The organism is Tenacibaculum tangerinum (assembly GCF_029853675.1).
Classification (GTDB): Bacteria; Bacteroidota; Bacteroidia; order Flavobacteriales; family Flavobacteriaceae; genus Polaribacter; species Polaribacter tangerinum_A.
Genome location: NZ_CP122539.1, coordinates 3,254,457 through 3,312,127, shown reverse-complemented (window position 1 = coordinate 3,312,127; position 57,671 = coordinate 3,254,457). Strand labels below are relative to the sequence as shown.

The following is a 57,671-nucleotide window of genomic DNA, read 5'->3' as shown; positions in this document are numbered from 1 at the left end:
CTTTTGGTGCTCGTATATTGGCTGACAAAAACTATCAATACAACGTATTGGTAAACTGGCTAGGACAAGATACAAACTCCGTTTTCTCAGCATTGCAAGGGTTAAAAAAATCACAAGCGAAAAAACAAGTCAGTTTAAAATCACCTTTTCAAGATATTCCACGTCGTTTGTGGGAACGATTGGTGGCTGCTTCTGAAATTAAAAACAATCAAAATTGGGCAGATGTTAGTAACAAGCAACTTCAAAACTTAGCCGACCAATTAACCCAAGGGTTGTTCAATGCTAATGGACGTACGACGTTTAAAGAGGAGTTTGTTACCGCTGGTGGGGTAGCTTTAAACGAAATCAATTTTAAACACTTTGAAAGTAAAAAACACTCCAATTTATTTTTTGTGGGTGAAGTATTAAATATTGATGCCGTTACGGGTGGCTTCAACTTTCAAAATGCTTGGACAGGTGGTTATATTTGTGCTACGACCATCGCAGAACGGTAATTAACGTAAGTAAATTTCTCCATTGGCATCTGCATAAATCCATTTTCCACCATATTTCACTAAGGCTATATCATTTTTATTAATATGCTTGATATCTTCATATTTAAAAGGAATGATGATTTTTCCAGTGATGTCTATCACCCCATACTTCCCATTCTTTTTTGCAGCAATGTAGTCGCCACCTCCCCAAAGTTTACTAAAATAATCATACACTTCAGGAATTATCTTTTTCCCTTGAGCATTCATTAAACCATACTTGGGTTTCTTCCCTTTTACTCCAGTAGTTGAAAACTGAATCAATCCATACAATCTATTATAGTTGGTAAGGTGGTAGGTTGATTGTACAGGATACGTCACCTTCCCTTTACTATCGATAATTCCATATTTTTTAGGAGTCTTAAAGTTACCATCGTTTAGTTCAAAAACTCCATTTCCATTATAAAAATCGGGCATGGTAATTTTATGGTTTGTATTCGCAAACTTCTTTACTATTTTTCCTGTTTTATCAATCATTTGGTACGAACCATTTTCTTTTACAAAAGCAAGACCGTCGACAAAATTTTTAACATACTCATATTTAAAAGGAATGACTGTTTTTCCCCAAACATCTATGTACCCATATTTTCCATTACTTTTTACCGCTGCTAATCCTTCAGAAAAATAATTGCAATAATCATACTGAACAGGTATTGCCTCTTTTCCTCGTTGATCTATAAAGCCGCATTTATTTTTGATTTTACCCTTCTTTTTAACTACTGCTCTATCACCTGAAAAATTGTATACTAAATAGTATGGACCTTTTATAAAACTCGGATTATTTTTAGAAACAATATAGTCTCCTTCGTTCTTGGTGTTTATTTTAGCAAAACCTCCTCCGATACTCATTGCCCAATAATAATTTTTGGGAGATTTCATTTTTCTTCCCAATTTATCGATGAGGTATGCCTTATCTTTCACTTCTTTTACTTGTGAAGTTCCGTCTGAAAAAATAGTAGCCGACATATACTTTGGTTCAATCACAAAGTTTCCTTCTAAATCTACAAACCCTGCTTTACCGTTAACGTATACCAAGCCTAAGCCTTCATTAAATCTTGCTACTTTTAAAGCCTTGTTTCTTAGCTTTGCATTTTTAATTGCTTCTTCTTCCTTCTTTTTTTCTTTATTTTCAAAATAGCGTTCTAACTTTATAAAGTAGCTTTCGGTATCTGCTTTTAACTCTGCTGTTACTGAAGAAGCATACACATTCATAAACAACTCTAGTGCTTCGCTTGCAGCTTCAAATTTTCCTAAATTGTATAGGTTTTTTACTTTTAAATTGAGTATTCTTCCATTGGTATCTCCTAATGCTGCTTCTGTTTTTTCGATGTATTTAGACGCTTCTTTAAAATTATTTTGATTAAAGTTTCGTTCGGCTTCAATAAAATATAACTTCGCTTTACTGTTACTATCTATATTAATTTGTGTAAAAACATTTGTTGTTATCAATAAAAAGATAATAAATACACTATTTTTCATTTGTAAGTTTTAATAAGTTACTATGAGAAGGGTTGCTAAATATCCTTTTTTAATATTCCATTCTTTATTTGAAATTGTTTTTCCTTTATCGTCTACAATATAAAACTTGGCAGTGTTGGCTCCTACAGAACCTTCATTCAAGGCTTTAAAATCAATTCGGTTCTGACCACTTTTTAAGTTAATAGTAAAGGTGGTATAGTACCCTTTAAGTGTGATGGTTCGAATTACTTTTCCGTTTAAACTAACACTCACTCTATCGCCATCTACCTTACCATGATCTAAACATTTTACCGTCAGTCTTTTGGTATCGTAACTTTCTATATCGCCAATAAATTGATTTCTTTCGGGTGGTTTTGTTTGACTTTCGAAAATAGCTTCTTCCTTTTGGCTTCCTTTTCCTTTCCAGAAATCGTCTTTAATTTTTTCTTTTTTGGTGTTTTTACCAGACCAAAAATCATCTTTGGTAGTTTTATTTTTCTTAGTAGATTTTCCTGACCAGAAATCATCTTTATCTTTTTTTGCGTTTTTTCCTTTCTTGTTGGTTTTCTTTTGCTTTTCTTTCTTCTCCTCTTTTTCTTCTTTTTCTTCCTGTAACGTTTTTTCTATATCGTTAAAAATTGAATTGATAGCGTTTCCTGAAAGAGAAAGAATTGTTGCTCTGTTTATAAAAGGAGTTTCCAACCACGAAAGTTTTGCCTTTTTGCGTTCAGTTATAGAATATGCATTCCAAACCCTTTGGTTTAGTGAGAAGAAAAAGTTTTGAGTTGTAGTACCGTGCATATTTTTTACTACATTTTCAAAACCACTATACGTAGGAGGTACTGCTGTTAGCTCTACCTGAGTTATAAAATTACTGGTTAACGAATACGGGAACTTGATAAATTTTCTGTTGTTTAAATAGCTATATCGAACTCCTTTGTAGTTTACATAGTTTACTTTAAACCACTTCCAAGAAGCTTGAACTTCTGGTTCTCCTGCTCTAAAAACGAATCTGTAGTTCATTTCTGCCGTAACATTTACATAATTTCCATTAACATAACCCGAAAAGGAAACCATGGTGGTTTTGGTTTGACCACATACGGTATTAAAACATAAAAAAAATAGTACACTGATTAAGACTCTACCCCCCATCTTAAAAAAATATTTTCGATAAAAATAGTAAAATTATGCACATTCAAAATAGTACAACAAAAAAGCCACTAGAATGTAGTGGCTCTCGTTTTTTGCTTTTTGGTTATTTAATCTTCTTCTTCGTAGCAATTAAATAACATTGAGTAACCGTACTCTACGGCTTCTTCATACAGTTCTTTTTGCTCATCATCTTCTACATCATCAACAGCGTCTAAGGTATAGTATTCATCTTCTATCTCAACCACTTTCCAGTGCTCTTGTTTAATATAAAATTTAGCTAACTTCATAGCTCCTTCTATATCTTTGTAATCGATATATAAGCTTACATAAGCTCCTAAAAATTCGTCGTAATGTTCTGAAGATTTTTTTGGTTTTGCTAAGGCATTGATTAAAAACATAGTTCTATTTTTTTGTGTTATGTTACGCTACTTCTCCTCTATGAGGTTTTAATGCATCTCTAACTACTTTCATATACGCTTCATTAACCGTAATATATGCTATCGTATGCATTTCGTTTAAAGATACAAAATTTACTTCATGATACGGTAAATTATCTATTTGAGCAAATTCTTTTAAATGGATACAGTGGTGCTTTGCAGTTTCCAACGCATCTGGACCTTTAAAATCCCAAATTAGTTTAATTTTTCTCATACTACAAAAATACCCATTTCTATCATAGAAATGGGTATTTAGTCTTTAATTAGTTGTACTTCTAAATTAATTTTCTCTTTTCAATAATAAAATAATATCAAATAATCTTCCTAGTAAAAAAATAATCAACCCAAAAGTTGGTGCTAACAAACCTACTTTAAGACCTCCTGCTAAAACTTGAGGAGCTATATCATTAACAATCGCTATGGCTCCTAATGCTTGACTTAACCCAAGAACGAACCCTAAGACTCCAAAAAAAAGTGCAAACAAACTAATACTTTTAAGCAACGCTGCATTTTTCTCTGTGTTATTTTTTAACCCTTTGATAAAAAGTACGATAACCAATAGTAATAGGGCTAATAGTGGCACCATAAACATCCAACCTCCTTCAATAATAAATCTCATAAAAATTAGTTTTTAAATTATACTCGGTAAAAGTAGGTTTGAATTTGATTCAAAAAATTCAATAACGACCAACGACCAACTTTATCCTGATTTTAGCATATTTTAATCTTTTAAATAAAAATTGGTCAAATATCCCTGTAAAACTTTATTTCGTCTATTTTTATCCTACAGAAAAAAAAAACACTTTTTTGCAATATGCGAAAAATAATCATTTCATCTTTATACAAAACACCACTTCATATATTGTATTGGGGACTGGTTTGGCTTTTTTTCTATCTCTTCTTTAGTGTAGGAAGTAGTAATGCCCAGTTTTTATTTTGGTTTACCAGTATTTTATCAATTATTACCATTATAGGTTCTTACGTTTTTACATACAATCTGATTCCTAATTATTTACTTACCAAAAAGTATTGGTCTTTTTTACTCTATACCACGTATGCTATTGTTTTTATCTTATTCGGAGTTTTGGTTACTGTTGTTTTTGGTTTTGTTTTCTTTTTTAATTTAGAATTTCAAAATATGCCCGCTTTAACAAAAAGTTCTTCCGTTATTTTAGTGTGCGTATTTTTAATTATTGCCTTGGCTAGTGGATTCAAAATATTAAGCTCCAATTATAAGTCTATTGAAGAAAAAAGAGCCTTAGAAAATAAGTTTTTACAAACACAGCTGCAATTAAAAGAACAGGAGTTGAAGTTTTTAAAAATGCAAATCCACCCACATTTTTTATTCAATACCTTAAATACGTTGTATGGATTTGCCTTAAAAAAATCAGATCAAGCCCCTGATATGATTTTAAAACTTTCTAATTTATTAGATTACATTTTATATCAGGTAGACAAACCTTTGGTGTTGTTAAAAAGTGAAATTGAACATATAGATGATTATATTTCCTTAGAAAAAATGCGTTTTCAAAAAAATCTAAACGTGCGTTTTCAAAAAGATTTGTATAACGAAACTGTTCAGATTCCTCCTATGCTTTTACTTCCTTTTGTTGAAAATGCGTTTAAACATGGAACTCCAATTAATGGCGTAATGAATATTAGCATTCACCTCAAAACAACCAGCAAGGAATTGCATTTTTATATAGAAAACAACTCCAATAAAACCACCACTAAAAGAAAAGGTATTGGTCTTGAAAACATTCAAAAACGATTAGAAATGCTATACAACAAAAAGTCGAATCTTATCGTAACATCAAAAGAAAATTTATTTATGGTTGATTTAAAAATTCCTTTAAAAAATGACTAAAAAAATTAATTGTGTAATTGTTGATGATGAGCCAGTAGCAAGAGAAATTATTGAGTCATTTATAGCCAAAACTCCTAATTTAACCTTGGTCGCTAGTTGCGAGAACGCTGTGGAAGCTTTGCAGATTTTACAAACGCAAACGATCGATTTGTTTTTTCTCGACATAAACATGCCCGAGATTACTGGGCTGAGTTTGGCTAAAATTATTCATAAAAAGTCGCAAATCATTTTCACTACTGCTTATCGCGATTATGCAGTTGACGGTTTTAACTTACATGTAATAGACTATCTTTTAAAACCTATCGCTTTTGAAAGATTTTTACAAGCTATTCAAAAAGTTACTGAAACGAAGCCTTCTTTTGAAATTTCTTCAAAAAATGAAGTTCCCAAAGATTTTATGTTTGTAAGAGCAGATAGAAAAATGGTTAAAATTAACTTCGAAGATATTTTATATATCGAAAGTTTGGGTGATTATGTTCGGGTATTTACCAGCAATGACACTATTACAACCAGAGAAACGATACGTAATTTTGAAACAACATTACCCAGTAATGATTTTATTAGAGTACATCGTTCGTATATTGTTTCAATTCCTAAAATAACTTCATACACGAACGAGTATGTCGAAATTAACAGAAAAGCTATTTCTATAAGCAGAAGTTATAAAGAAGACGTTTTACAAAAATTAGCACAAGTGTAAGTGAAATTCTATCTTTACACAAAATTTTTACACGTTGAATACATCAGATTTCATATTTCAATCTCAAGAGAAAAAAGTAGCTAACTTAACCGTTACTTGGCAAACACCTAGTAATATTGCTTTGGTAAAATATTGGGGAAAAAGTGAACCGCAAATCCCGAAAAATGCTTCTATAAGTTTTACATTAAACAACTGCCATACCACAACAAAAATCGAGTTTACAAAGGCATTGCCTAAAGATGAAGCTGCATTTGAATTATTTTTCGAAGGAAAAAAGAAAGATGATTTTAAACCTAAAATTGCGAAGTTTTTTAAACGAATTGAAGAATACTGTCCGTATATTTTAGAATACGACATGGTAATTTCTTCTGAAAACTCGTTTCCTCACAGCAGCGGAATTGCCTCTTCTGCAAGTGGAATGAGTGCCATAGCGATGTGTCTCATGAGTTTAGAAAAAGAGTTGAACCCTAGCCTAACGAATGAATACATTAACAAAAAGGCGTCATTTTTAGCCCGCTTAGGTTCGGGAAGCGCTAGTAGAAGTATTGAAGGACCTTTGGTTGTTTGGGGAAGCCACCCTAAAATTGAAGGAAGTTCCGATTTGTTTGGTATACAATTTCCTTATAAAGTCCATCCTGTTTTTGAAAATTATCAAGACACTATTTTACTCGTTGATAAGGGTGAAAAACAAGTTTCGAGTACAGTGGGGCATAATTTAATGCACAACCATCCGTATGCAGAAAATCGTTTTGCTCAGGCTAATGACAACCTGGAAAAACTTTCAAAAATTCTTCAAAACGGAGATATGGAAGCCTTCATTAGTTTGGTTGAAAGTGAAGCTTTAACACTACATGCAATGATGCTAACCAGCAATCCGTATTTTATTTTAATGAAACCCAATACCCTTGAAATTATTAACAAAATATGGGAGTACAGACAAGAAAATAACAGCAATATTTGCTTTACACTCGATGCTGGCGCAAACGTGCATGTTTTGTACCCAAAATCAGAAATCACTGAAATTGAAGCCTTTATAAAAAAAGATTTGGCTGCATACTGCCAAAAAAATCAGTATATTTGTGATAGTGTGGGTTTTGGCGCACAACCTTTATAACCTAAAAACTCCCTATTATTATGAAAACTTCAACATTAATAATTACTTTTTTTATTGGTTTTATAACCAGTTCAATTACTGCACAAGACACTGTTTGGTTTGATAAAAACTGGCAAGAAACCACCAAAGAAAAACACGAATTTTACAGACCTGCCCCTAAAAAAATGAGCAATGGTTTTTGGATTGTAGACTACTACAAAAATGGCCAGATTCAGATGGAAGGCTTTAGCACAGTTAAAAAAGCTAACGAAGAAATATTTGATGGCTTAGTGATGTATTACCATGAAAATGGTAAACCCTTTCACAGAGCCAATTACAAAAACGGCAAGCTTCACGGCATAAAAAAGGTATACTATGAATCTGGCGAGTTAAAAGAAGAAGGAAGGTATGAGGAAGGCAAAAGAGAAGGTGTATGGAAAACCTTTTATAAAAATGGCAAAATAGAAACCAGAGGAAAGTATCGTAATGACGAGAAAGTGGGGGTTTGGAAAACTTTTTACAAAAATGTATACTAGTTTGTAAACTAGCACTTTTACTTGTATCTTTGCTCAATTAATGAAACACCTATGAAAGGACCTTTATTTTACGCAAAAATATTACTCTTTGGTGAGTATGGAATTATAAAAGACTCTAAAGGGCTTGCAATACCCTTTAGTTCATACAAAGGCGCGTTAAAATCTGCAAAAAACTTAACAGGAGAAGCTAAAAAATCAAATGAAAGTTTGGCTAAATTTTACACATATTTGGCGAACTTAAATTCTGAGTTAGTTTCTTTTGATTTAGACTCTTTAAAAAGTGATATTGACAACGGAATGTATTTTGACTCTTCGATACCTCAAGGTTACGGAGTAGGAAGTTCTGGTGCTTTAGTAGCTTCTATTTACGATAAGTACGCTAATGATAAAATTACCATTTTAGAAAACTTAACAAGAGACAAACTTTTAACTTTAAAGCAAGTTTTTGCCTTGATGGAATCATTCTTTCACGGAAAAAGTTCTGGTTTAGATCCTTTAAACTCTTATTTAAGTTTACCTATCTTAATCAATTCAAAAGAACATATTGAACCAGCAGGAATCCCTTCTCAAAAAGAAGGAAAAGGAGCTGTTTTCTTATTAGATTCTGAACAAATTGGTGAAACAGAACCTATGGTAAACATTTTTATGAATAAGATGAAAAACGAAGGTTTTAGAAAAATGATTAGTGAAGAGTTCGCTACCTACACCGATGCTTGTATTGAAGATTTTTTACAAGGCAATGTGAAGTCGTTGTTTGGTAATGTAAAGAAACTATCTAAAGTAGTATTGGCTAATTTTAAACCCATGATTCCTACTGCTTTTCATAAAGTATGGGAAAAAGGTATACAAACGAACGATTACTATTTAAAGCTTTGTGGTTCTGGTGGTGGAGGATATATCTTAGGATTTACTGAAGATTATGAAAAAGCAAAAAACAGTTTAAAAGATTATAAGTTAGAATTGGTGTATCGCTTTTAAAATGCTACTATATGAGTACATTTAAAGCCAATACATTTTTCTTAAAAATAGTAAGTCTTTTATCAGTTATAAGAGGTTACAATATTTTACTATTAATAGCAGCTCAATATTTAGCTGCTATTTTTATTTTCTCCGATACAAAATCTGTAAAACCTGTTGTTTTCGACTGGCATCTATTGTATTTGGTCATTGCTACCGTATGTGTAGTTGCCTCTGGGTATATTATTAATAACTTTTACGATAAAAAAGCCGATATTATCAACAGACCTATAAAAACAGGACTTGATTCTTATGTAAAGCAAGAAACCAAACTAACCTTGTATTTTGTATTAAACTTTATTGGTTTCTTTTTTGGGTGGTTGGTATCATGGCGTGCAGCCTTATTTTTTTCAGTATATATCTTTGGCATTTGGTTCTACTCACACAAACTAAAAAAACATCCGTTTATAGGGTTAATTACCGCAACAACACTAACCATACTTCCGTTTTTTGTAATATTTGTACACTATAAAAACTTTTCAAAAGTAATTTTTATCCATGCGTTCTTTCTTTTTTTGGTAATTATGATTCGTGAGCTCATTAAAGATTTAGAAAATATAAAAGGAACTATTGCCAATAATTACACTACATTTCTCGTAAAATACGGAGAGCAAAAAACCAAAAAACTAATCATTTTGTTAATGGTGCTCACCTTAATTCCTATTGGAATACTATTCAACTACCCTGCTATTGAATACATGAAATACTACTTTTATTTAGCTGCAGTTACCTTAGTTTTTGTGGGGTTTTACACTTGGAAATCGACAAAAAACAATCAATACCGACTCGCTCACAATATTTTAAAAGCACTTTTACTAATAGGTGTTTTTAGCTTATTATTTATTGATAAATCTTTAATTGTAGATAAAGTAGTAGAGGTTTTAGATTAAAAACCAAATAATTACCGTAAATTTGCACACTTTTTAAAATATAAGTATGAATTCAAAAAACTCGTCGAGAGGACGACAAGCTGGACGCAACAGCAATCCTCAAGGAAAAAATCAATTCAAAAAAGATTTCAGAAAACCTAAAAGCAATAAACCTGCTCAACAAAAAACGGAGAATACGGGAGTTCGTTTAAACAAATTTATTTCTAACTCAGGAATTTGCTCTCGTAGAGAAGCAGATACTTATATTGAACACGGAAGTGTTTCAGTTAATGGAAAATTAGTTACAGAAATGGGTTACAAAGTACAACCTACCGATGAGGTTCGCTTTGACGGCACCCTAATTTCTATGGAGCAAAAAAGATACGTTTTGCTAAATAAACCTAAAAACTACATCACTACCATGGAAGATGACCGTGGCCGAAAAACGGTGATGGAATTGATAGGAAATGCTACTAGAGAACGCATTTATCCAGTTGGAAGACTAGATAGAAACACTACCGGACTATTGTTATTTACCAACGACGGTGAATTAGCCAAAAAACTAACACACCCTAAACACAACGTTCGTAAATTATACCATGCTTCCTTAGATAAAAAACTAACCATTGCCGATTTAGAAAAATTACGTGGTGATGTGGTTATAGAAGGTAAAAAAGTATTTATTGATGCTGTTTCTTATGTAGAAGGTGAAAGAAAAACTGAGGTAGGCATCGAAATTCACTCAGGTAGAAACCGTATTGTTCGTAAAATATTTGAACATTTCGGATACCATGTCGTAAAGCTTGATAGAGTTGTTTTCGCAGGTCTAACTAAAAAGAACTTACCTCGTGGAAGGTGGCGAGAGTTAACACAGCAAGAAATTAACACTTTACAAATGCTCTAAATAATAATATAGTCGTACAAAAAAACACTTCATGAATTTACAAGAACTAAAAACAACTATAAATACCATTGTTGATGCTGCTGCTTCAAAAGAAGAAAAATTACAACAAATTTGCGATTATTTAGCTTCGGAAGTCTCTTATTATGATTGGGTAGGATTCTACTTTAAGAATGGAGATAAAAAAGAACTAAAATTAGCCCAGTTTAATGGAGAACCAACAGAACATACCATTATTCCTTTTGGGAAAGGGATTTGTGGTCAGGTGGCCGTTAGCAATGAAAATTTTGTAGTGCAAGACGTAAGCGAACAAGACAATTATATTTCTTGTGGCTGGAAGGTGAAATCTGAAATTGTTATCCCTATTTTTGTAAATGGTGAAAATGTCGGTCAAATAGACATTGACTCTCATTCAGTTAGCCCTTTTTCTCAAGAAGATGAGCATTTATTAGAGCATGTATGCAAAAAAGTAGCTACTTTTCTCTAATTTTTTACTTAATTATTATTTTTTTTACTTAATTATTTGATTATTAGCTTTTTTTTAGTTAATTTGAGGAGTTTAATAACTCTTTTTAATTCCCCTTAATTATGAGCACTAGAAAATTTCCTTCTTATGCAGCATTAGGTAGTGCTAATGCTCAATCAAAAGAACAACAAACTTTATTAGAAAAATTTACTGCTTGGTTTCGAAACTTTTTAGAAACTGCAGAATAGTATTTTATTATTTCATATTTTGTTGTAAAAAAACACCACCAAAACTAATAGAATCTTGGTGGTGTTTTTAGTACTAAAAACTTAAAATTTTATTGCGTAACGACTACTGTTTTACTAGCTTTGCAAGCTTAACAACACAACGATAATGAGCCATACAAAAACTATCAAATCAGCATTAATTTCCGTTTTTCATAAAGATGGATTAGAGCCTATTGTAAAAAAGTTAGACGAACTAGGTGTTACCATATACTCAACAGGAGGTACCGAAAAATTTATTACAGATTTAGGTATCGATGTAGTACCAGTAGAAGACATCACTTCTTACCCTTCTATTTTAGGTGGAAGAGTAAAAACATTACATCCAAAGGTTTTTGGAGGTATTTTAAACAGGCAAGACCATGAAGGAGATATTACTGAAATGAAAGAGTACAGTATTCCGCAGTTAGATTTAGTTATTGTAGACTTATATCCTTTTGAAAAAACAGTTGCTTCTGGTGCTTCAGAACAAGATATTATAGAAAAAATTGATATTGGTGGTATTTCGTTGATTCGTGCAGCTGCAAAAAACTTTAAAGACACTATAATTGTTTCTTCAATGGAACAATACGAAGAGTTCTTACATATTATTTCAGAAGGCAAAGGAAATACTACTTTAAACCATAGAAAAAAGTTTGCTACAAAAGCTTTCAATATCTCGTCACACTACGATACCGCTATCTTCAATTATTTTAATTCTGATGATGATGAAACTGTATTAAAAATTAGCGAAACGAACGGAAAAGTATTACGTTACGGAGAAAATCCACACCAAAAAGGATTTTTCTTTGGTGACATAGAAGCTATGTTTGATAAATTACACGGAAAAGAACTAAGCTACAACAACTTATTAGATATTGATGCCGCTGTAAATTTAATAGAAGAATTTAATGGTGAAGACCCTACATTTGCTATTTTAAAGCATAATAATGCCTGTGGTTTTGCTCAAAGAGAAACAATTTACCAAGCCTATGTAGATGCCTTAGCTGGCGATCCTGTTTCTGCTTTTGGTGGTATCTTAATTTCTAATACCACTATTGATAAAGCTACTGCAGAAGAAATTCATAAATTATTCTGCGAAGTAGTAATTGCCCCTTCCTATGATGCAGATGCCTTAGAAATTTTAAAAGGCAAAAAGAATAGAGTACTCTTAGTTCAAAAAGAGGTAGTACTACCAAAAACTACTGTTAGAACCTGTTTAAATGGGACTTTAGTTCAAGACAAAGATTATATTACCGACAAACTAGAAGATTTAACATACCCTACTAACAATAAACCATCAAAAAGTGAGTTAGAAGATTTATTATTTGCTTCTAAACTATGTAAAAACACCAAATCAAACACCATCATTCTAGTTAAAAACAAACAGTTATTAGCTGGAGGAACAGGACAAACTAGTAGAGTAGATGCCTTGAGGCAAGCCATTGAAAAAGCTACCAGTTTTAACTTTGATTTACAAGGAGCTGTAATGGCTAGTGACGCTTTTTTCCCTTTTCCTGATTGTGTAGAAATAGCAGATAAAGCAGGTATAAAAAGTGTAATTCAGCCAGGAGGCTCAATAAAAGACCAACTTAGTATTGATTATTGTAATGATAATGGTATAGCGATGGTTTTTACTGGAACAAGACATTTTAAACATTAAACATTTTCCATGTAATTTACCCACAGATTTTTACTAGATTTGTGAGAATACATTAAAATAAATATAAATAACGAAATCTTTATGGGTTTTTTCGATTTCATGACAGAAGATATTGCAGTTGATTTAGGCACTGCAAACACACTTATAATACACAATGGTAAGGTTGTTATAGACAACCCATCTATCGTTGCTCGTAATAGACTCACTGGCAAAATTATTGCCACAGGTCATGAAGCGAACAGAATGCAAGGGAAAACCCATGAAAACATAAAAACTATACGTCCATTAAAAGACGGTGTTATTGCTGATTTTCAAGCGTCAGAAGAAATGATTAAGGAATTTGTAAAACAAATTCCCGCTATTAAAAAGAAGCTTTTCCCTCCTTCATTACGTATGGTTATTTGTATTCCATCTGGTATTACCGAAGTTGAAAAACGAGCGGTTATAGATTCGGGTCGCCATATGAATGCCAAAGAAATTTATTTAATCTATGAACCGATGGCGGCAGCCATTGGTGTTGGTATTGATATTATGGAGCCTAAAGGAAATATGATTATTGATATAGGTGGTGGTACTACTGAAATTGCCGTTATTGCCCTTGCTGGTATTGTATGTGATCAATCGGTAAAAGTCGCTGGAGATTTATTTACCAGCGATATCATGTACTACATGCGTACACAACATAATTTATATATTGGAGAAACAACCGCAGAGAAGATAAAATTACAGGTAGGTTCTGCTACAGAAGATTTAGACACACCTCCCGAAGATATCATGGTACAAGGACGTGATTTGTTAAGCGGAAAACCCAAACAAGTACAAGTATCGTATCGTGAAATTGCCAAGGCGCTTGATAAGTCTATTTTACGCATTGAAGATGCTGTAATGGAAACCTTATCTAAAACACCTCCCGAATTGGCAGCAGACATTTACAATACAGGTATTTATTTAGCTGGTGGTGGATCGATGTTAAGAGGATTAGACAAACGTTTATCTAGAAAAACAGATTTACCTGTATATGTTGCAGAAGACCCGTTACGTGCCGTAGTTAGAGGAACAGGTATCGCACTTAAAAACTTAGAAAAATACAAAACTGTATTAATTAAATAAAATTGAATGATTATTTATGCAACAGCTTATTTATTTCTTTCAAAAAAATAAGTACTTTTTATTTTTTTTATTATTAGAAATTATTGCTGTTGCATTAATCATTAATAACCATTCTTTTCACAAAAGTAAATTTATTAGCTCCACCAATTTTATTACAGGTAGTTTATATCAAAAAGCATCTGATATTTCAGATTATTTTAAATTAAAAGACAAAAACGCTCTGCTAGCAGAAGAAAATGTGACTTTAAAAAATAAGTTAGAGCAACTAAACAGTTATATTGATAGCATTTCAACTTACCAAATAGACGCTACAAAGCTTAATCAAAACTACACCTATATTTCTGGAAAGATTATTAAGAACACCTTTCATAAGTCCGACAATTTCTTAACAATCAATAGAGGTACTAAAAATGGTGTTTCTAAAGAAATGGGAATCATAAATGGCAAAGGTATTATTGGTATAACCGATAATGTATCTCCAAAATTTGCCAGAGTTCAATCTATTTTAAACTCTAACAGTAATATTAACGCTAAGTTTAAAAATAACCACCACTTTGGCTCGTTAATTTGGGACGGAAAAGATTATAGTATTGCACAATTAATAGACATTCCTCGTCAAGCTAATTTTAAAGCAGGAGATACAATAGTTACAGGTGGAAGGTCTACCATTTTTCCAGCAGAAATACCAATTGGAACTGTAATAGAAGTACCAAAAGAGCTTACAGCAGTAAATAGTATTGATATAAAACTCTTTAACGACATGTCTAATTTAGGACATATTTATATTATCACTAATTTAAACAGAAAAGAAATAAAAAAAGTAGAAAACAATAATGAATAGAACATTGTACCTGATATTTTTATTTGTTTTTCTCTTGTTATTGCAAGTATTAGTTCTAAACAACATCTTGTTTTTAGGATACATAAATCCCTACGCATATATTATTTTCATATTCATATATCCGTTAAAAGAAAACAGATTTTCTCTTTTAATTTCTGCGTTCTTATTAGGCTTAAGTGTTGATGCGTTCTCTAACTCTGGCGGAGTTCATACCTTTGCTACAGTATTCATAGCTTATATACGGTTATTCTTTTTCAAAGCTATTTTTAAAAAAAGTACGTCAGACTACTTGCTTTTTAACCTAAGACACGAACCTTTTGATAAAGTATTTAATTATACAGTAATTTTAACACTAATACATCATTTCATTTTATTTAGTTTAACTAACTTTAGTTTTTATAATTTTTCAAACGTACTTATCAATACACTTTTTTCTAGTGTTTTTACGTTACTCCTGTATTTTTTAGGAAGTTTTATATTTAGGAAAAAACTAGCATGAAACGAAATTTCTTACTTATATTTTTAATTACTCTCATAGGAGTTATCTACATAGCGAGGCTATTTCAGCTTCAAATAATTCGCGGTAGTAAACCAAGCTTGAACCACAGCGCTACTATCAAAATTGAATACGATTATCCTGAAAGAGGGTACATTTACGATCGTCATGGAAAACTATTAGTAGCCAATCAATTATCATACGATGTAATGATAATTCCTAAAGAAGTGGAACCCTTAGACACCTTAGAGTTTTGCTCACTATTAAAAATTGACAAAGACGACTTTATAAAACGTTTTGAAAAAGCGAACAACTACGCGCGCTGGCTTCCTTCCGTATTTTTAAAACAGTTAGCAAAAGAAGATTATGCCTATTTGCAGGAAAAACTATCTAAATACAAAGGATTTTATGTGCAAAAACGTATTATTAGAAATTACCCTAAAAAATCTGCAGCAAATGTAGTAGGTTATATTAGTGAGGTTAATGAGTATGTAGCTAAAAATAGCGATTATTATGAGCAAGGGGAATTAATAGGAAATTTAGGGGTCGAAAAACAATATGAAAACGTTTTAAGAGGTATAAAAGGAAAAAAAGGTTCAAACGAAATAACTTAAACGAGATTACTGGTTCTTATAAAAATGGTATGTACGACACACTAGCTGTTCCAGGAAAAGACCTAACTCTAACCATCGACAGCGAACTTCAACAATACGGCGAATTGCTTATGTCTGGTAAGAGAGGTGGAATTGTGGCTCTAGAACCGCAAACAGGTGAAATATTAGCCCTCGTAACCGCCCCTTCATACGACCCAAACTTATTAGTAGGCAGAAAACGCTCTCCTAACTCTGTAAAATTATTTAACGACACCATTAACATGCCGACCTTCGATAGAGGCTTACAAGCAATGTATTCTCCAGGATCTCCTTTTAAAATTCTTACAGGATTAATTGGTTTGCAAGAAGGAGTTATTGATACAAGAACCCCTTTTTATTGTAATCATGGATATCGTTATGGTAAACAACCCAATGCTTTTATGGGATGCCACTGCGGAATTGTTGGGCGCCCAGTACGATTGGTTACTGCCATTGCTAAATCTTGTAACTCGTATTTTGCAAACACCTACAGAAGAATTATTGATAATTATGAAAACCCTAGCATCGGAATGGATGCTTGGAGTAATCATGCTAAAAGCTTTGGATTAGGTAATTATTTAGGATACGACCTACCTTCAGGTCAAAAAGGTAGAATTCCAGATGGTAAATTTTATGACAAAAATTACGAATTTAGATGGGGAGCTACCACCACTATTTCAAATGCTATAGGACAAGGAGAAGTAGAAACCACTCCTATTCAACTAGCAAATATGACTGCCGCTATTGCGAACAAAGGGCATTTTTACACACCTCACATTGTTAAGAAAATTGACAATAAGCCGGTAATAGATTCTACCTACACAACACAAAGAAAAACGACCGTTAGCCCAGAGCACTTCCCTATTGTTATTGAAGCCATGTATGAAACATTTACTAGAGGTACCGCTCGGTACAGTCAAGTAAAAGGAATTGATATTTGTGGAAAAACAGGTACCGTAGAAAATTTTATTAGAGTAGATGGTAAAAAAGTACAGTTAACAGACCATTCTATTTTTATTGCTTTTGCACCCAAAGACGACCCTAAAATTGCGATTGCTATTTTTGTAGAAAATGGCGGTTACGGTTCTACCATTGCTGCTCCTATAACGAGTTTACTTATAGAAAAATATCTCAATGGAACAGTATCAAGAAAACATATTGAAGATCGAATGGTTAATTTAAGCCTTCAAAAAGAGTATGATAAAAAACAAGAATTACTAACCTCAAAGAACGATTCTATTGCGACAAGAACGAAATAATATTTTTGCAGGGGTCGATTGGCTACTCATACTAATCTATTTTCTTTTAGTAAGTTTTGGGTGGATGAATATTTATGCCGCCTCCTCTACCGAAGAAACTAGAGCTGTTTTTGATTTTTCTACTAAGTATGGAAAACAATTAATTTTTATAGCACTAAGCATTCCTGTAATTGTATTCATCTTATTCTTCAACTCCAAGTTTTACGAACGCTTCGCCAGTTTGTTATACCTTATATCCTTAGTTTTATTGGCTGGTGTTTTGGTATTTGGAAAAAAGATTAATGGAGCTACTTCGTGGTATAATTTTGGCGGAATAGGATTACAACCTTCTGAGTTTGCAAAAGCTTTTACGGCACTAGCTCTTGCCAAATTGATGAGTGATCGTCAATACAATTTAAATCTCATAAAAAATCAAATTAAAGCTTTTATTATTATTTTTCTACCTGCATTTTTAATTGCCTTGCAACCCGATATGGGTTCTGTTTTAATTTATTTTGCCTTTTTCTTTGTATTAAATCGAGAAGGCTTAACATTAGCTTATATACTTTTTGGCGTTGTATCTATTTTGTTGTTCATATTAACCGTTTATTTTGGCGCAACATGGATTCTTATTATTTGCTTGGCCATCATAACCATGGGTACACTCTACGGAATGTATAAGGACAAACGTTTTTTTAGGTTCAATGCCTTAAAAATAATTAGTTTATATCTTTTTTCTACGCTCTTCGTTCTAGGCATAGGATACACTTACAATAATATTTTAGAGCAGCATCAAAAAGACCGTTTCGATATTTTACTTGGTAAAATTCAAGATAATAAAGGAATCGGATACAATTCCTATCAGTCTGAAAAAACCATTAGCTCTGGGGGGTTCTCTGGAAAAGGTTTTTTACAAGGCGATAGAACACAAGGAAATTTTGTTCCCGAGCAGCATACAGATTATATATTTAGTACTGTTGGTGAAGAATGGGGTTTTATAGGCAGCACGTTAGTGATTATTTTATTTATGCTATTTCTTTACAGAATCATTTATTTATCGGAAACACAAACCAACAAATTTGGAAGAATTTATGGCTATGGCGTTGCTTCAATTTTCTTTTTTCATGTGATTGTAAACATAGGTATGGTTATCGGTTTGCTACCAACCATCGGAATTCCCCTACCCTTTTTTAGCTATGGAGGTTCTTCTCTGTGGGGATTTACCTTACTCTTATTTATTTTCATTCGCTTAGACGCTCATAAGAAATACGATTGGTAAAATAGAATTCTTCTTGTTTAGATGAACTCAAATTTTTACCAAACCACAACTTTAAAGAATGATTCATGATTTCATTAAATCCTTTTTTTCAATATTTAGCATAAAAAAAACGCTTCGATAAAATCGAAGCGTTTTTAACTATTAACTAACCTTAAAACTTTTACAAAGCTGCAACGTGCTTAGCCAATTTAGACTTTAAATTTGCTGCTTTATTCTCATGAATAATGTTGTTCTTTGCTAATTTATCTATCATAGAAACAACAGTTGAAAACATGCTCTCTGCTTCCTTTCTATCTTCTGTAGCTCTTAATTTTCTTACAGCATTACGAGTTGTTTTATGCTGATATTTATTTCTTAAGCGCTTTGATTCGTTACTTCTAATTCTTTTTAATGCTGACTTATGATTTGCCATTGTAATAATTCGTTATTTGTTTATAAAAAACTTGTAGTCCGTACGGGAATCGAACCCGTGTTACCAGGATGAAAACCTGGCGTCCTAACCCCTAGACGAACGGACCAGAAACAATCTTTCTGATTGCGGGTGCAAATATACAACTCTTTTTGTTATCTGCAATTAATATTAATTTTTATTTGATAAATTTACTTACACCAAATAAAACTTGTAGTCCGTACGGGAATCGAACCCGTGTTACCAGGATGAAAACCTGGCGTCCTAACCCCTAGACGAACGGACCAAAACAATCTTTTTTTACGATTGCGGGTGCAAATATAAAAACTGTTTTTTATTGCACAAACTTTTTTTTATTTTTTTTAATACGCTTTGGCAAAAAGTACTCTTTTTCTAGAAGGTTTTCCTGTTAACACACAAGTTCCTTCTTCTTCTTTTGCATCATTAGGAATACATCTTATTGTTGCTTTAGTCAACTCTTTAATTTTGTCTTCAGTTTCCATAGTACCATCCCAATGAGCAGCAACAAAACCTCCTTTATTTTCAATTACATCTTTAAACTCTTCAAAAGTATTCACTTCTGTAATATGGTCATTTCTAAACGCTAATGCCTTGGTATAAATATTTTCTTGTATCTCTTCTAACAAATTAGCTACAATCTCTACTACTTCATCTCTTGAAACAGTCTGCTTTTCAAAAGTATCACGACGTGCTACTTCTACAGTACCGTTTTCTAAATCACGATTTCCCATGGCGATTCGTACAGGAACTCCTTTCAATTCATACTCTGCAAATTTAGCTCCTGGTCTAAACGTGTCTCTATCATCAAACTTTACTGAAATTCCCTTAGCACGTAAATCTTGTACGATTATGGCTACTTTTTCTGAAATAGCGTTCAACTGCTCTTGCCCTTTATATATAGGTACAATTACTACCTGAATTGGAGCTAATTTTGGAGGTAATACCAAACCTGCATCATCAGAATGTGTCATAATCAACCCTCCAATTAATCGTGTTGATACACCCCAAGAAGTTGCCCATACATATTCTTGTTTTCCTTCCTTCGATGTATACTTAACATCAAAAGCTTTGGCAAAGTTTTGACCTAAGAAATGTGAGGTTCCAGCCTGTAAAGCTTTACCATCTTGCATTAACGCTTCAATGGTTAATGTATCATCAGCTCCAGCAAAACGCTCACTTTCACTTTTTGCACCTTTCACAACTGGCATTGCCATAAACTCTTCAGCAAAGGTTGCATATACTTCTTGCATCTGTCTTGCTTCTGCAATGGCTTCTGCTTTAGTTGCATGTGCTGTATGACCTTCTTGCCATAAAAACTCTGCGGTACGCAAAAACAAACGTGTACGCATTTCCCAGCGAACAACATTTGCCCACTGATTTACTAACAAAGGTAAATCTCTATGCGATTGTATCCATCCTTTATATGTATTCCAAATAATAGCTTCTGAAGTAGGACGAACTACTAATTCCTCCTCTAACTTAGCCTCAGGATCTACACGTAACTTACCTTCGTTATCAGGATCATTTTGCAAACGATAATGCGTAACTACCGCACATTCTTTCGCAAAACCTTCTGCATTTTTTTCTTCTGCTTCAAACAAACTTTTTGGTACAAAGAGAGGAAAATACGCATTTTGATGCCCCGTTTCTTTAAACATTCTGTCCAATTCTTTTTGCATATTCTCCCATATTGCAAATCCGTAAGGCTTAATTACCATACAGCCTCTTACTGCTGAATTCTCAGCTAAATCGGCTTTTACAACCAATTCGTTATACCATTTCGAGTAATCTTCGGCTCTTTTTGTTAAATGTTTGCTCATAATCAAAAGTTTGGCATAAATATTGTTATTTTTTATGCGTAAATTGTGTCTGCAAAACTACACTAAAAAGGTAACAAGCCCAACTAAGAACTAATTTTTTGCAGGTTATTAAAACGATTTACTTTAATTTAAAATAAAAGAGTCATGAAATTACATTACGCCAACACCAAACTTCCTTTTTACATTCTGTCACTTTTAATAGCGGCTACATTTGCATCTTGCGGATCTGCACAAACGGTTGCTGGTAGTGATGACGGTATTTATGCCGATGAAGTAGCAACACCACAACGAAGAGTAGTTGTTGTTAATGAACGTGAATATGATGAATACCAAGAAAATTATTTCACTAAAGAAGTAGAACGGTTAGATCTCTTAAATGGCACCGATATTTTTACTGACATTGATAATTACAAATCTGACAATACAGAATTGTATGATGATGAAAATATTATTTATGAAGAAGAGCCAGAAAGCAGAATTACTTATAATAGTAACGAACCATGGGGCAACAACAATGCCAACAGCGATGTAGTAATTAACATTAATTCTTACCCGAGATACCCATTGTTGGGGTGGAACTTTAACACTTATTGGGGAGATCCTTATTTAGATGGTCCTTGGGGATGGAATAACTGGGGCTGGAACCATTGGGATTGGAATAGCTGGGGTTGGAACCGTTGGGGTTGGAATAGCTGGGGTTGGAATCGCTGGAGATGGAATCGCTGGGGTTACAATTCTCATTGGCATCCTTACCACTGGAATTCACCTTATTATAGATATCATAATTACAGACACCCTTACAGAGGTGCTAATTACTACAGAGACCGCAGGTTAGCTTCAACTTCTAGAAGAGGATATACCACTGGCCGTAGAGGAACCGCCACTCCAAGACGCTCTTCTGATGTGTACCGAAGAAGTAATGGCAGAACTTATCGTAATAATAGAAATACACGACCTACCAGAAATACAAGAGGTTATAATACCAGAAGAGGAAACAACTCTACCAATAGAAGTATCAGACGTTCATCAAGAACAAGAAACTATACTCCTAATAGAAGTAACTCTACTCGTACTTACAGAGGAGGTACCTCTCGTTCAACAAGAGGCGGTAGGAACTACTCTGCAAGAAATACTCATAGAAATTCTGACTATAGCGCACGAAGATATGCCTCTACCGATGGTTCTAAAGATGTAAAAAGAAATCAAAATACTGATAAATCTGTTAAAAAATCATATTCTTCGAGAAGTTCTAGAAATGCAACGTCAAGAAATAGTAGAAACAACTATGTCTCTCGCAAAAGCAGTAATTCAAGAAGCTCTAGGAGTTATTCAACACCTTCTCGAAGTTCACGCAGTTACTCAGCTCCTTCAAGAAGCAGTACTAGAAGTAGCTCTAGAGGAAGCAGTAGAAGTAGTTCAAGAAGCTCTAGAAGATAATAATCAACAGAAGATTTCAAGAGACAAGTTTTTAAACGAATTAATGGAAAAATGAAAAGAATTTTAATCTTTGCGATACTTATCGCTAGCACGTATACTGCCTATTCGCAATCTCTAGGCTACAACGATTTAGGTATTTTATTTTCAAAAGATGATAATTACGGAACAGCACGCTTTGAAGCTATGAGTGGAGCCTTTGGAGCCTTGGGAGGCAATATTTCTGCATTTGGAATTAACCCTGCTGGTAGTGCTGTAGCCACAAAAAGCACTTTTGCAGTAACTTTAGGTAATAGAAACACTCTGTATTCTGCAACATATTATGGAAACACCACAGAAACAGAAGATGATTTTTTTAATATCACTCAAGCTGGAGGTATTTTATCTTTTGAATCTGCTTACAATTCTGATTGGAATCGTTTTGCGTTTACTTTTAACTACCGCCAAAAAAATGATTTTGAAAATTTATTTACAGCGTCTGGTAATAGTGGACAAGCATTATTTAACGAGCATCCAGATGATATTACCAATCAATTCAATAATGGGCAAGAACAACGATTTAACAATGCTACTTACGGGGAAAGCAATCTGTTTGAAATGGGATTCTCTGCTGTACATCAAAACAAATTACATGCAGGAGCAAGTATAAAGTTCCATAATTTTAGTTTTGGTCAAATTACGCGATTAAGAGAAACCAATGAAGATGACAACGGTGAAACACTAAATGCCTTGAACATACAAGATAGTTATTTTGAAGGAAATGGAATTTCATTTAGTGCTGGGTTTATCTATAAAGTAAATCAAAGTTTTCGTTTTGGATTAGCCTATGAAACTCCCACATGGTACAATGAAGTTTTTGAAGAAAGCAACTTAGATGTGTTTGACCCTAGCGATTCTAGATATGATGACTGGCTAGGCTATACTGAGATTTCTGCGACAAATCAAGATACTGATGTGAATAGTGGTGAGGAATTTTATTCAAATCTCTTTAGATTAAGAACCCCAAGCAAATTAACAGCAAGTGCAGCTTTTGTTTTTGGAAAAAAAGGATTAATCAGTGCTGACTATACCTACAAAGATTACAGCGGAACGAAGTATACAGAAAACGATCCGTTTTTTATAGATATAAATCAAAATTTCGACAACGATTTTGAAGGTACTCATGCTTTAAATATTGGTGCTGAATGGCGTTTTGATAAAATGAGTGTTCGTGGTGGGTATCATTTTGAAGAGAGTCCATTTAAGAATTCATTAGACGGCGATGATATTTCTGGGTATTCATTAGGTATTGGTTATAGTTTCGGAAGTGTTAAGTTCGATCTATCATACACTAACTCAGAAAACAATAGCCCATATCAAATATACAACTCACCTAATGTAAATGTAAACCCTATTGAGCTTACAAATAATACCTCTAGAGTTTCAGGAACCATAACATTTAGTTTGTAACTAACAACCATATCATATAAAATCCTGCATACAGCAGGATTTTTTTATACATACATTTCTCAGTTTTTTAATGTAATTTTGCTTCTTATTTACAACGTATGAGTTCAATAAAAATAAATATACAAGAAACCAATAACGAAACTATTCTAAAATTTGTGAGTACTAAAATTTTGGTTAATGGAGGAAGTTATGAATACAATAATATAGACGAAGCTAAAAATGCTCCATTAGTACAACAACTTTTTTACCTACCATTTGTAAAAAAGGTATTAGTTACAGCTAACTTCATTGCGATTCAACGATACGATATTGTTGAGTGGAGTGATGTTGAAGAAGAAGTTCGCGAGCAAATAGAAGCTTATGTACAAGGTGGCAACCCAGTGGTAAAAGAAGAAAACACCAAAAAAGATGCTGTTGAAGTATATGCTGAAGTTACTCCAAATCCTGCAGTAATGAAATTTGGAACCAATAAAGCTTTAACACAAACCGATGTTGAGTTCAAGAATATTGAAGAAGCCAGCAAATCTTCTCCGTTAGCACAAGCGCTATTTAGTTTTCCTTTTGTAAAAGAAATTTTTATTTCTGAAAACTACATTTCAATCACCAAATACGACATGATTGACTGGAATGAAGTATACCAAGAAGTCCGTACTTTTATTCGTAGTTATATTCAAGAAGGTAAAAAAATCATATCTCAGTTACCTAAACAACAAACCACCCAAAACGTGGAAATTCCGAAAGAAAACTTAACAGATACTGAGACTCAAATTGTAGCTATTTTAGACGAATATATAAAACCCGCCGTGGCTTCTGATGGTGGTAATATTGCTTTCCAATCGTACGACGCTAATGCTAAAAGAGTAAGTGTTATTTTACAAGGAGCTTGTAGTGGCTGCCCATCATCGACGGTAACCTTAAAAAATGGCATTGAAACCATGCTCAAAGAAATGTTGCCAAATCAAATTAATGAAGTAGTTGCTATTAACGGGTAATTACAAACCAAACGAAATATATGTCTGAAAAGATCAAACCATATAAAGATTCTGAATTAGGAAAAAAAGAACAAGTTGCTCAAATGTTTGACAATATTTCTGAAGATTACGACGGATTAAACCGGGTTATTTCTTTAGGAATTGATGTTAGTTGGCGTAAAAAAGTAGTACAATTAGTAGGAGAAAACAATCCGCAGCAAATTTTAGATATTGCCACGGGTACTGGTGACTTGGCGTTGATGATGTCAGAATTAAATCCTGAAAGAATTGTAGGTTTAGATATTTCTGAGGGAATGCTACAGGTGGGTAGACAAAAAATAACCAAAGCTAACTTGTCAAATAAAATTGAGATGATAGTAGGTGATAGTGAAAATATACCTTTTCCTGACAATACCTTCGATGCTATTACCGTTTCTTTTGGAGTTAGAAATTTTGAAAATTTAGATAAAGGATTAACAGAAATATTACGTGTATTGAAACCTGGTGGCAAATTCGTGGTGTTAGAAACTTCAAATCCTACCAAGTTTCCTTTTAAACAAGGATATAAATTGTATACTAATTTTATTCTACCAATCATAGGAAAACTATTTTCAAAAGATAAAGTTGCCTATTCTTATTTGTCAGAAAGTGCAAATTCTTTTCCTTTTGGAGAAGCTTTCAACAATATTTTACAAAAAAATGGGTTTAAGAATGCAAAGAACATACCTGTAACCTTTGGTGTTGCATCAATATATACCGCTTTGAAATAATTATGTTAAAAAAGCTTATACTTTTCGGAATTTTAACACTGTCGCTTTGTACACAGGCGCAAGAAGAAAAAATATTAAAACTTCCTAATTTTGACAAACCTCTTTTCCATTACGGATTTTACCTAGGTGGTAATAACAATGGTTATAAAATTGGCTATAAACCTAGCGGTTTTAGTAATGCTGAAATTGAAGTAACATCTTCTATAGGTTTTAATGTGGGGTTAATTGCAGATTTAAGATTGCACAATAATATTAATCTTCGCTTTGAACCTGGATTAATGTCTAATACCAAAACATTACGTTTTAATCATATTCCTGGTACTGAAAATGTGAATATTCGTGAAGTAGGAGCTACATTTTTGCACTTGCCTTTAATCTTCAAATTTAGTACAAATAGGCTTAATAATATAAGACCTTATGTTTTAGGAGGTGCGTCATACGATCATAATTTCTCTAGTAATGAGAGAAACAATGATGATAATTTTGCAGGTGAGTTTCGAACTACCACTAGTAATTTTATGTATGAAGTAGGAATCGGTGTCGATTTTTACTTAAGTTATTTCAAATTCTCTCCTTCAATAAGAGGGGTCTTTGCTATAAATAATGAGTTGGTAAGAGATAATAAAACGCCAAGTCAATGGACTGATCCTATCGATTTTTTAGGAACTAGAGGTGTATTTTTGCATCTTTCTTTTGAATAAAAAATAGTTTTATATCGTATATATAATTAAAAAGGCTTTCTAATTAGAAAGCCTTTTGTTTTTCAAAATAATAAGAAGTCCCCCGAAATCGTATTACTTTATACTTATTAAGACACTTTTTTTTGTCCTTAGTCACATTTATTTCAAAAAAAGACCGCAAAAAATGCGGTCTTATCTACATAAAGATTTCTCTTTATTATTAGATAGAAGTCCCCCGAAATCTATCGTACTGTTAAAAACATTGTTTTTAGCACTTTCAAAGATATAAAAAAATGATTAAGTTTTTCATTTTTTTATAACTATTTTATTGTCAACAACATCTTTTATTGGTAAAACAACTTTTCCTTCAGTTGTTTTTATAGTAACACATATATTATCTACGGCTATTACTACCCCTTCTACATCATTAGTAATAACATTCTCTCCTATAGCTATATTTCTTCTAGAATAATATCCAAAAAGAAGTCTCAAAACTATATCTCTAGCTCCCAAACCAAAAGCTATTGAAAAAGCAAGCAATATTGAAGCAATGAGTAAAGTCAAATTACTTTTAATTACAGATGTGTCCACACCTGCTTGGTCTAATGCAGTAATTGATAAAAAAACAACTATTAAATAGAAAGCTATATTTCCTACAAAATTACCTCCCGATATTTCAAAAGACTTGAACATCGATTGAATCGCTTTTTTTGCTACTGTACCTAAGTAAGCTCCAGTTACAAAAATACCTAGTGCCGTTAACAATTTTGGCAAGTAGGCAAAGAAACTTCTAATTCCTTCAGAAACTACCGATAAGTTGAACATCTCTGCTCCTATCATTACTGCAATAAAAATCAAAAACCATTTAAGCACACCTAAAATAACATTGGTAAGTACGATGTTAATGGTACTATTTCCAAAAATCTCTGTTTTTCTAAGCTTTTTAGACCACTCATCTATTTTTGTTTTTGCTAACGCTTTTCTTACGAGATATAGAAAAACTTTTATAATAAGCCAAGAAACAATTACAAATGCTAGAAAGCCTGCAACTATTGGTAAAGAATTTATAATTTCTTGAAATGCATTCTTAAACGGGCTAAGAATATCAATTTGTAAAATATTCATAATTAACAAATTATATTATACGTAATGTTTGGTTAATTTTTATTCTTGTTCATCCTCTTTTATACCTTTCACTTGTGCACCACCTCCTAATAAGTCTACAATCGCTGTAGGGTATTTAACCACGAACAAGTCGGCCATATCTAACGACAGCTTAATCATCGCCACGTCATCAAGTACTTTTTCTTTTAGTACTTTCGGTAACTCTTCGTTATGTAATATTTTTTTAAATGGATTATCCATAATTATTACAGTTCGTTATACGCTCTTACAACTTTCTCTTTGGCTCTTTTTAAACGCATTTTAACTGCGCTTTCACCTATATCTAACCCTAATGAAATATCTCTTATACTCATTTCATCTTGATATTTCATTAACAAAATCATTTTTTCCGAGGGAGAAATCATTTCAAGTGCCTTGGCAAGTTTATCTGACTTTAACTCGAATAAGGTAGTATCGTCAATTTCTTCTAAGTCTGAGTCTTCTTCTTTTATTTGATCGGTTACAACAGTAACTTTTTCTTTTCTTTTCTCTTTATTTCTTTGCACATAGTTTACGCAAAAATTGTATGTAAAAGAATATAACCAAGTAGAAAACTTAGACTTTCCCTTAAAAGTTCTCAATTTAACAAATAAACGAATAAAAACATCGTGGGTTAAATCTTGTGCTTCTTCTTTACTCGATGAAAAGCCGTAACACTTATTATAAACCAAACTAGCATAACGGTCATACAAAACAGCAAATAAATGAGTATCATTCTTCTCTACTATTTCACGAACCAAGTCTTCGTCGTTTAATTTTGTTACATCAATACTCTCCAAGGGGTAGTATAGTTAGTTCCTGTTATTATATAAAAGCTTAGACACTTAGTGTAGTTTGAGGGTCACTATTTTTAGTCTCTTTTAATTCAAATTTAACACTTTTTTAACTATTGAACGGGTTTGTCAAAAAATAAATTATTTTTTGTAACATTTTCTAACTTTATAACGTATAACTGTATGTAGATCGATTGATAAATTAAAATATATTGAAGTAGATGAGACAACTTAAAATTACAAAACAGGTTACCAATAGAGAAACCGCATCTTTAGATAAATATTTACAAGAAATTGGAAAAGTAGATTTAATTACTGCCGATGAAGAAGTAGAGTTGGCACAAAGAATTAAAGCTGGTGACCAAAGAGCTCTTGAAAAATTAACTAAGGCTAACCTTCGTTTTGTTGTATCGGTTGCAAAACAATACCAAAATCAAGGCTTAACATTGCCTGATTTAATTAATGAAGGAAATTTAGGATTAATCAAAGCTGCAAAACGTTTCGATGAAACTCGTGGTTTTAAGTTTATATCATACGCAGTGTGGTGGATTCGCCAATCTATCTTACAAGCGCTAGCAGAACAGTCTCGTATTGTACGCTTACCGTTAAACAAAATTGGTTCTATTAACAAGATTAACAAAATGTATGCTTTCTTAGAGCAAGAAAACGAACGCCCACCAAGTGCTGAAGAGATTGCTAAAAAGTTAGATATGACAGTTAACGATGTTAAAGAATCAATGAAAAACTCTGGTCGCCATGTATCTATGGACGCACCATTGATTGAAGGTGAAGATTCTAACTTATATGATGTATTAAATTCTGGCGAGTCACCTAATCCTGATAAAACATTATTACACGAATCGTTACGTATTGAGATTAATCGTGCTTTAGAAACCTTAACTCCTCGTGAGGCTGATGTAGTTAAATTATACTTTGGTTTGGGAGAACACCAACCTATGACTCTTGAAGAAATTGGAGAAACTTTCGATTTAACTCGTGAGCGTGTACGACAAATTAAAGAAAAAGCAATTCGAAGATTAAAACATACTTCTCGTAGTAAAATTTTAATGACTTATCTAGGTTAACAACATACACAGTAACAAATAGACACAAATAGCTATTTGTTGTTTGGTAAACGAATAAATAGAAAGTTCTCAAATTTGAGAGCTTTCTATTTGGTTTTAATACACTTGGTTTTAACTATATTTGCACCCTATAACAACACAACAACTTATATATTAATGAAAAAACTTGTAGCACCATCAATTTTAGCAGCAGACTTTGGCAACTTACAACGCGATGTTGAAATGGTTAACGACAGCCAAGCAGATTGGTTTCATATTGATATTATGGACGGTGTATTTGTACCCAATATCTCTTTTGGAATGCCTGTTTTAAAATCAATTACTACACATGCTAACAAAACTATTGATGTACATTTAATGATTATAGACCCAGACCGCTATATTCAAACTTTTGCTAACTTAGGTGCTGATATTTTAACAGTACATTACGAAGCTTGTACCCACTTACACAGAACTATTCAAGCTATAAAAGCTGCAGGAATGAAAGCAGGAGTGGCTTTAAATCCTCATACCCCAATTGCGGTTTTAGAAGATATTATTAAAGACTTGGACTTAGTTTGTATTATGAGCGTAAATCCGGGGTTTGGAGGGCAATCGTTTATTGAAAATACGTATAAGAAAATTCAACAACTAAAGAACTTGATTGAATTTAGCGAAGCTTCTACCTTGATTGAAATTGATGGTGGAGTAACCGATCAAAACGCTAACAAACTTATTGAAGTTGGTGCAGATGTATTGGTTGCTGGTAGCTTTGTTTTTAAGAGTGATAACCCTACCGAAACAATTTCAAACTTAAAAGAGATTATCAATTAAAAATTCTTAAAAATAATCCTATTTATTGCATATCTAGTCCTAAATAACCATTGCAGTTTTTATTAGAGCTAAAATTATTAAACCTTTCAAAAACACTTGTTTTCGAAAGGTTTTTTTTCATTTCTATTTTTTATTGTTTATGAATTTGGCGTAGACATATCAAAATAAAAAATTAACAAGCCAGCTAAAAATATTTAGTTACAACTAACCATAAAAAACCCGTTGAAATATCAACGGGTTTTTCTTTTATATCCATAGTCAAATCGTTATTTTTGTACATCATTATGCAGAATCTGCATAATACTATAAATTAATTACAAAAAACATATAAAATGAAAGTAACGGTTGTAGGAGCAGGTGCTGTAGGCGCGAGTTGTGCTGAGTACATTGCTATTAAAAATTTCGCTTCTGAAGTTGTTTTAGTCGATATTAAAGAAGGTTTTGCAGAAGGTAAAGCAATGGATTTAATGCAAACGGCTTCTCTAAATGGTTTCGATACTAAAATTACAGGAACTACAGGAGACTATAGCAAAACTGCGGGATCAGACATCTGTGTAATTACTTCAGGAATTGCTCGTAAACCAGGAATGTCTCGTGATGAGTTATTAGGAATAAATGCAGGAATTGTAAAATCGGTAGCTGCTAGTTTGGTTGAGCAATCTCCAAACACAATTATCATTGTAGTATCGAATCCGATGGATACTATGACGTATTTAGTACACAAAGCAACTGGATTACCTAAAAACAGAATTATTGGTATGGGTGGTGCATTAGATTCTGCTCGTTTTAAATACCGTTTGGCTGAAGCTTTAGGGGCTCCTATTTCTGATGTAGACGGAATGGTTATTGGTGGACACTCTGATAAAGGAATGGTACCGCTAACTCGTTTAGCTACTCGTAACTCTGTGCCTGTATCTGAATTCTTATCTGAAGAAAGAATAGAGCAAGTAAAGCAAGACACCAAAGTTGGTGGGGCTACCTTAACAGGATTGTTAGGTACTTCTGCTTGGTATGCTCCTGGTGCTGCAGTATCTGGATTAGTACAAGCTATTGCTTGTGACCAAAAGAAAATTTACCCTTGTTCTACTTTATTAGAAGGAGAATATGGTTTATCTGATTTATGTATTGGAGTTCCTGTTGTATTAGGAAAAGACGGAATAGAAAAAATCGTTGAGATAAACTTAAGCGAAGAAGAAAAAACTGCACTAACTGCTTCAGCAGAAGCTGTTAAAAACAATAATGCAGCATTAAATTCTTAAAAACTGTATATTTTTAAATCCTAGGTAAATTCATAGTACTTAGGATTTTTTTATAAAATTTTGTTAAAATTCAAAATATACTGTAAGACTATACCCAAATGAACGTCTTTATAATAGAGAAGCATTTGTAGTGTTTCTTATCATAGTTTTTCATAGCAATTTTCCCACTTCATTCTTGAAGTGGGTTTCTTTTTTTGTACTATAACGTCTGTTGCACTACTTCAAACAGTTCTCCTCCCTCGCATTTAATTACTTTTTGTTTAAACTTTACGATTAACTGATAATCGTGTGTAGCCATCAAAATTGTTTTTCCACTCTGATGAATTTCATTTAACAATTCCATCACCTCTAATGAGGTTTTAGGATCTAAGTTCCCTGTAGGCTCATCTGCTAAAATCAATTCAGGATCATTTAATAAAGCTCTGGCAATAGCAACTCGTTGCTGTTCACCTCCCGACAATTCAAATGTTTTTTTATAATATTTCTCCTTCATCCCCACCTTGTCTAAAACTTCGTGAATTTTATTTTTCATTTCTGTTTTATCTTTCCAGCCAGTAGCTCTTAATACAAACTCTAAATTCTCAAAAACATTCCTATCGTTTAATAATTTAAAATCCTGAAAAACAATTCCTAGTTTTCTTCTTAAAAACGGAATGTCTTTTTCTTTCATTTTCTTTAAATCAAAATCAACGATACTTCCCAATCCGCGTTGTAATCGTATATCACCATACAAGGTTTTTAACAAACTACTTTTTCCGCTTCCCGTTTTTCCTATCAAATAATAAAAATCACCTTTATGCAACGTAAAATTTACTTTTGATAGCACCAGATTATCTTGTTGATAAATATCTGCGTTTTCAAGATGTAAAACAGGATTTTCCATGGAGTATAGTTTTTTACAAATCTAAAATTTTATAACGTAATTCTGTAACATTTCTTACTTTTGGTAAAAAGTCTCCCAACAAAAATAAAAAACGAACGTTATAGTTTCTAGATAACTAAAAAATATGAGATTTAACTGTTTTCAAAAAAACTGCTACTTATTTCTTTTTTTAAGCATTGCTACATCGGCAATAGCGCAAGAGTCGGCCGTAAACAATGATAGAAACGCAAATTTTCACAAAGCCATACGCCTATACAACAATAAAGCCTATGCTGCATCTCAAGAACTCTTTCGTAACGTTTCCTCAAATACTGAAAAACATCATAATTTAAAAGCAGATGCCGATTATTACGACGCTATGTGCGCTATAAAGTTGGAACAAGATGATGCTGACTACAGAGTGAATGATTTTGTTGAAAATTATCCCTATAACAATAAAAAAGAAAAGGCATTTTTAACCGTAGGTAATTACTATTTTGCCAATAGAAAAGCAGCTCACGCCCTAAAATGGTATCAAAAAGTAAATGAAAAACTATTGAGTACAGAAGAAAAAAATGAGCTCAATTACAAAATGGGGTATGCACTCTTAGTTTCTAACTATTTAAAAGATGCCAAATCGCGATTTAAAACCTTATTAGGAAATCCTATTTTTGGTAACGACGCCCGCTATTACTACGGATATATTGCTTACAAACAAGAAAACTTTGGTGAAGCAGAAGACAACTTAAGTCAGCTAGCCAATGATGCCACCTACCAAGCAAAGGCAAACTATTATATTTTAGACATTAGTTTTAAAGCAGGTAGATTTGATAAGTCTATTCAAATTGGAGAACAATTGTTGGCTACTACCAAAGACAAAAAAGAAATTTCGGAAATTTCTAAAATTGTGGGTGAAAGTTATTTCAACCTTAAAAAATACGAAAAAGCAATTCCGTATTTAGAAGCTTATCAAGGAAAAAATGGTCGTTGGACAAATACCGACTACTACTATTTGGGCTATGCTTTTTATCAGCAAAAAAATTACGAATCTGCCATTGGTAATTTTAATAAAATTATTGATGGAAATAACGAAGTAGCTCAAAATGCATATTACCACCTAGCTGAATGTTACTTAATGCAAGATAAAAAGCTTGAAGCTTTAAATGCTTTTAAAAATGCTAGTGAAATGGATTATGATGCTGATATCACTCAGAGCGCTTCACTAAACTATGCTAAATTGAGTTATGAAGAAGGCAACCCGTACAAAAGCGTTCCTGAAGTATTAAAAGAGTTTTTAGTTAAATACCCTGCTTCGCCAAACGCTACAGAGATTAGTAATTTGTTAGTTACCTCGTACCTACATCAGAAAGACTATCAAGGTGCTTTAGACTTTTTAACCACTTCTGAAATACCAGAAAGCAAAAACATGGTTCATGAAGTTTCTTTATACAGAGGTATTCAGTTATTTAATGAAAATAAGATTACCGACGCAAAACCATACTTTATAAAAGCCAAAGAATCGGAAAATGATACAATACGTAGCAAAGGTGCGTATTGGCTAGCTGAAACAGCCTACTTGTTAGGCGATTATCAAAATGCACTCGAAAATTTCTTATCTGTATCTAACAAAGAAATTAGTGAAGCTACAATGTTAAATTATCAGTTAGGATACACCAATTTCAAATTAAAAAGTTATCCGAATGCCGCAAAACACTTTCTACAATTCTTAGAGCAAAATCTTGACGACAACGATTTAAACGATGATGCCTCAAACCGCTTAGGAGATTCTTTTTATGCCTCTAAAAGCTATGCAAATGCCATAAAAGCATACAACAAAGTGATTGAAGAAGGTGGAATTGGAGCAGATTATGCACAATATCAAACTGCCATGAGCAATGGTTTTTTAGGTAAAAACGATGTGAAAATTAACAATCTTGAAACCCTCATTAGCGACTACAACGACTCTCAATTAAAAGACGATGCTTTATTCCAATTAGCAACTACCTATACAACTTTAAACAAAACCTCAAAAGCACAAAAAGTTTATGACCGCTTATTAACAAAACACCCAGAGAGTAATTATGTGCCAAGTGTGCTATTACGCCAAGGGTTACTGTACTACAGTAATAATCAAAATAGCAAAGCCATTCAAAAATATAAAGACGTAGTTGCAAAACATCCTAATTCGAATGAAGCAAGACAAGCTGTTACCAATCTTAAAAATGTATATATCGACTTAGGAAAAGTAGACGAATACGCTGCTTGGGTTCAAAATGTAAGTTTTGCCAATGTTACCAACGAAGAATTAGACAACGCCACGTATCAGTCGGCTGAAAATAAGTTTTTAGAAAATAACAACACCAAGGCTATAGAAGGCTTCAATAAGTATTTACAAGAATTTCCGAAAGGAATCAACCTATTAAAAGCACACTTTTATTTGGGGCAAGCGTATGCAAACACCAAATCATTCAATAAAGCAATTCCGCATTACGATTATGTAGCAAAGCAAAATAAAAGTGAGTTTACCGAAGAGGCATTAACAAAACTTGCCAATATATACCTTCAAAAAGAAAATTGGACTCTTGGAATGGCGGTTTTAAAACAGTTGGAAAAAGAAGCCAACTATCCGCAAAACATCATTTTTGCACAAAGCAACTTAATGAAAGGGTATTATAAAAAAGAAGATTATACTAATGCGATTGCCTGCGCTGAAAAAGTTTTGAGCACAGGAAAGGTAGATACTACTATTGCAGAAGATGCAAAAATTATTTTAGCACGTTCTTCATTTAAAAACAACGACTTTCCTACCGCAGAAGAATACTTTAACGAAGTAAGTAGAAAAGCAACTGGCGAACTAAAAGCGGAATGTTTGTATTACAATGCTTTTTTCTTACATGAAAACAAAGAATACGAATACTCAAACAAAGCAGTTCAAGACTTAATTGCCAATTACTCGTCATACAAGTATTGGGGTGTGAAAAGCTACATTATAATGGCCAAAAATTATTATGCCTTAAAAGATGCCTACCAAGCAACCTACATCTTAGAAAATATTATTAAAAACTTTACGCAATATAAAGATGTAATAGAAGAAGCCAAAAATGAGCTTCGTAGCATTAAAAACAAAGAAGCAAAAACAAACGAATCAGTAACTACCCAAAACTAAATTTGTGATTAACAAACGAAAGTTAAATGATTAGAACGATGAAAAAGCACTTAAGTTTACTTGTTTTATTTGTAGCAGTATTTACCAATGCACAAAATAAAAATGCCACTAGTAAAGCAAAAGACACCATTATAAAAACAGAAGTTGTAAACGTAGTAACTTCTTATGTTCCAAAAATTACTGATGCCTTTAAAATAAAACAAAAGCCAATAATTGAACACACGAAAGAAACTCAGAAAAAAGCTTTAGAGTACCAAATATTTTCGGTACCAGTAGCCTCTACCTTTATTCCTAAAAGTGGTGCTATGAAAAAAATTGATTTAGGAAAAAGAGAAAGACTATACCCTAACTATGTATCGATTGGTTTTGGAAATACCATCTCGCCTATGGTTGAAGCTTACGTAAGACGCAACGAAAGTTATGATAGTGAATTGGGTGTTTATCTAAGTTTTTTAGGCTCTTTAGACCCCGTTGAAAACACAGCGTTAAGCAGTACTTTTTACAATATAGATTTAAACTTATTTTATACTCAGCAAGAACGTTATTTTCAATGGACCGTTGGTTTAGATGCTGAAAAAGACAAGTACAACTGGTATGGATTACCCGAAAATATTACGTTTACCGATGCTACTGTAAGCGCTATTGAAGAAGCCCAAAGCTACAACCATTTTAAAGTATTCGGAAATATAAAACCCGATGACTCTTTTTTAGAGGAAGCTAACGGGGTAGTTTCTTTCTTTTCCGACTCCTTTGAAAGTGCCGAATTTTTAGTGGATGGTAATGCTCAATTTCGATTTCCTTTAGATAATTTATACCGTGAATTAAACGATATATACCTAAACACTACTCTTAATTATATAGGAGGCAGTTTTGCCTATGCGTATGATGCCATTACCCCTGTAGATTACAAGTTCATAACATTCGGTGTGCATCCAACCTACAAATTCAATGTACAAGATTTAGCTATTCAATTAGGAGCTAAAAGTTACTTTTCAATGGATGCAGAAAACAGCGAGAATAATTTTTTTATCTATCCTAATGTAGAGGTTTCTTACCCTATAGTAAAAGAACTTGCAAATATATTTATCGGAGCTTCTGGAGATCTAACTACGAATATGTATCAATCTTTTACAGATGACATCCCATACCTCTCTCCTACTCTTGACATGCGTCAAACTCATAAAAAATATGATGCTTTTGCAGGAATTAGAGGAAAATTAAATCACCAATTTAGTTACAACTTTAAAGCCAGTTATGCTGATACTGAAAACCATCCATTTTTTGTACTAAATCAATCAAAATCTGACGGTACCAACATCGCTGGGACTAACGGATTTACGTTCTACGGATATGAATATGGAAACTCATTTAAAGTAGTGTATGATGACATCCAACTAATAACCTTTTTTGGTGAAGTTGCTTTTGATGGTATTAAAAACTTAACCGTTGGAGCCAATGCACAGTTTAATAAATTTACATTAACCAACGAGTTAGAACCATGGAATGTACCAAAGATAAAAGGTGAAGTTTTTGCAACTTATAAAACTACTAAATGGTATGCAGGCACCAATCTTTACTTTGTAGGAAATCGTAAAGCGAGAATTTATGATACACTACTTACTGATACGTATACTACAACTGACTTAAAAAGTTATTTTGATGTAAATTTTAATGGTGGATATCATTTTGACGATTCTTTTTCGGTCTTTTTAAACCTCAACAATGTGCTAAATAACAGCTACCAACGATTCAATAATTTTAATGTACAAGGGTTTCAAGCAATGGGAGGTTTAACTTGGAAGTTTGACTCCTTATTTTAACATCTGTAGCTATTTTTTAGTTTTTCATAAAACATCTTAAAATAGATTATCGTTCGTCACTAAACCTGTGCGAAATTCACCCATTACTCATCTTATATGATTTATGGTTTATTATTTCGCATTTAGGCTTATTGTCTCTTCGAGTAAAATTAGTTGAAATGAAATGGAAATAATTTTGTGTCGAGAAGTAATAGCAAGGTTCTCGATACAATTTCTAAATCATTATCATTCTTAAAAATCACTCGAACTGACTGTATACGAGAAAATTATTCGTATAAGCTATTGATTTTAGCTAGTCGAAATAACATTCTGCATAAAGTTTAAGATGATTTACAAACCTGTGTTAACCTATTTTACCATGACTTTGTAAGAAACTAAGGCGTTTCTCGTTTCTAGTATTTTAGTGATATAATCTTTAAAATCTGCATATTCTTCTACCGTTATATCTTGTATTGGTGTGCGTGCTTCAGTCGTAACCTTTAAGGCGTTTTGATTCAACAATTCATAAGACACATTGTATTCATGCGCTTTGTAGCTGAAACTTGAATTTTCAGGAACATCCTGAAAAACTTCATTTTCACCTAGTTTAACAATAACTACTTCTTTATAACTATCAGAATTTTCATATTTTTTGTAGTCTATTGGATACGAGCGCTCTTCCACCTCAATAATCGAAGAATTATAAGGATTTGTAAAATGAGGTATCGCAAAAGTCTGTAATTTTCCAATTTTACTAACTGGAATAGGCATCGTAAGTTTTGTTGTATTACTTATTGTTCCTTGCTCTTTCTTAAAGTCTACGTCTTTAAGTTCTACAAATTTTACCTTCTCACTAGCTCTCTCATTAATTTCTTCTTGTATAGCATCTTTCAATACCTGTCCTTTTTTATTTGTTAAAGCATCAATATAGTAAGAAGCCAAACTTCCTGTAACTTTTGAAGTAAGTTCAATATCTGATGAAGGCTTTTTTAATAAAATCTCAGCAGTACTTTCAAAAGAAGTTTCCATCCTTAATACATTATGAAGCTTGAACAATTCTGAAGTAAAATTATCTGAGCTATCAAAAGGAATTTCTAAACCTGTTGCATCTCTCAAAGAAGTAGGCAATGCTCTAAACGGAAGGTATTTATCTGTTAGCTCTAAGAACTGTTCTTTTCCATCTAACTTTACCTTTACAATACAATGATTAAAATCGGTGCTAGGTAAAATCAATTCATCTTTACCATAGTCTGATGTAAGAATCAATACCATTCTAGTATCTAAATCTGCCAACTTTCCTAAAACTAAAAATAGTGATGAAAAATCTTTACAATCTCCTAATTTAGTTGTGATAGTTTTAGACGGTTTTTGCGGAACATATCCGCCTTGTCTAAAACTTACATGGCTATAATTCAGAGTATCGGTTATGTAATAATAAATCTTTTTTGCTCTTTCTGTTTCAGTAAGTTGTTTATGTCCTTTCGGAAAAATTTTTTGATAGGTATCTTTTACAATTTGATCTGTTCTTAACTGCTTTCTTACAATATCTGAATACCAAGTAGCAATGGCATTCCAATCTTTAATAGAGCTAATATGCAGTCGAGTTACAACATCGTTATATTCTGGCATATAATCTTCTGCCACTGGAATACCTTTAGCATCAGAAATTTCCCATTGATGTACGTAATAATCTCCTCTTTTTACCTTCGAGTACTTGAGTTCTCCGTTCTTAATAACATGCGTTACTTCTTTTTCAGGCGTTAAATAACGATATACATTTTTTACTACTGGATGGTAGCCAGGAAAACTACGCGTTAACACATGATCTTTATAAAACCTACCATTGCTAGAGTACTTAGCTTCGTAATGAATATAAACAACATCGCCAATAGCCAAATCATGAAACACTAAATTAGAACCATTTTTATCAGCAGGAATCGTTTCTCCAGAAGGTTTTACAATTTCAGATTTGGTTATCATATAATACCCCGACAATCCTAAATCGTACTCTTTAAAAATATCGATCCCATTCTGTGAGGTGATTTCATATATAAGTGTAGTGTGGTACTCTGCACCTCCTCTTTCATACCCCAATACATTAGTTTGCTCTAACAATGTATTAAGTCCGTAATTATTATCCTTTACCGTTTTTCTATTTTCTTTAATATAGGCATACGGATCTTTTAAATCGAACTCATTTAACGGATTTTCAATTTTCTTAAGATCGTTAATTTTTTCACGTAATTTGTTTTGAGAAGTACTTCTACTCAACGCCTTCTCATACAATTTTACTGCCTCTTGTTTTTTTCCTAGCTGCTCATAAACATCTCCTTTTAATTTGGTAAACAAGTAAGAATTAGGATAATTCTCTAAGGCTTTTTCAATATACGGTAGCGATCTTTTATACTGGCTAGTATCATGTAATAAATTAATTACCCAATATTGAAAATCGTTATCAAAATCAAATCGCTTCAATTCGTCTAAATACAAATTTAAAGCATCTTCCATTCTATTCTGTTTCTTATAATAATAGACTAGATTGTTAAGAATTTGTGTATTAAATTCAGCTTTATGAAACTTCTCCAACACCTTTATAGTAGCTTCAGCATCTTCAAAAACAGAAGCATAAAACCCTGCAAAAATAGGTTTTACCTTAGACGGTATGGTTTCATCTTCTAAAAACTTATCCAATATATTTCTGATCTTATTTTTATCATTTCTTCTCATGTAAATTAACAGGTCAGAAGCAGTTTTCATATAAGAATAATCAACAGAATTAGCTATTTCTTTCATTTTAGCTTCATAGGCTTCAATATCTAACTTTGCCAACTCTTTAAAATTTTCATATTCATACATGTAAGACATATAATAAGAAGGGTCTTTTAACTTCATGTTATTTTTTATCTTTTCCATAGAAGTATTTTCTCCTATAAGTTGATAACATCTAAGCTGGCATAATTTAATAAGAGAACTTTCTGGATACTTAGCTGCCCATTCATTTGCCAAGGCCAATGCTTCATTAATCTTACCGTTTCTATAATACGTATTAAACAAAGAGTATGTTGTTAAGTTAACGTCTGCTTCTTTTGAACTAAGCTTATTTTTAAAAAACACCTCTACACTGTGATTCACAGGTTTAGGGTTTAGTTGATTTGCAGTACATTTTACATAATTTCTATCATCAAATGAAATTGTATAGTTTGTTAATGGCTGATTTTTAACATCTTCTAAACGTACAATAAAATACGGAACACCACTTTTTGTCGCTTGTTTTAACAAAACTCTATTAATTCCTTTTTGAAGAGTAACCTCTACCGTAAAAGCGTCTAACTCTGTGAAATAATTTTCATCATCTTCTAATATCAGCACATCGTTTAACCACACGCGAGTCAATCCTTTTTTGCCAAGCTTTAATTGAATACGTTGTTCTATTGGAGAAACAATAAATGTTTGTGCATAATGAACTCCCGTACCATACTCAGAATGATTGGTAAAAAAATTATACACCTCATTACTTGCTTTTGATTTATACCACTTGGCATCTCCATTGCTTTGAGCATCAAAAATCACCTCATCAGAAACCTCTCCTTCTGGCGGATAAGGCATGTCTATACCACTCGAATTTAGGTTTTCAAAAACACCACAAAATTCCCAATCGGTTACGGCATTAATTTTTTGCATTTGGGCATTGTATTCATCCCATTCACGAATATATCGTTTCCCTATTGCCTGAATATATTTAAGTCCACTTTTTATAGTTGTATTTGGCACTTTTTCTGCATCTAACACTAGTATATTTTCTACCTCAGCAGCATTGAAACCCTTATCTAAATATTCTGTAAAAAAATAGGGCTGTGTCCAATGAGAAAACATATAATTTTCAAAGTGCTTATAATTGGTAATCTCTTTTAAAAATTTAGGATCTCTTTTCGTCATTCCATTCTCTACTCTTACCACTTCGCTTAAAATTAAATTCTCCAAATCATTGGTAACCTCTAATTTTTCAACTAACTTAAGAGCTTCTACTCGATTATTTTTTAAAAGTGCTTCCCAAACTTTAGCATTTTTTTGTGCAAAAACAGAGGATGTAAACACAACCATCCCTACACAGAATAGTATATTCTTCAATTTTAAATTCTTTAAGTAATACATGAGATTTATAGCTTTTTTTACTATCTCAAAATTACACTTTTATAACGAAATATGCTAATACAAAAACAGAATAGCCTTTTTTTACCCACAATTTTATGTAGCTTTATAGCCATAAACGATATAATTACATGAAAAAACTACTCTTTTTATTACTTACAAGCATTGTTTTTTTTGCTTGTAAAACAGAAAACAAAAAAGTTGTAACTGCTTCAAAAACCCAAATAGAAGCCAGCTACAAACAAGACTCTGTAGAAATAAAAAAACTTTTCAACACCGCACTTACCGAAGGTAAATCGTACGAGTGGTTGCGTGATTTAACCCAAAACATTGGAAGCCGTTTGTCGGGATCTGAAGGAGCGGAAAAAGCAGTCGTTTGGGGAGAAAAACTTATGAAAGAAGTGGGCTTAGACTCTGTTTGGCTACAACCTATAATGGTGCCCCATTGGGTTCGTGGAGAAAAAGAAAAGGCACATTATGAATTTGAAGGAAAAAAAATAATCGTGCCTATTTGTGCGTTGGGAGGCTCTATTGCCACCCCCGCTAACGGAATAACAGCAGAAGTTATTGAAGTTAAAAATATCGAAGAAGCCAAAAACCTAGGCGATAAAGCCAACGGAAAAATTGTATTCTTTAACGGCGCTTTTGACAATACACTCATCAACACATTTCGTGCTTACGGTGGTTGTGTAGCACAGCGATTTGCTGGTGCTGCAACCGTGGGTAAGTTTGGGGCAAAAGGAGTAATTGTACGTTCTATGACCAATGGAATTGACGATTATCCACACACTGGATCTATGGGATATCTCGATATTCCTAAAGAAGAGTACATTCCTGCTGCTGCAATTAGTTCACGCGCTGCCGAAAACTTAAGCAAACACTTACAAGAAAAACCAAACCTGCAATTCTACTTTAAACAAAGCTGTAAAAATTTGCCCGACGCTCCTTCACACAATGTCGTAGGAGAAATAAAAGGAAGTGAATTTCCTGATAAAATTATGGTCATCGGCGGACATTTAGACTCGTGGGATTTAGGCGATGGCGCTCACGATGATGGTACGGGCATCGTACAATCGTTAGAAGTTGCTTATTTATTAAAGAAAAATAACATCCAACCCAAAAACACCATTCGAATTGTATTTTTTATGAATGAAGAAAACGGTTTGCGTGGAGCTACTGAATACGCACGTTTGGCAAAAGAAAATGGAGAATTGCATATCGGAGCCTTAGAATCGGATGCTGGAGGTCATACGCCAAGAGGTTTCTCTATCGATGCAAATGACAAAAATTTACAATTAGTAAAAAATTGGAAGAAACTGCTCGCTCCTTACGGATTACACGACATTGCTGCTGGAGGAAGTGGAGCCGACATTGGTCCGTTAAAAGACGACCACGTTACTTTGGTAGGTTATCGCCCAGATTCTCAACGTTATTTTGACTATCACCATGCTGCAACTGATACCTTTGACAAGGTGAATAAACGTGAGTTAGAATTGGGTAGTGCATCTATGGCTAGTATCGTATATTTAATGGATAAGTATTTATACAATGATGAAACTTTAAAGCATTAAAATCTAACACAAGGTGAGTAACAACTTGAACAAAGAATATTTTAAAACAAAAAGAAAACATGAAGAAGGACTCACGAAAGAAAAACTTACTTTAAGAAAAATCATTCCTAATTTATTTATTGTTCTCGTCTTAGTTTTCTTATACAGTATTTTTAATAATTATTTATCTAAAAAAATTGAACAAAACAAAAAAGAGGATAAGACTCACTTACAGAAACCAACCTTAAAACCTTAATTATGAAATATCTTGTACTACTTTTAAAAGTTGCCTTTGCCGTATTTTTAATCTTTGGCGGATTCAACCACTTTTATAAACCTGAGTTTTACAACGGGTTTATTCCCGATTTTTTACCAAAACTAGCGGTTAATTATATTTTCGGAGCGATCGAATTATTATTAGGTTTAGGTCTATTTATTAAAGGGTATGAGAAAAAATCAGCCTATGGTATTTTCTTATTAATGATTGCTTTTTTGCCCATTCATATTTGGGATGCTTTAAAAGAATTTCCAGCAATAGGTTCAAAAACAGCAGCGTATATTAGAATTATATTTCAATTATTATTCATCACTTGGGCTTGGTTTATTTACAAAAAGCAACAATAGTTCGTTAAAAAAAAGAAACAAAACCATGAAAAAAACACTATTATACCTATTCGCTTTTAGCATACTATTTTCATGCAACCCAAAAGAAAAAGTAGATGCTATTGTAATAAACGCCAATGTATACACCGTTAATTCTAATTTTGACAAAGTAACAAGCTTTGCGGTAAAAGACGGAACATTTGTGGCGGTAGGAAGCAATGAAGAAATACAAGAAAAATACATGGCATCAAACATTATTGATGCTAAGAATAAGCCCATATACCCAGGATTTATCGATGCTCATTGCCATTTTTACGGACTCGGATTGCAACAGCAAAAAGTAGACTTGGTGGGAACTAAAAGCTACGACGAAGTTCTACAGCGTTTGGTTAGTTTTCAAAAAGAAAAAAATACCAACTACATTACAGGTCGTGGTTGGGATCAAAACGATTGGGAGATTAAAGAATTTCCAACCAAAGAAAAGTTAGACAGCATTTTTCCTGATACACCTGTTGCGATTAGAAGAATTGACGGACATGCTATGTTAGTCAATCAAGCAGCTATTGATTTAGCAGGAATTACATCGGACTCAAAAATTGAAGGAGGAGAATTTCTGAATAAAGACGGAGAACTTACAGGGGTACTCATAGATAATGCCATGAATTTTATCAACGTACCCAAACCCTCCAAAACAGCACAAATTCAGGCATTAAAAGATGCTGAAAAAACCTGCTTCGACTTAGGATTAACTACTGTTGACGATGCTGGATTAAATAAAGAGGTAATTGAGTTAATTGATAGTTTACAACAAGCTGGCGATTTAAAAATGCGTGTATATGCCATGATTTCAAACAATCAAAAAAACCTTGACTATTACCTTAATAAAGGCATTATAAAAACCGACAGACTACACGTTCGTTCTGTTAAAGTATATGCCGATGGCGCCTTAGGTTCAAGAGGAGCTGCTTTAAAAGATGAATATGCCGATAAAAAAGGACATTTTGGTGCCTTGGTAAACTCGTATGATAACTTACAAGAACTCGCTAAAAGAATAGCCGCATCTAACTATCAAATGAACACACATGCTATTGGCGATTCAGCTAATTATGTAATGCTTAAAACGTATCACAAGGTGTTAAAGAACAAAAAAGACAGACGTTGGCGCATCGAACATGCCCAAATTGTTGATGCAAACGATTTCGACCTCTTTAAAAATGTACTTCCTTCGATTCAACCCACACATGCCACTTCCGATATGTATTGGGCAGAAGATCGTGTTGGTTCAGAAAGAATTAAAGGAGCCTACGCTTATAACGATTTGTTACAACAATACGGAAAAGTAGCTTTGGGTACCGATTTTCCTGTAGAAAGTGTCAACCCTCTCTATACCTTCTATGCGGCAACTATTCGAAAAGATTTAAAAGGATATCCAGCAAATGGATATCAAACAGAAAACGCACTCTCGAGAGAAGATGCTTTAAAAGGAATGACGATATGGAATGCCTATTCAAATTTTGAAGAAAACGAAAAAGGAAGTATCGAAGTTGGTAAAGTTGCCGATTTTATTATGTTAGACAAAGACATTATGACAATCGACGGAAAAGAAATTCCAACTACAAAGGTCTTAGCAACTTTTGTAAATGGAGAAAAAGTAAAATAACCTACCCTGATGCAAACATATTTGGAATTTAAAAAAATTATTGAATAATTTCAAGTCAATCCATTATAAGTCAAACTATTAAGTGTAAAATTATGATTACAATGCATCTTTTTACACTTTTTTTTGTCTACTATACAAACCTTTTAAAACAAATATTATGAAAAATCAATGTACCTGTACCTGTGAAGCATGTAAAACAGGCGACTGCTCAAATTGTACTTGTGAAAACTGTACATGCAGCAATTGTAATTGTTAAGAAATTAACTAAAACAGAAATTATTCGTAACTTTATAAGAGTAATTTCTGTTTTTTTAATAAGAATCTCGATGACAACGCAACGAGTTTGGACAAAACATGCTGACGATATAAAGTATTTTATTTTAAGCAAAGTAAAAGACACAACTATTGCCGACGACCTCTTGCAAGAAACATTTATAAAAATTCACACCAAACTCCATACACTCAAAGACAGCACCAAGCTAAAACCATGGATTTTTTCAATTGCACGCCATACCGTAATAAATTACTTTAGGCAAACAAATCAACCATTAGAACTACACGCTTTTGAAACCCAAACAGAAATTGAAGAGTGTACACATACCGAAAAAGATTGCCTTCATGCAATCTTAAAAAACCTACCCAAGAAATATAGAGACCCCCTTTTTTTATCAGACATAAAAGGACTAAAACAACAAGAAGTTGCGAACCACTTACAGCAAACTTTGCCTACCACAAAATCGCAAATACAACGTGCGCGAAAATTAATTGCCCAAGGCTTTATAAATTGCTGTGGCTTTGTTTTAAATGAAGAGGGAAAGTTGGTAGGCGAAATAAAAGACAAAGAAGATTGCAAGGTTTGTAGGTAATTAACCTGTTAACGTTCATAATAAAATCATCTTCAGTTTTACACTAGTACTCATGAACTCAAATCTTACAGCACAAGTAAAATAATACTCTTTAAACCGAATTATACAAATAAAAAAATAGAACCATTTATTTTTAAAACTTTTGTAATTTTGTGTAAAATCAACACTAAATGAAGATATCACAAAACATAAAAGTTGCCGTAGATGCTGTTGTTTTTGGCTACCAACAAAAAGAACTTTCTGTTTTACTTATAAAAAGAGGTGTAAATCCCTTTAAAGGAAGTTGGGCGCTACCTGGTGGACTGGTTTTAGAAAATGAATCTCTCGAAGATGCCGTTGAGAGAGAATTGCGAGAAGAAACAGGAGTAACTATCGATTATCTAGAACAATTATACACTTTTGGAACACCAGGAAGAGACCCCAGAAACAGAGTCGTTGCTGTAACCTATTTTGGACTCGTAAGTCCGAATCATTTTAAAATAAGTGCCAACACAGATGCCGATGAAGTACAGTGGTTTCCTATTCATAAACTCCCTGAACTGGCATTCGACCATGCGACAATTTTAGATACCGGATTAAAAAGACTCCAAAACAAAATCAATTATCAACCCATTGGTTTTGAACTGTTGAACAATGAATTTCCTTTTTCTGATTTAGAAAATTTGTATCAAACCATTTTAAATCAAAAAATTGATCGTAGAAACTTTAGAAAGAAAATTCTAAGTTTTGGAATACTCACTGAAACAAACAAAATTCACCAACCTTCTAGCGGCAGACCTGCGAAGCTTTTCAAGTTCAATGCTCAAAAATATAAAGAGCTAGAAGAAAGCGGATTCCACTTCGAAATAAAGTTTGCGTAAAAAAAACACAAAAATATTTTTACAACTCTAAATATTTTTTATATTTGCGTTAAAATTACGCAATATGCTTTTAAATTTAGATTCACAATTCACTCCTTACGGCACAGAAAATACGATTGAATTTACTTCTTTTACTTTTTCAGGAGGCGAACCTCATATAAAAATCAGTACCGATCTAAAAAACACCCATGAAGTAACCATTACCCATCGTATTCAATCGTTTCATGATATGGGTATGCTATTTTTAGCTACCAACGCACTCAGAAACATGGACGTAAAAACATTACATGTAGTACTCCCTTATTTTCCAGCGGCACGCCAAGACCGATTGATGGTTTCAGGAGAACCCTTATCGGTAAAAGTATATACGGAATTAATGAATGCACAGCAGTACGCATCGGTAACCATTTTCGATCCACATTCAGAGGTTGCCCCTGCCCTATTGAATAACTGCAAGGTCATTAACAATCATAGCTTCATAAAAAAAGTTACGCAACAACTTTCTGAAGATGTTGTACTGATTGCTCCCGATGGTGGCGCTTTAAAAAAGATATACAAAGTAGCCAACTATCTACAAAAGCATGAAGTCGTTGAATGCTCAAAAAGTAGAAACGTAACAACAGGACAACTCACAGGCTTTAAAGTATATGCAGACGATTTGCAAGGAAAAGATTGTTTGATTGTAGATGATATTTGCGATGGTGGAGGTACTTTTTTAGGCTTAGCCAAAGCCTTAAAAGCCAAAAACGCTGGCAACTTGTATCTAACAGTAAGCCATGGAATTTTTAGCAAAGGTTTTACAGAATTAGAAAAGCAGTTTACTAAAATTTTTACCACCGATAGTTTTAAAACAATTGAAAATGCACATTGTGTGCAGATACCTTTAGAAGAATTATTAAGAAAATGAAACTAAAAACCACGCTATATAAAGAACAATTAAAAAAATGGCCTGAAAAAGGGCAGCACATCATGGCGCAATATGATGAAGAAAAAGTGATTGTTTATCAATCGTACCGTCCGGCTATTGGGAATTTTGCTATGAACAACCAATACTTTGGAGGTCCTTTTAAATACACTAGAATGACTTGGATAAAACCCAACTTTTTATGGATGATGTACAGAAATGGATGGGGAACAAAAGAGGAACAAGAAGTCGTTTTGGCAATCCATTTAAAAAGAAGGGCTTTTGAACGCTACTTAAACCAAGCTGTGTATTCCAGTTTTCAAAAAGACATGTATGAAAATTGGGATGCTTGGCAAAAAGATGTTAAAAATTCTGACATTCGTTTGCAATGGGACCCCGATCACGACCCGTATGGAACTAAATTGGAAAGAAGAGCCATACAAATAGGTATTAGAAATAAAGAAATTATTCAGTACGCAACGGAAGATATTCTGGAAATAGAAGATATTTCAAGTTTTGTAAAAGAACAACACCAACACGTTTTAAACAAACGGTTGGATCTTTTAATGATTCCTGATGAAAAGCCTTATATGTCATCTAATAAAGAAGTGAATAAAAAACTAAAAATAACGACCCATGAGTTATGATAATAACACTATCACTGCAACATTTCTAGGACTGGCAATTGCCGATGCTTTAGGTGTTCCTGTTGAATTTAAAGATAGAGAGACTCTAAAACTCAATCCTGTTAAAGACATGAGAGCTTTTGGTACGCACTATCAACCCAAAGGAACTTGGTCTGATGATAGTTCACTAACCTTCTGTTTGGCTGAAAGTTTATGTAATGGTTATGATTTAAAAGATATCTCATCAAAATTTATCCAATGGATGAATGCAGAAATATGGACTCCACATGGAAGTGTTTTCGATATTGGAATCCAAACAAGAAAAGCCATTGAGCAACTTATTGATATCATCAATAAAAAAGATTATAAAGAGTTAGAGCTTTTAAAGTACTCTGACGATGAATACACAAATGGCAATGGTTCTTTAATGAGAATTATTCCCCTACTTTTTTTCATAAAGAATAAAAGCATACATGAACAGTTCGATATTATTTGGCACGTTTCATCTTTAACACATCCTCATATTAGAGCCGCCATAGCATGCCTAATCTATTTAAAGTTTGGAGAATACATTTTAAAAGGAGAAACTATTCAAGTCTCATATAAAAAAATGAAAATTGAAGTTACAAAGTTTTTAAAGGAGAGAAAAATATCTGAGTATGAACAAAAATACTTTTCGAGAATTCTAAGCCACGACATACAAAATCTTAAAGAAGACGAGATTCAATCTGGAGGATATGTAGTGCATACTTTAGAAGCTTCTTTATGGTGTTTATTAACTTCTTCTAGTTATAAAGAAGTCGTTTTAAAAGCAGTGAATTTAGGAAATGACACAGATACTACCGCAACTGTAGTTGGTGCCATTGCAGGTATGCATTACGGTATAGAAAGCATTCCAAAAGAATGGATAGAATCGTTGGCGAAAAAAGAAGACATTATTCTTTTAAATCAACAATTCGCAAAAAAATACAGTCATGAAAATTAACCTTATAAAAGGAGATATCACCAAATTCAAAGTAGACGCTATTGTCAATGCGGCGAATTCAAGCTTATTGGGAGGTAGTGGAGTCGATGGGGCTATACACAGAGCCGGTGGTCCTGCTATTTTAGAAGCCTGTCAACACATCAGAAATAAGCAAGGTTCCTGTAAGGTAGGAGAAGTAGTCATCTCCACAGCAGGAAATTTACCCGCTAAAAAAGTAATACACACAGTTGGTCCTGTCTACCAAATTGGGAAAAACAATGAAAAAGAAAAAGAATTATTAGCAAACTGTTATCAGAACAGTATGTTACTTGCGAAGGAAAATGGTTTAACATCTATTGCCTTTCCAAACATTAGCACCGGAATTTATCGTTTTCCTAAGCAAGTAGCCGCTGAAATTGCCATTATAACAGTACAAAACAACCCCATTTTAGAAGAGGTAAATTTTGTTTGTTTTGATGAAGAAAACCATACTATTTATAAAAAACTATTAAGTAATGAATAACATAAATTATATAAAAGGAGATGCCACACAACCCAAACAGAATGGTAATAAAATTATTGTTCATGTTTGTAATGATATAGGGGGTTGGGGAAAAGGCTTTGTAATGGCTATATCTAAACGCTGGAAAACTCCTGAACAAGCTTATCGTAATTGGCATGCCTCACAAGAAAACTTTCATTTAGGTGAGGTTCAATTTGTTCAGGTAGAAAAAGAACTTTGGGTTGCTAATATCATCGGTCAACATAAAATCAGGAAAGATGAAAACGGAAAACCACCAATACGCTATAACGCTATACAACTAGGATTGGAAAAAGTTTACCATAAAGCAATAGAGTTAAACGCTTCCGTGCACATGCCAAGAATTGGTTGTGGGTTAGCTGGTGGTACTTGGAACAACATAGCACCTTTAATTATGAAAGAATTAACCGATAAAAATGTAACAACAACCGTTTACGATTTTGAATAAAATAACAAACCACCTCTCGAGGCAAGACTCTAAAAACTAAACCCTTGACTATCAACCTAAGATTAAAATTATGAAAGAAAAAGACATCAAAAGAATTAGTAAATTTTTAAGTTTGATATTAAGACATCAACCTGAAAAAATTGGGTTAGCATTAGACTCAAATGGATGGGTCTCGACGAAAGAACTAATAGAAAAATCTGAAAACAACGGAGTTACTTTCTCGAAAGAAACTCTAGAATTTGTTGTAACATCTAATGATAAACAACGTTTTGCTTTTAATGAAGACAAAACAAAAATAAGAGCCAATCAAGGACATTCTTTAAAAAACGTAACAATCGTAACAGAAACAAAGATTCCTCCTCTATTTTTGTACCATGGAACCGTTGCTAAATTCCTTCCTTCAATAAAAGAAAATGGATTGCAAAAAATGAGCAGGCAACATGTTCATTTAAGCACGAATAAAGAAACCGCTATAAAAGTAGGAAGTCGACGTGGAACACCCATTATTTTAGTCGTTCGCTCAGGAGAAATGCACCAACAAGGATATGTATTTTATCTTTCAGATAATGGCGTTTGGTTAACAGACAACGTTCCTGCTAAATTTGTTGAACTAAAAAATAGTTTATGATGAAAAAAGAATTAAAAGAACTTATTCTAAGTAAAATAAATAATAAGAAATCTCATAAGAATAAAATAACTTTTCTAACTGGAGCTGGTATTTCCGCTGAAAGTGGAATCCCCACTTATAGAGGTACGTATGGGATATGGATAAAAGGAAGTAAATTTTACAAACCTGAATCTTTTGGTACTTTTGAACATTTTTTCTAAAAATATAGATGAAGTATGGCAGTACACATTTTTCAGAAAAAAAATGTTTAATGATGCCGAACCCAATAAAAATCATGAATTACTAGTTACTTTAGAAAATAAACTGGGAGATCGATTTCATTGCATAACGCAAAACATAGACAATCTTCATCAAAGAGCAGGCACAAAGAGAATATATGAAATCCATGGAAACTTACATGAAATGAGATGTTCTGATGAATGTTCTAAAGAAGTTTATAAAATCCCACATAAAATTTCTCTAAAAGAAATCAACGAAGATTTAACAATTAAAGAAAAAAAACTATTAAAATGCCCTAAATGCGGTGAAAGTACAAGACCTAATATACTGTGGTTTGACGAATATTATAATGAGAGAAATTTCAAACTCCATTCTTCTTTAAAGTTAGCAAAAAACACTACTTTATTGATAATTCTAGGTACTTCTGGCGCTACAAATTTACCTAATCGACTTGTTGAACAAACTTTAAAATATGGTGGTCATGTAATTGATGTTAATCTTGAAGACAACCATTTTACCAAGAGTTTTTCAATGAAAAAGCAATTTTATTCGGTAAGAAAAGATATCCATTCCTTTCTCTTAAATCTATTAGAAACAATACATTAAAATGAAAACATTTGTCATTGGAGATATCCACGGAGGTTTAAAAGCCATTCCGCAAGTTTTTAAAAAAGCAAACGTCAGTGAAGAAGATACGCTTATCTTTTTAGGAGATTATGTAGACGGTTGGAGCGAATCGGCACAAGTAATTCAGTACCTCATCGAATTAGCAAAAAACCAGCGTTGTATTTTTATTAAAGGAAATCATGATATTTGGTGTGAAGATTGGTTACGCACAGGTAAAGGAGAACCCGTGTGGTTAGCGCATGGCGGAGAAGAAACCAGACAGAGCTACGATTCTTTTTCAGAAAAAGAAAAACAAGAACATCTAGCCTTTTTCCAACAAACAAAACCCTATTATATTGATGCAAAAAACCGACTATTCATCCATGCTGGTTTTACCTCAATGCACGGAGTTGAAAAGGAAACGTTCAAGCTGAACTATCATTTCGACAGAACCTTGTGGGAAACAGCGTTAGCTACTGATAAAAATTTACCCAAAGATTCCGCATTATATCCTGAGAGGTTCACACATTACTCAGAAATTTATATAGGTCATACGCCCACTATCAGATACAACAGCCTAGAACCTATGAATGCCATTAATGTGTGGAATATAGATACCGGAGCAGCTTTTACAGGACCGCTAACTATTATGGATATTGATACCAAAGAATTTTGGCAGAGTGACCCAGTGAAAAGCTTATATCCTGAGGAAAAAGGAAGAAATTAATGAAGTGAATATAAATACGCACAAAATGTCTTCGATGTACATATGTGAGAATTTAAAATCTTTCATTTTTTAGTTTCTCCTGTAGTGAAAGTTACTTGTCCAAATGTATAAATAGTGAACGAAAGAACAGAATTGCGGGGCAAAGCAGAACGCACGGAGTTCTGAAAGAGAACGATGCGAAGCAATTTTATAATTTGAACTTGATTTTTTGTTTCGTTTTTTATCAAAAAAAAATGAAAATAAAGTATCCCTTTTTAATAAACTAGAAGAAGGAATAAATCATTAAAAAAACTCTAATTAAAACCTATGAAATGCAACAACAGTAAGATCTATAAATTTGGCGTAAAATGTTAGAACAAGATCATTACCAAAAACTTAACCTAAAATACAACCCTTTTTCATTTCTTAATCGAAATGAATTGTTACTTACAACAGTAGAGCGCATAAATCTCACAAACTTAGCTAGCGAAATAAAAAGAAACGATACCTGTTTCGTAGAATTCATTGGTCGAAAAGGAAGAGGTAAATCCACTTTGTTAAATTTACTTTATACCAAATACCTTCCTGAAGCTACTTTTATTCCTCTCAAAACTAAAAACTTCACTCCTATTTTGGTCACAGAAGGAATTCTTATTATTGACTCTTTTCAGAAATTATCGATAAAAAACAAACATCATCTTCTGAACAATCAAAAAAAAATAATCGTTGCTTCTCACTACTCACACAAAATACTACTACACCAGAATAAAAGTTTTACAAAAAAGATTAATTTCAATACTTTAGGAGTTGATATTGATTTGTTAGAAAAAATTGTGAAGAATAAAATACAACTAGCCTCTTTAGATCACCAAAAAGCGTCGCCTAAGATACCTAGAGAATTTCTCAAGAGTTTACTAAAAAAGCATGGTAACAATTTACGAGAAATTCAACTATCCTTGTATGAATTATTCTTACATCCCAATAAAGAACTGTATGAGCTATAAAAATTTTGTAGATATTAACATTAGACTTGATAAAGAAGAATTTCAAGCAAATGAGCCCATTTCAGGTGAAATTTTCGTTAAAAACAATAGTCCTATTCACTTAGATATTGAAAACATTCAAATCAAATTATCTATAAAACATCAAGGTAAAGGAGAAACTGATGAAATTACGCTAGACTATTATACTGTTAACGATCATAAAAAAATTTCTAGAGCTGAAACGGTGTCATCTACATTTACCTTTAAACCTGTTTTTAACGTTTCGTTTATGGGTAAAAACATGACGCAAACGGTTTTATTAACTACCAAAGTTGATATTAAAAAAGAAAGTGAAAAATTATTAAGAAATGAAAATTTATCTGATTTTAAAATAGTAGGTTATTTTACAGGACTCATAAATCCAGATTTTCATCATCAAACTCCCATTTTAATAACAAAAGGAAATTCCTCTTATAAATTTAAGAAAACATCAGGTAGTATTAAACCTGGTATTAAAAGAGCACAAAGAATTTTATTTTTTGGTCTTATCATAGCAGGAATTGCAAGTGTAATAATTTATTCACAAGTAAACAGATTGGAGGTTTTTTATATCTTTTTCGGCATCTATCTTATATTATGCGGAGTAGTTTATGTGTATAAAATTCAACCTTCACAAGCTATCGGAGAAATTAAGTATAAACTAGAAGCAATAGACAACGATTTTTATCAAACTAGTTTACGACTACAAAAAAGAACGAATATCATACAACACATAAACTGTCAGTTACTAGGAAAAGAAAAAGTTACCTACGATAATGGTAGTAGTCGATCAACCACTACGAGTACTTTTTATAAAAGTGAAAAAATAAAAGTCACTACTATAAACATTTCATCTTTTAAATCGAAATTCCCTGAAAAATCACTTCCGATATCTATTAAGAATAATGATTTTGAAATTATGTGGTATCTTAAAATTCAGGTTCTTACAAAAAACAATAAACTTATAGAGGGAGAAGACTTAATTCTAATAGATTTCGAAAAGTCATTATAATTAGAATAAAAAATGAGATTTGTTTGCACGATAAATTTAATTTGCGTAATTTTAACGCAAATTAAATTATCAAGTTATGAATCCATTATTATTTACAGACGGTTATAAAGTAGACCATAGAAGACAATATCCTAACAACACAACCTTAGTATATTCAAACTGGACACCAAGAAAAAGTAGAATCAAAGGCGTTGAAAAAGTGGTTTTCTTCGGATTGCAATACTTCCTCAAAAAATATATCATTGAAGAATTTAAAACCAACTTCTTTAACAAACCAAAAGAAACAATTTGCAAACAATACAGCAGAAGAATCAATAATTATTTAGGCGAAAACGCCGTAGGCATTGATCACATCGCTGCTTTGCACGACTTAGGGTATATTCCCATGGTATTTAAAGCGTTACCCGAAGGTGTAGAAGTGCCCTTACGAGTTCCGATGTTTACCATGTACAATACGCTTCCAGAATTTTTTTGGCTCACCAATTATTTTGAAACCCTACTATCTACTGTCGTGTGGTTACCCTGTAACTCTGCTACCATAGCGAAGCAATACAGAAAGATATTAGACAAGTATGCGCAAGAAACCTCTGCTACCCCTGAGTTGGTCGATTGGCAAGGACATGACTTTTCTATGCGAGGCATGGCAGGTTTAGAAGCTGCTGAACTTAGTGCTGCTGGGCATTTACTAAGCTTTACGGGTACCGATACCATTCCTGCTATTGACTTTTTAGAAACCTACTATAATGCCAATTCTGATAATGAACTAATTGGAGGCTCTGTCGCGGCTACCGAACATTCTGTGATGTGCATGGGAACCAACAGTGCAGAACAAGAAACGTTTAAACGTTTAATTACAGAAGTATATCCAAACGGCATTGTTTCTATCGTTTCTGATACTTGGGATTTATGGAAGGTACTTACTGAATACCTGCCTAACTTAAAAGAAGAAGTGTTAGCCCGAGACGGTAAAGTAGTAATTAGACCCGACAGTGGTGACCCTGTGGATATTATTTGCGGAAATCCAAATGGTAAGACCGTAGCAGAACAAAAAGGAGTGATACAATTACTTTGGGAAGTATTTGGAGGAACAACCAACAAAAAAGGATATAAAGAATTAGACCCTCATATCGGTGCTATTTATGGTGATAGCATAACCTTAGAAAGAGCCACTCAAATTTGTGAACGTTTAAAACAAAACGGATTTGCCTCTACCAATGTAGTATTAGGAATTGGTTCATTTACCTACCAATACAACACTAGAGATACCTTTGGTTTTGCGATGAAAGCAACCTATGGAGAAGTTAACGGGGAAGGTCGTAAAATTTTTAAAGATCCGATTACCGATGATGGCACCAAAAAATCTGCCAAAGGACTATTAAAAATAACGCTAGAAGATGGCGAATACCAACTACACGACCAAGTAAGCTGGGAAGAAGAGCAACAAGGCGAGCTGCGAGAAGTTTTTAGAGACGGAAAATTGTTAGTTGATCAAAAACTAAGTAAGATACGTCTTATGACCAAAAATAGTGTACTAGAACTTACAGAGTGATCTAAAAAATACAGGCACACTCGATTTCTAAACTCTTAAACGGTGTTAAGTTAGAGAAAGGCTATATGAAATAGTGAAAATTAGAAATAAAGAAACCATCAAATCAATCGTTGGAAATCATTACTATGTAGAAAACTTCAATGCGCTTTCAACTTTTTAACTGTATAATACCAAAACATTTACATAAACAAGAAAAGCTGAAAGAAAAGTATACTAAAAAATCTCTCAATAAACAGGCTGTTTGTTGAGAGATTTTTTTACTTCACTTATAATAAAGTTAGTACGAATGTTTAGGGTTCAATACATTTTATAAAGTGAGTTTTACCTAAAACTAAAAGCAATACCAGCGTTAACAGAATTATACTCTTGTAAGGTATAACTTCCATAAACCTTAAAGAAACCTAAGCTTAAGCGGGCACCTAATGTAGTGTTAAAACTGGCTGAGTTAGAAATTAACGATAAAGGATTGGTTCCTAAATCTTGTCTATCAGTACCTAAAGGAGTGGTATAGTTTGCATAAAAACTATCACCCTTCATATCTATGTTTGCGCTACCTCCATTGTATCCAATACCCCCATAAATATTTATAATAGGGAAATTTAACGAAGCAATTGCTTGAACTGTATATGATTTTAATTTGAATTGGGTAACAGCATTTCTCGCTTCAATCTCTCCATTAACATCACCGATAATATAATTTACATTCATATTAGTGTAAGCCGCTAATAAAGAAACATGTAAAGGTGTTTTATCTATAGGTCCGAACCAATCGGTAATTTCTTTTTTTACACCTATACCAAATAAATCTCCTTTTACATCATCTGAACCAACTTTTGGAACATACCTAAGCATCGCTTCAAATTTAAAGGGAAGCCCTATACCAACTTGAACAGCGGCAGCAGGGACTGTATTGACTAGCAAATCCTCTTTTACACCACCTGGCATAGTAAAATTAGCTGTACCAATTTGATTTCCTTGATCATCTCTTAACGTGTATTCTAGTTCTGCAGTAGTAGCATTATTACTATTAGACCCCAATACAGTAGGAGTATCAAATACATTATTAACTACTTTAGTATTTTGTGATAACTCTAATGAAGAAATATTAAATATTTCATCTTTTGTGGGTGCATAAGAACCATTGACACCTATACTAATATCAAACCCAAACTTTTTATGAACCTTTGCTGTATGATACCAGCCATTGTTCATGCTATAAATAAAACCTTTCATAGCAGGATTCAAATAAGCGTTGGTTAATTTACTAGCATCTTCTTTTGCTAATAGAATTGTTTCCAATTCTTGAGCGTTAATACTAAAACTCAATACTAGGGTTATCAGTGGTAATAGAAGTTTTTTCATAATTAAGGGGATTTTGTTATTAGGGAATAAATGTATAAAATATAAAATAAAAAAAGCTCAATACTAAATAGTGTATTGAACTTTTTTTATTTTAAAACAATTCGTTTTATGCGTCGATATTAGCATATTTTGCATTCTTTTCGATAAAATCTCTACGTGGCGGAACTTCATCACCCATTAGCATAGAGAATATTCTATCGGCCTCTGTCATGTTTTCAATAGTTACTTGGCGTAGAGTTCTAAACTCAGGATTCATTGTGGTATCCCATAATTGTTCGGCATTCATCTCTCCAAGACCTTTATAACGTTGAATCGTTACAGAACCTCCCATTTTTTGAGCAATTAAATCACGTTGATTATCATCCCATGCATA

Annotated in this window: 58 protein-coding genes and 2 tRNA genes (2 of these 60 cut by a window edge); 44 read left to right on the top strand and 16 right to left on the bottom strand. The window is 33.0% G+C overall.

All coding sequences use genetic code 11. The annotated features are described in order from the left end of the window. Positions 1-494 carry the final stretch of a BaiN/RdsA family NAD(P)/FAD-dependent oxidoreductase gene (locus P8625_RS14970; RefSeq protein WP_279651239.1) on the top strand. It extends 718 nt beyond the left edge of the window, so 494 of the gene's 1,212 nt are visible here — the last part of the coding sequence; its start codon lies beyond the left edge, outside the window; it ends in the stop codon at positions 492-494. Here P8625_RS14970 and P8625_RS14965 read toward each other — a convergent pair whose 3' ends face one another. The 5 genes from P8625_RS14965 to P8625_RS14945 all read right to left on the bottom strand — a co-directional run bounded on the left by P8625_RS14965 (position 495) and on the right by P8625_RS14945 (position 4,196). Beyond that, positions 495-2,009, bottom strand: coding sequence for a WG repeat-containing protein (locus tag P8625_RS14965; RefSeq protein ID WP_279651238.1), 1,515 nt, complete (start codon positions 2,007-2,009; stop codon positions 495-497). Positions 2,010-2,018: 9 nt separating this feature from the next. Continuing rightward, complete coding sequence (locus P8625_RS14960; RefSeq protein ID WP_279651237.1) at positions 2,019-3,140, bottom strand: hypothetical protein; 1,122 nt, start codon at positions 3,138-3,140, stop codon at positions 2,019-2,021. Positions 3,141-3,247: 107 nt separating this feature from the next. Next, positions 3,248-3,538 (bottom strand): hypothetical protein, encoded by a 291-nt coding sequence (locus tag P8625_RS14955; protein WP_279651236.1) that lies wholly within the window; start codon positions 3,536-3,538, stop codon positions 3,248-3,250. A 22-nt stretch (positions 3,539-3,560) separates the two neighbouring features. Beyond that, positions 3,561-3,791, bottom strand: coding sequence for a hypothetical protein (locus P8625_RS14950; protein ID WP_279651235.1), 231 nt, complete (start codon positions 3,789-3,791; stop codon positions 3,561-3,563). A 66-nt stretch (positions 3,792-3,857) separates the two neighbouring features. Beyond that, the gene (locus P8625_RS14945) at positions 3,858-4,196 is read right to left on the bottom strand and encodes a MotA/TolQ/ExbB proton channel family protein (protein WP_279651234.1); all 339 of its coding nucleotides are present in this window, start codon (positions 4,194-4,196) and stop codon (positions 3,858-3,860) included. Positions 4,197-4,391: 195 nt separating this feature from the next. On the opposite strand from P8625_RS14945, the gene P8625_RS14940 reads away from it, so the two are divergent. From P8625_RS14940 to rodA, 16 genes are all read left to right on the top strand, one after another. Continuing rightward, positions 4,392-5,444, top strand: a complete 1,053-nt coding sequence (locus P8625_RS14940) for a sensor histidine kinase (RefSeq protein WP_279651233.1) — start codon at positions 4,392-4,394, stop codon at positions 5,442-5,444. Continuing rightward, positions 5,437-6,144, top strand: coding sequence for a LytR/AlgR family response regulator transcription factor (locus tag P8625_RS14935; RefSeq protein ID WP_279651232.1), 708 nt, complete (start codon positions 5,437-5,439; stop codon positions 6,142-6,144). Before P8625_RS14940 ends, P8625_RS14935 begins: the two co-directional genes overlap by 8 nt. Positions 6,145-6,178: 34 nt before the next feature. After that, a complete protein-coding gene (locus P8625_RS14930; RefSeq protein ID WP_279651231.1) occupies positions 6,179-7,258 on the top strand; it encodes a diphosphomevalonate/mevalonate 3,5-bisphosphate decarboxylase family protein in 1,080 nt (359 codons plus the stop codon). A 20-nt stretch (positions 7,259-7,278) separates the two neighbouring features. Next, positions 7,279-7,773: a toxin-antitoxin system YwqK family antitoxin gene (locus tag P8625_RS14925; protein ID WP_279651230.1), complete on the top strand. Its 495-nt coding sequence runs from the start codon at positions 7,279-7,281 to the stop codon at positions 7,771-7,773. Positions 7,774-7,824: 51 nt separating this feature from the next. Then, on the top strand, positions 7,825-8,751 hold the full coding sequence (locus P8625_RS14920) for a mevalonate kinase family protein (RefSeq protein ID WP_279651229.1): 927 nt from the start codon (positions 7,825-7,827) through the stop codon (positions 8,749-8,751). 11 nt (positions 8,752-8,762) lie between these two features. Then, positions 8,763-9,680, top strand: a complete 918-nt coding sequence (locus P8625_RS14915) for a geranylgeranylglycerol-phosphate geranylgeranyltransferase (protein ID WP_279651228.1) — start codon at positions 8,763-8,765, stop codon at positions 9,678-9,680. A gap of 46 nt (positions 9,681-9,726) precedes the next feature. Next, positions 9,727-10,563, top strand: coding sequence for a pseudouridine synthase (locus tag P8625_RS14910; protein ID WP_279651227.1), 837 nt, complete (start codon positions 9,727-9,729; stop codon positions 10,561-10,563). 31 nt (positions 10,564-10,594) lie between these two features. Further along, positions 10,595-11,047 carry a GAF domain-containing protein gene (locus P8625_RS14905; RefSeq protein ID WP_279651226.1) on the top strand — a complete coding sequence of 151 codons (453 nt, stop codon included), beginning with the start codon at positions 10,595-10,597 and terminating at the stop codon, positions 11,045-11,047. Positions 11,048-11,148: 101 nt separating this feature from the next. Continuing rightward, positions 11,149-11,274, top strand: a complete 126-nt coding sequence (locus P8625_RS14900; protein ID WP_279651225.1) for a hypothetical protein — start codon at positions 11,149-11,151, stop codon at positions 11,272-11,274. Positions 11,275-11,419: 145 nt separating this feature from the next. Then, positions 11,420-12,952: a bifunctional phosphoribosylaminoimidazolecarboxamide formyltransferase/IMP cyclohydrolase gene (gene purH / locus P8625_RS14895; RefSeq protein WP_279651224.1), complete on the top strand. Its 1,533-nt coding sequence runs from the start codon at positions 11,420-11,422 to the stop codon at positions 12,950-12,952. Positions 12,953-13,033: 81 nt separating this feature from the next. Continuing rightward, positions 13,034-14,062: a rod shape-determining protein gene (locus P8625_RS14890; protein WP_279651223.1), complete on the top strand. Its 1,029-nt coding sequence runs from the start codon at positions 13,034-13,036 to the stop codon at positions 14,060-14,062. A 16-nt stretch (positions 14,063-14,078) separates the two neighbouring features. Next, positions 14,079-14,903: a rod shape-determining protein MreC gene (mreC, locus tag P8625_RS14885; protein WP_279651222.1), complete on the top strand. Its 825-nt coding sequence runs from the start codon at positions 14,079-14,081 to the stop codon at positions 14,901-14,903. Next, positions 14,896-15,402, top strand: coding sequence for a rod shape-determining protein MreD (gene mreD / locus P8625_RS14880; RefSeq protein WP_279651221.1), 507 nt, complete (start codon positions 14,896-14,898; stop codon positions 15,400-15,402). Before mreC ends, mreD begins: the two co-directional genes overlap by 8 nt. Then, entirely contained in the window at positions 15,399-16,013 is a 615-nt protein-coding gene (locus tag P8625_RS16280) for a penicillin-binding protein 2 (RefSeq protein ID WP_322790490.1), read from the top strand. The genes mreD and P8625_RS16280 overlap by 4 nt, the downstream gene beginning before the upstream one ends. Positions 16,014-16,042: 29 nt before the next feature. Beyond that, on the top strand, positions 16,043-17,290 hold the full coding sequence (locus P8625_RS14875; protein ID WP_322790489.1) for a penicillin-binding transpeptidase domain-containing protein: 1,248 nt from the start codon (positions 16,043-16,045) through the stop codon (positions 17,288-17,290). Continuing rightward, complete coding sequence (rodA, locus tag P8625_RS14870) at positions 17,271-18,548, top strand: rod shape-determining protein RodA (protein WP_279651220.1); 1,278 nt, start codon at positions 17,271-17,273, stop codon at positions 18,546-18,548. Before P8625_RS14875 ends, rodA begins: the two co-directional genes overlap by 20 nt. A gap of 160 nt (positions 18,549-18,708) precedes the next feature. Here rodA and rpsT read toward each other — a convergent pair whose 3' ends face one another. From rpsT to proS, 4 genes are all read right to left on the bottom strand, one after another. Then, positions 18,709-18,960: a 30S ribosomal protein S20 gene (rpsT, locus tag P8625_RS14865; protein WP_279651219.1), complete on the bottom strand. Its 252-nt coding sequence runs from the start codon at positions 18,958-18,960 to the stop codon at positions 18,709-18,711. 34 nt (positions 18,961-18,994) lie between these two features. Beyond that, positions 18,995-19,066, bottom strand: a tRNA-Glu gene (locus tag P8625_RS14860). Positions 19,067-19,171: 105 nt separating this feature from the next. After that, a tRNA-Glu gene (locus P8625_RS14855) sits at positions 19,172-19,243 on the bottom strand. A gap of 76 nt (positions 19,244-19,319) precedes the next feature. After that, entirely contained in the window at positions 19,320-20,798 is a 1,479-nt protein-coding gene (gene proS, locus P8625_RS14850; protein WP_279651218.1) for a proline--tRNA ligase, read from the bottom strand. Positions 20,799-20,942: 144 nt separating this feature from the next. Between proS and P8625_RS14845 the strand changes: the two genes are divergently transcribed. The 5 genes from P8625_RS14845 (at position 20,943) to porT (ending at position 26,123) form a co-directional block, all read left to right on the top strand. Then, positions 20,943-22,235: a hypothetical protein gene (locus P8625_RS14845; RefSeq protein ID WP_279651217.1), complete on the top strand. Its 1,293-nt coding sequence runs from the start codon at positions 20,943-20,945 to the stop codon at positions 22,233-22,235. A gap of 51 nt (positions 22,236-22,286) precedes the next feature. Then, a complete protein-coding gene (locus P8625_RS14840; protein WP_279651216.1) occupies positions 22,287-23,681 on the top strand; it encodes an OmpP1/FadL family transporter in 1,395 nt (464 codons plus the stop codon). Positions 23,682-23,779: 98 nt separating this feature from the next. Further along, complete coding sequence (locus P8625_RS14835; RefSeq protein ID WP_279651215.1) at positions 23,780-24,673, top strand: NifU family protein; 894 nt, start codon at positions 23,780-23,782, stop codon at positions 24,671-24,673. Between the two features lie 20 nt (positions 24,674-24,693). Continuing rightward, positions 24,694-25,422: a bifunctional demethylmenaquinone methyltransferase/2-methoxy-6-polyprenyl-1,4-benzoquinol methylase UbiE gene (ubiE, locus tag P8625_RS14830; RefSeq protein ID WP_279651214.1), complete on the top strand. Its 729-nt coding sequence runs from the start codon at positions 24,694-24,696 to the stop codon at positions 25,420-25,422. Positions 25,423-25,424: 2 nt separating this feature from the next. Continuing rightward, the gene (gene porT, locus P8625_RS14825; protein WP_279651213.1) at positions 25,425-26,123 is read left to right on the top strand and encodes a type IX secretion/gliding motility protein PorT/SprT; all 699 of its coding nucleotides are present in this window, start codon (positions 25,425-25,427) and stop codon (positions 26,121-26,123) included. Between the two features lie 285 nt (positions 26,124-26,408). Here the strand turns inward: porT and P8625_RS14820 are convergent, their stop codons facing one another. Genes P8625_RS14820 through P8625_RS14810 form a run of 3 tightly spaced genes read right to left on the bottom strand, consistent with a single transcriptional unit; the run spans position 26,409 to position 28,045 of the window. Then, positions 26,409-27,227, bottom strand: a complete 819-nt coding sequence (locus P8625_RS14820) for a mechanosensitive ion channel family protein (RefSeq protein ID WP_279651212.1) — start codon at positions 27,225-27,227, stop codon at positions 26,409-26,411. 39 nt (positions 27,228-27,266) lie between these two features. Next, complete coding sequence (locus P8625_RS14815; protein ID WP_279651211.1) at positions 27,267-27,467, bottom strand: hypothetical protein; 201 nt, start codon at positions 27,465-27,467, stop codon at positions 27,267-27,269. A 5-nt stretch (positions 27,468-27,472) separates the two neighbouring features. Further along, positions 27,473-28,045: an RNA polymerase sigma factor gene (locus P8625_RS14810; protein ID WP_279651210.1), complete on the bottom strand. Its 573-nt coding sequence runs from the start codon at positions 28,043-28,045 to the stop codon at positions 27,473-27,475. A gap of 215 nt (positions 28,046-28,260) precedes the next feature. On the opposite strand from P8625_RS14810, the gene P8625_RS14805 reads away from it, so the two are divergent. The 3 genes from P8625_RS14805 (at position 28,261) to mdh (ending at position 31,196) form a co-directional block, all read left to right on the top strand. Further along, on the top strand, positions 28,261-29,124 hold the full coding sequence (locus P8625_RS14805; RefSeq protein ID WP_028891227.1) for a sigma-70 family RNA polymerase sigma factor: 864 nt from the start codon (positions 28,261-28,263) through the stop codon (positions 29,122-29,124). Between the two features lie 156 nt (positions 29,125-29,280). Next, positions 29,281-29,937: a ribulose-phosphate 3-epimerase gene (gene rpe, locus P8625_RS14800; RefSeq protein ID WP_279651209.1), complete on the top strand. Its 657-nt coding sequence runs from the start codon at positions 29,281-29,283 to the stop codon at positions 29,935-29,937. Positions 29,938-30,269: 332 nt separating this feature from the next. Continuing rightward, positions 30,270-31,196, top strand: a complete 927-nt coding sequence (mdh, locus tag P8625_RS14795) for a malate dehydrogenase (protein ID WP_279651208.1) — start codon at positions 30,270-30,272, stop codon at positions 31,194-31,196. A 199-nt stretch (positions 31,197-31,395) separates the two neighbouring features. On the opposite strand, the gene P8625_RS14790 is transcribed toward mdh, so the two are convergent. Beyond that, entirely contained in the window at positions 31,396-32,079 is a 684-nt protein-coding gene (locus P8625_RS14790) for a cell division ATP-binding protein FtsE (RefSeq protein WP_279651207.1), read from the bottom strand. Positions 32,080-32,203: 124 nt separating this feature from the next. On the opposite strand from P8625_RS14790, the gene P8625_RS14785 reads away from it, so the two are divergent. Then, positions 32,204-35,224, top strand: coding sequence for a tetratricopeptide repeat protein (locus tag P8625_RS14785; RefSeq protein ID WP_279651206.1), 3,021 nt, complete (start codon positions 32,204-32,206; stop codon positions 35,222-35,224). Positions 35,225-35,262: 38 nt separating this feature from the next. Next, positions 35,263-37,044 (top strand): TonB-dependent receptor, encoded by a 1,782-nt coding sequence (locus P8625_RS14780; RefSeq protein WP_279651205.1) that lies wholly within the window; start codon positions 35,263-35,265, stop codon positions 37,042-37,044. A 348-nt stretch (positions 37,045-37,392) separates the two neighbouring features. Here P8625_RS14780 and P8625_RS14775 read toward each other — a convergent pair whose 3' ends face one another. Beyond that, positions 37,393-41,151: a transglutaminase domain-containing protein gene (locus P8625_RS14775; protein WP_279651204.1), complete on the bottom strand. Its 3,759-nt coding sequence runs from the start codon at positions 41,149-41,151 to the stop codon at positions 37,393-37,395. Between the two features lie 152 nt (positions 41,152-41,303). Here P8625_RS14775 and P8625_RS14770 point away from each other — a divergent pair, with 152 nt between their 5' ends. The 17 genes from P8625_RS14770 to P8625_RS14690 all read left to right on the top strand — a co-directional run bounded on the left by P8625_RS14770 (position 41,304) and on the right by P8625_RS14690 (position 55,936). Continuing rightward, positions 41,304-42,743, top strand: a complete 1,440-nt coding sequence (locus P8625_RS14770) for a M20/M25/M40 family metallo-hydrolase (RefSeq protein ID WP_279651203.1) — start codon at positions 41,304-41,306, stop codon at positions 42,741-42,743. A 237-nt stretch (positions 42,744-42,980) separates the two neighbouring features. After that, positions 42,981-43,346 carry a hypothetical protein gene (locus tag P8625_RS14765; protein WP_279651202.1) on the top strand — a complete coding sequence of 122 codons (366 nt, stop codon included), beginning with the start codon at positions 42,981-42,983 and terminating at the stop codon, positions 43,344-43,346. A gap of 25 nt (positions 43,347-43,371) precedes the next feature. Beyond that, a complete protein-coding gene (locus P8625_RS14760) occupies positions 43,372-44,985 on the top strand; it encodes an amidohydrolase (protein ID WP_279651201.1) in 1,614 nt (537 codons plus the stop codon). A gap of 326 nt (positions 44,986-45,311) precedes the next feature. Continuing rightward, positions 45,312-45,851, top strand: a complete 540-nt coding sequence (locus P8625_RS14755) for a sigma-70 family RNA polymerase sigma factor (RefSeq protein WP_279652973.1) — start codon at positions 45,312-45,314, stop codon at positions 45,849-45,851. 170 nt (positions 45,852-46,021) lie between these two features. After that, on the top strand, positions 46,022-46,711 hold the full coding sequence (locus P8625_RS14750) for an NUDIX domain-containing protein (RefSeq protein WP_279651200.1): 690 nt from the start codon (positions 46,022-46,024) through the stop codon (positions 46,709-46,711). Positions 46,712-46,775: 64 nt separating this feature from the next. Continuing rightward, entirely contained in the window at positions 46,776-47,618 is an 843-nt protein-coding gene (prs, locus tag P8625_RS14745; RefSeq protein WP_279651199.1) for a ribose-phosphate diphosphokinase, read from the top strand. Continuing rightward, positions 47,615-48,262 carry a DUF4291 domain-containing protein gene (locus P8625_RS14740; protein WP_279651198.1) on the top strand — a complete coding sequence of 216 codons (648 nt, stop codon included), beginning with the start codon at positions 47,615-47,617 and terminating at the stop codon, positions 48,260-48,262. Before prs ends, P8625_RS14740 begins: the two co-directional genes overlap by 4 nt. Then, the gene (locus P8625_RS14735) at positions 48,252-49,226 is read left to right on the top strand and encodes an ADP-ribosylglycohydrolase family protein (protein WP_279651197.1); all 975 of its coding nucleotides are present in this window, start codon (positions 48,252-48,254) and stop codon (positions 49,224-49,226) included. Before P8625_RS14740 ends, P8625_RS14735 begins: the two co-directional genes overlap by 11 nt. Further along, entirely contained in the window at positions 49,216-49,728 is a 513-nt protein-coding gene (locus P8625_RS14730; RefSeq protein WP_279651196.1) for an O-acetyl-ADP-ribose deacetylase, read from the top strand. Before P8625_RS14735 ends, P8625_RS14730 begins: the two co-directional genes overlap by 11 nt. Further along, entirely contained in the window at positions 49,721-50,194 is a 474-nt protein-coding gene (locus P8625_RS14725; protein WP_279651195.1) for a macro domain-containing protein, read from the top strand. Before P8625_RS14730 ends, P8625_RS14725 begins: the two co-directional genes overlap by 8 nt. A 70-nt stretch (positions 50,195-50,264) precedes the next feature. Beyond that, entirely contained in the window at positions 50,265-50,822 is a 558-nt protein-coding gene (locus P8625_RS14720; protein WP_279651194.1) for an RNA 2'-phosphotransferase, read from the top strand. After that, on the top strand, positions 50,819-51,022 hold the full coding sequence (locus tag P8625_RS14715; protein ID WP_279651193.1) for a Sir2 family NAD-dependent protein deacetylase: 204 nt from the start codon (positions 50,819-50,821) through the stop codon (positions 51,020-51,022). Before P8625_RS14720 ends, P8625_RS14715 begins: the two co-directional genes overlap by 4 nt. Before the next feature lie 43 nt (positions 51,023-51,065). After that, positions 51,066-51,647, top strand: a complete 582-nt coding sequence (locus P8625_RS14710) for an SIR2 family NAD-dependent protein deacylase (protein WP_279651192.1) — start codon at positions 51,066-51,068, stop codon at positions 51,645-51,647. A gap of 1 nt (position 51,648) precedes the next feature. After that, entirely contained in the window at positions 51,649-52,374 is a 726-nt protein-coding gene (locus P8625_RS14705) for a metallophosphoesterase (protein ID WP_279651191.1), read from the top strand. Positions 52,375-52,721: 347 nt separating this feature from the next. Then, positions 52,722-53,357: a hypothetical protein gene (locus P8625_RS14700; RefSeq protein WP_279651190.1), complete on the top strand. Its 636-nt coding sequence runs from the start codon at positions 52,722-52,724 to the stop codon at positions 53,355-53,357. After that, positions 53,347-54,387: a hypothetical protein gene (locus P8625_RS14695; RefSeq protein WP_279651189.1), complete on the top strand. Its 1,041-nt coding sequence runs from the start codon at positions 53,347-53,349 to the stop codon at positions 54,385-54,387. The genes P8625_RS14700 and P8625_RS14695 overlap by 11 nt, the downstream gene beginning before the upstream one ends. 76 nt (positions 54,388-54,463) lie before the next feature. Then, entirely contained in the window at positions 54,464-55,936 is a 1,473-nt protein-coding gene (locus tag P8625_RS14690) for a nicotinate phosphoribosyltransferase (protein WP_279651188.1), read from the top strand. A gap of 321 nt (positions 55,937-56,257) precedes the next feature. Here P8625_RS14690 and P8625_RS14685 read toward each other — a convergent pair whose 3' ends face one another. Together P8625_RS14685 and gyrB are read right to left on the bottom strand one after the other, a co-directional pair. Next, positions 56,258-57,298, bottom strand: coding sequence for a DUF6588 family protein (locus tag P8625_RS14685; protein WP_279651187.1), 1,041 nt, complete (start codon positions 57,296-57,298; stop codon positions 56,258-56,260). Positions 57,299-57,404: 106 nt separating this feature from the next. After that, on the bottom strand, positions 57,405-57,671 hold the 3' end of the coding sequence (gene gyrB, locus P8625_RS14680; RefSeq protein ID WP_279651186.1) for a DNA topoisomerase (ATP-hydrolyzing) subunit B. Its footprint extends 1,671 nt past the window's final position; only the last 267 of its 1,938 coding nucleotides appear in the window; the start codon falls outside the window, past its right edge; it ends in the stop codon at positions 57,405-57,407.

What these genes read in the sequence shown, in the direction of transcription:
- P8625_RS14700 (WP_279651190.1), top strand. Translation starts at nt 52,722, where the DNA reads ATGTTAGAACAAGATCATTACCAAAAACTTAACCTAAAATACAACCCT.
- P8625_RS14760 (WP_279651201.1), top strand. Translation starts at nt 43,372, where the DNA reads ATGAAAAAAACACTATTATACCTATTCGCTTTTAGCATACTATTTTCA.
- P8625_RS14715 (WP_279651193.1), top strand. Translation starts at nt 50,819, where the DNA reads ATGATGAAAAAAGAATTAAAAGAACTTATTCTAAGTAAAATAAATAAT.
- P8625_RS14955 (WP_279651236.1), bottom strand. Translation starts at nt 3,538, where the DNA reads ATGTTTTTAATCAATGCCTTAGCAAAACCAAAAAAATCTTCAGAACAT.
- P8625_RS14690 (WP_279651188.1), top strand. Translation starts at nt 54,464, where the DNA reads ATGAATCCATTATTATTTACAGACGGTTATAAAGTAGACCATAGAAGA.
- mreC (WP_279651222.1), top strand. Translation starts at nt 14,079, where the DNA reads ATGCAACAGCTTATTTATTTCTTTCAAAAAAATAAGTACTTTTTATTT.
- P8625_RS14755 (WP_279652973.1), top strand. Translation starts at nt 45,312, where the DNA reads ATGACAACGCAACGAGTTTGGACAAAACATGCTGACGATATAAAGTAT.
- rpsT (WP_279651219.1), bottom strand. Translation starts at nt 18,960, where the DNA reads ATGGCAAATCATAAGTCAGCATTAAAAAGAATTAGAAGTAACGAATCA.
- P8625_RS14935 (WP_279651232.1), top strand. Translation starts at nt 5,437, where the DNA reads ATGACTAAAAAAATTAATTGTGTAATTGTTGATGATGAGCCAGTAGCA.
- P8625_RS14685 (WP_279651187.1), bottom strand. Translation starts at nt 57,298, where the DNA reads ATGAAAAAACTTCTATTACCACTGATAACCCTAGTATTGAGTTTTAGT.
- P8625_RS14805 (WP_028891227.1), top strand. Translation starts at nt 28,261, where the DNA reads ATGAGACAACTTAAAATTACAAAACAGGTTACCAATAGAGAAACCGCA.
- P8625_RS14695 (WP_279651189.1), top strand. Translation starts at nt 53,347, where the DNA reads ATGAGCTATAAAAATTTTGTAGATATTAACATTAGACTTGATAAAGAA.
- P8625_RS14735 (WP_279651197.1), top strand. Translation starts at nt 48,252, where the DNA reads ATGAGTTATGATAATAACACTATCACTGCAACATTTCTAGGACTGGCA.
- P8625_RS14820 (WP_279651212.1), bottom strand. Translation starts at nt 27,227, where the DNA reads ATGAATATTTTACAAATTGATATTCTTAGCCCGTTTAAGAATGCATTT.
- P8625_RS14945 (WP_279651234.1), bottom strand. Translation starts at nt 4,196, where the DNA reads ATGAGATTTATTATTGAAGGAGGTTGGATGTTTATGGTGCCACTATTA.
- P8625_RS14705 (WP_279651191.1), top strand. Translation starts at nt 51,649, where the DNA reads ATGAAAACATTTGTCATTGGAGATATCCACGGAGGTTTAAAAGCCATT.
- P8625_RS14890 (WP_279651223.1), top strand. Translation starts at nt 13,034, where the DNA reads ATGGGTTTTTTCGATTTCATGACAGAAGATATTGCAGTTGATTTAGGC.
- P8625_RS14925 (WP_279651230.1), top strand. Translation starts at nt 7,279, where the DNA reads ATGAAAACTTCAACATTAATAATTACTTTTTTTATTGGTTTTATAACC.
- P8625_RS14780 (WP_279651205.1), top strand. Translation starts at nt 35,263, where the DNA reads ATGAAAAAGCACTTAAGTTTACTTGTTTTATTTGTAGCAGTATTTACC.
- P8625_RS14765 (WP_279651202.1), top strand. Translation starts at nt 42,981, where the DNA reads ATGAAATATCTTGTACTACTTTTAAAAGTTGCCTTTGCCGTATTTTTA.
- P8625_RS14835 (WP_279651215.1), top strand. Translation starts at nt 23,780, where the DNA reads ATGAGTTCAATAAAAATAAATATACAAGAAACCAATAACGAAACTATT.
- P8625_RS14725 (WP_279651195.1), top strand. Translation starts at nt 49,721, where the DNA reads ATGAATAACATAAATTATATAAAAGGAGATGCCACACAACCCAAACAG.
- P8625_RS14710 (WP_279651192.1), top strand. Translation starts at nt 51,066, where the DNA reads ATGTTTAATGATGCCGAACCCAATAAAAATCATGAATTACTAGTTACT.
- P8625_RS14905 (WP_279651226.1), top strand. Translation starts at nt 10,595, where the DNA reads ATGAATTTACAAGAACTAAAAACAACTATAAATACCATTGTTGATGCT.
- P8625_RS16280 (WP_322790490.1), top strand. Translation starts at nt 15,399, where the DNA reads ATGAAACGAAATTTCTTACTTATATTTTTAATTACTCTCATAGGAGTT.
- P8625_RS14920 (WP_279651229.1), top strand. Translation starts at nt 7,825, where the DNA reads ATGAAAGGACCTTTATTTTACGCAAAAATATTACTCTTTGGTGAGTAT.
- P8625_RS14940 (WP_279651233.1), top strand. Translation starts at nt 4,392, where the DNA reads ATGCGAAAAATAATCATTTCATCTTTATACAAAACACCACTTCATATA.
- prs (WP_279651199.1), top strand. Translation starts at nt 46,776, where the DNA reads ATGCTTTTAAATTTAGATTCACAATTCACTCCTTACGGCACAGAAAAT.
- P8625_RS14910 (WP_279651227.1), top strand. Translation starts at nt 9,727, where the DNA reads ATGAATTCAAAAAACTCGTCGAGAGGACGACAAGCTGGACGCAACAGC.
- P8625_RS14720 (WP_279651194.1), top strand. Translation starts at nt 50,265, where the DNA reads ATGAAAGAAAAAGACATCAAAAGAATTAGTAAATTTTTAAGTTTGATA.
- P8625_RS14915 (WP_279651228.1), top strand. Translation starts at nt 8,763, where the DNA reads ATGAGTACATTTAAAGCCAATACATTTTTCTTAAAAATAGTAAGTCTT.
- P8625_RS14960 (WP_279651237.1), bottom strand. Translation starts at nt 3,140, where the DNA reads ATGGGGGGTAGAGTCTTAATCAGTGTACTATTTTTTTTATGTTTTAAT.
- P8625_RS14730 (WP_279651196.1), top strand. Translation starts at nt 49,216, where the DNA reads ATGAAAATTAACCTTATAAAAGGAGATATCACCAAATTCAAAGTAGAC.
- mreD (WP_279651221.1), top strand. Translation starts at nt 14,896, where the DNA reads ATGAATAGAACATTGTACCTGATATTTTTATTTGTTTTTCTCTTGTTA.
- ubiE (WP_279651214.1), top strand. Translation starts at nt 24,694, where the DNA reads ATGTCTGAAAAGATCAAACCATATAAAGATTCTGAATTAGGAAAAAAA.
- porT (WP_279651213.1), top strand. Translation starts at nt 25,425, where the DNA reads ATGTTAAAAAAGCTTATACTTTTCGGAATTTTAACACTGTCGCTTTGT.
- P8625_RS14740 (WP_279651198.1), top strand. Translation starts at nt 47,615, where the DNA reads ATGAAACTAAAAACCACGCTATATAAAGAACAATTAAAAAAATGGCCT.
- rpe (WP_279651209.1), top strand. Translation starts at nt 29,281, where the DNA reads ATGAAAAAACTTGTAGCACCATCAATTTTAGCAGCAGACTTTGGCAAC.
- P8625_RS14790 (WP_279651207.1), bottom strand. Translation starts at nt 32,079, where the DNA reads ATGGAAAATCCTGTTTTACATCTTGAAAACGCAGATATTTATCAACAA.
- P8625_RS14785 (WP_279651206.1), top strand. Translation starts at nt 32,204, where the DNA reads ATGAGATTTAACTGTTTTCAAAAAAACTGCTACTTATTTCTTTTTTTA.
- P8625_RS14840 (WP_279651216.1), top strand. Translation starts at nt 22,287, where the DNA reads ATGAAAAGAATTTTAATCTTTGCGATACTTATCGCTAGCACGTATACT.
- P8625_RS14845 (WP_279651217.1), top strand. Translation starts at nt 20,943, where the DNA reads ATGAAATTACATTACGCCAACACCAAACTTCCTTTTTACATTCTGTCA.
- P8625_RS14770 (WP_279651203.1), top strand. Translation starts at nt 41,304, where the DNA reads ATGAAAAAACTACTCTTTTTATTACTTACAAGCATTGTTTTTTTTGCT.
- P8625_RS14815 (WP_279651211.1), bottom strand. Translation starts at nt 27,467, where the DNA reads ATGGATAATCCATTTAAAAAAATATTACATAACGAAGAGTTACCGAAA.
- proS (WP_279651218.1), bottom strand. Translation starts at nt 20,798, where the DNA reads ATGAGCAAACATTTAACAAAAAGAGCCGAAGATTACTCGAAATGGTAT.
- P8625_RS14750 (WP_279651200.1), top strand. Translation starts at nt 46,022, where the DNA reads ATGAAGATATCACAAAACATAAAAGTTGCCGTAGATGCTGTTGTTTTT.
- P8625_RS14950 (WP_279651235.1), bottom strand. Translation starts at nt 3,791, where the DNA reads ATGAGAAAAATTAAACTAATTTGGGATTTTAAAGGTCCAGATGCGTTG.
- mdh (WP_279651208.1), top strand. Translation starts at nt 30,270, where the DNA reads ATGAAAGTAACGGTTGTAGGAGCAGGTGCTGTAGGCGCGAGTTGTGCT.
- P8625_RS14965 (WP_279651238.1), bottom strand. Translation starts at nt 2,009, where the DNA reads ATGAAAAATAGTGTATTTATTATCTTTTTATTGATAACAACAAATGTT.
- P8625_RS14900 (WP_279651225.1), top strand. Translation starts at nt 11,149, where the DNA reads ATGAGCACTAGAAAATTTCCTTCTTATGCAGCATTAGGTAGTGCTAAT.
- P8625_RS14875 (WP_322790489.1), top strand. Translation starts at nt 16,043, where the DNA reads ATGTACGACACACTAGCTGTTCCAGGAAAAGACCTAACTCTAACCATC.
- purH (WP_279651224.1), top strand. Translation starts at nt 11,420, where the DNA reads ATGAGCCATACAAAAACTATCAAATCAGCATTAATTTCCGTTTTTCAT.